Source organism: Peptoniphilus obesi ph1, from assembly GCF_000311865.1.
Lineage (GTDB): Bacteria > Bacillota > Clostridia > Tissierellales > Peptoniphilaceae > Peptoniphilus_E > Peptoniphilus_E obesi.
Genome location: NZ_HE978581.1, coordinates 349,194 through 406,864, shown reverse-complemented (window position 1 = coordinate 406,864; position 57,671 = coordinate 349,194). Strand labels below are relative to the sequence as shown.

At 30.4% G+C, this 57,671-nt stretch carries 53 protein-coding genes (1 of these 53 only partly in view); 46 read left to right on the top strand and 7 right to left on the bottom strand.

All coding sequences use genetic code 11. The features are described from left to right. The 22 genes from HGPB_RS05720 to HGPB_RS05615 all read left to right on the top strand — a co-directional run. Positions 1-195, top strand: partial view of a PSP1 domain-containing protein gene (locus HGPB_RS05720; protein WP_019132755.1) — the 3' portion only. 699 nt of this gene lie to the left of the window's left edge; the window shows 195 of its 894 coding nt (coding positions 700-894); its start codon lies off the left edge, out of view; the stop codon is at positions 193-195. Positions 196-334: 139 nt separating this feature from the next. Continuing rightward, positions 335-2,320 (top strand): alpha/beta hydrolase family protein, encoded by a 1,986-nt coding sequence (locus tag HGPB_RS05715; RefSeq protein WP_172635034.1) that lies wholly within the window; start codon positions 335-337, stop codon positions 2,318-2,320. Between the two features lie 69 nt (positions 2,321-2,389). Further along, positions 2,390-2,659, top strand: a complete 270-nt coding sequence (locus HGPB_RS05710; protein WP_019132753.1) for a hypothetical protein — start codon at positions 2,390-2,392, stop codon at positions 2,657-2,659. Positions 2,660-2,681: 22 nt separating this feature from the next. Next, entirely contained in the window at positions 2,682-3,167 is a 486-nt protein-coding gene (locus tag HGPB_RS05705; RefSeq protein WP_019132752.1) for a ferritin, read from the top strand. A 144-nt stretch (positions 3,168-3,311) separates the two neighbouring features. Then, positions 3,312-4,619, top strand: a complete 1,308-nt coding sequence (locus HGPB_RS05700; RefSeq protein WP_019132751.1) for an MATE family efflux transporter — start codon at positions 3,312-3,314, stop codon at positions 4,617-4,619. Positions 4,620-4,720: 101 nt separating this feature from the next. Then, entirely contained in the window at positions 4,721-5,209 is a 489-nt protein-coding gene (locus tag HGPB_RS05695) for a CarD family transcriptional regulator (protein WP_019132750.1), read from the top strand. 135 nt (positions 5,210-5,344) lie between these two features. Further along, positions 5,345-6,334, top strand: coding sequence for a PIN/TRAM domain-containing protein (locus tag HGPB_RS05690; protein WP_019132749.1), 990 nt, complete (start codon positions 5,345-5,347; stop codon positions 6,332-6,334). 8 nt (positions 6,335-6,342) lie between these two features. Continuing rightward, positions 6,343-7,459 (top strand): peptide chain release factor 2 gene (gene prfB / locus HGPB_RS05685; RefSeq protein ID WP_148497898.1). Its coding sequence is split into 2 segments (ribosomal slippage): positions 6,343-6,420 and positions 6,422-7,459, totalling 1,116 coding nucleotides; the frame shifts between segments, so codons are not numbered across the junction. 15 nt (positions 7,460-7,474) lie between these two features. Next, positions 7,475-7,792 (top strand): YbjQ family protein, encoded by a 318-nt coding sequence (locus tag HGPB_RS05680; protein WP_019132747.1) that lies wholly within the window; start codon positions 7,475-7,477, stop codon positions 7,790-7,792. A gap of 50 nt (positions 7,793-7,842) precedes the next feature. After that, entirely contained in the window at positions 7,843-8,544 is a 702-nt protein-coding gene (gene pyrF / locus HGPB_RS05675) for an orotidine-5'-phosphate decarboxylase (protein ID WP_019132746.1), read from the top strand. Between the two features lies 1 nt (position 8,545). Next, positions 8,546-9,172 carry an orotate phosphoribosyltransferase gene (pyrE, locus tag HGPB_RS05670; RefSeq protein ID WP_019132745.1) on the top strand — a complete coding sequence of 209 codons (627 nt, stop codon included), beginning with the start codon at positions 8,546-8,548 and terminating at the stop codon, positions 9,170-9,172. Positions 9,173-9,251: 79 nt separating this feature from the next. Next, positions 9,252-10,088, top strand: a complete 837-nt coding sequence (locus tag HGPB_RS05665; RefSeq protein WP_019132744.1) for an energy-coupling factor transporter ATPase — start codon at positions 9,252-9,254, stop codon at positions 10,086-10,088. Beyond that, on the top strand, positions 10,061-10,927 hold the full coding sequence (locus HGPB_RS05660; protein WP_019132743.1) for an energy-coupling factor transporter ATPase: 867 nt from the start codon (positions 10,061-10,063) through the stop codon (positions 10,925-10,927). The genes HGPB_RS05665 and HGPB_RS05660 overlap by 28 nt, the downstream gene beginning before the upstream one ends. Continuing rightward, positions 10,920-11,732: an energy-coupling factor transporter transmembrane component T family protein gene (locus HGPB_RS05655; RefSeq protein ID WP_019132742.1), complete on the top strand. Its 813-nt coding sequence runs from the start codon at positions 10,920-10,922 to the stop codon at positions 11,730-11,732. The genes HGPB_RS05660 and HGPB_RS05655 overlap by 8 nt, the downstream gene beginning before the upstream one ends. Further along, the gene (gene truA / locus HGPB_RS05650) at positions 11,729-12,457 is read left to right on the top strand and encodes a tRNA pseudouridine(38-40) synthase TruA (RefSeq protein ID WP_019132741.1); all 729 of its coding nucleotides are present in this window, start codon (positions 11,729-11,731) and stop codon (positions 12,455-12,457) included. The genes HGPB_RS05655 and truA overlap by 4 nt, the downstream gene beginning before the upstream one ends. An 11-nt stretch (positions 12,458-12,468) precedes the next feature. Next, a complete protein-coding gene (locus tag HGPB_RS05645; RefSeq protein ID WP_019132740.1) occupies positions 12,469-14,250 on the top strand; it encodes a DUF4153 domain-containing protein in 1,782 nt (593 codons plus the stop codon). Between the two features lie 63 nt (positions 14,251-14,313). Then, positions 14,314-17,016, top strand: a complete 2,703-nt coding sequence (locus HGPB_RS05640; protein WP_019132739.1) for a cation-translocating P-type ATPase — start codon at positions 14,314-14,316, stop codon at positions 17,014-17,016. An 82-nt stretch (positions 17,017-17,098) separates the two neighbouring features. After that, the gene (locus tag HGPB_RS05635; RefSeq protein ID WP_019132738.1) at positions 17,099-17,791 is read left to right on the top strand and encodes a tRNA1(Val) (adenine(37)-N6)-methyltransferase; all 693 of its coding nucleotides are present in this window, start codon (positions 17,099-17,101) and stop codon (positions 17,789-17,791) included. Continuing rightward, positions 17,788-18,591: a 16S rRNA (cytidine(1402)-2'-O)-methyltransferase gene (rsmI, locus tag HGPB_RS05630; RefSeq protein ID WP_019132737.1), complete on the top strand. Its 804-nt coding sequence runs from the start codon at positions 17,788-17,790 to the stop codon at positions 18,589-18,591. Before HGPB_RS05635 ends, rsmI begins: the two co-directional genes overlap by 4 nt. Beyond that, positions 18,584-19,528 (top strand): DNA double-strand break repair nuclease NurA, encoded by a 945-nt coding sequence (locus HGPB_RS05625; RefSeq protein WP_019132736.1) that lies wholly within the window; start codon positions 18,584-18,586, stop codon positions 19,526-19,528. Before rsmI ends, HGPB_RS05625 begins: the two co-directional genes overlap by 8 nt. Then, positions 19,525-21,363, top strand: coding sequence for an ATP-binding protein (locus HGPB_RS05620; protein ID WP_019132735.1), 1,839 nt, complete (start codon positions 19,525-19,527; stop codon positions 21,361-21,363). Before HGPB_RS05625 ends, HGPB_RS05620 begins: the two co-directional genes overlap by 4 nt. Beyond that, a complete protein-coding gene (locus tag HGPB_RS05615) occupies positions 21,353-22,063 on the top strand; it encodes a DNA alkylation repair protein (protein ID WP_036738347.1) in 711 nt (236 codons plus the stop codon). The genes HGPB_RS05620 and HGPB_RS05615 overlap by 11 nt, the downstream gene beginning before the upstream one ends. Before the next feature lie 22 nt (positions 22,064-22,085). On the opposite strand, the gene HGPB_RS05610 is transcribed toward HGPB_RS05615, so the two are convergent. Continuing rightward, positions 22,086-22,721, bottom strand: a complete 636-nt coding sequence (locus tag HGPB_RS05610; RefSeq protein ID WP_036738343.1) for a DUF6198 family protein — start codon at positions 22,719-22,721, stop codon at positions 22,086-22,088. Positions 22,722-23,216: 495 nt separating this feature from the next. On the opposite strand from HGPB_RS05610, the gene HGPB_RS05605 reads away from it, so the two are divergent. The 15 genes from HGPB_RS05605 to HGPB_RS05535 all read left to right on the top strand — a co-directional run bounded on the left by HGPB_RS05605 (position 23,217) and on the right by HGPB_RS05535 (position 44,906). Next, positions 23,217-24,473: an SLC13 family permease gene (locus HGPB_RS05605; RefSeq protein ID WP_019132732.1), complete on the top strand. Its 1,257-nt coding sequence runs from the start codon at positions 23,217-23,219 to the stop codon at positions 24,471-24,473. A gap of 84 nt (positions 24,474-24,557) precedes the next feature. Then, complete coding sequence (gene secA / locus HGPB_RS05600) at positions 24,558-27,299, top strand: preprotein translocase subunit SecA (RefSeq protein WP_019132731.1); 2,742 nt, start codon at positions 24,558-24,560, stop codon at positions 27,297-27,299. Positions 27,300-27,569: 270 nt separating this feature from the next. Further along, a complete protein-coding gene (locus HGPB_RS05595; protein ID WP_019132730.1) occupies positions 27,570-29,387 on the top strand; it encodes a peptide ABC transporter substrate-binding protein in 1,818 nt (605 codons plus the stop codon). A gap of 62 nt (positions 29,388-29,449) precedes the next feature. Beyond that, positions 29,450-30,376 carry an ABC transporter permease gene (locus HGPB_RS05590; RefSeq protein ID WP_019132729.1) on the top strand — a complete coding sequence of 309 codons (927 nt, stop codon included), beginning with the start codon at positions 29,450-29,452 and terminating at the stop codon, positions 30,374-30,376. Beyond that, positions 30,376-31,338 carry an ABC transporter permease gene (locus HGPB_RS05585; protein ID WP_019132728.1) on the top strand — a complete coding sequence of 321 codons (963 nt, stop codon included), beginning with the start codon at positions 30,376-30,378 and terminating at the stop codon, positions 31,336-31,338. The genes HGPB_RS05590 and HGPB_RS05585 overlap by 1 nt, the downstream gene beginning before the upstream one ends. Positions 31,339-31,346: 8 nt before the next feature. Next, the gene (locus tag HGPB_RS05580; RefSeq protein WP_019132727.1) at positions 31,347-32,345 is read left to right on the top strand and encodes an ABC transporter ATP-binding protein; all 999 of its coding nucleotides are present in this window, start codon (positions 31,347-31,349) and stop codon (positions 32,343-32,345) included. Continuing rightward, complete coding sequence (locus HGPB_RS05575; RefSeq protein WP_019132726.1) at positions 32,338-33,315, top strand: ABC transporter ATP-binding protein; 978 nt, start codon at positions 32,338-32,340, stop codon at positions 33,313-33,315. Before HGPB_RS05580 ends, HGPB_RS05575 begins: the two co-directional genes overlap by 8 nt. Positions 33,316-33,454: 139 nt before the next feature. Further along, positions 33,455-35,386 (top strand): acyl-CoA dehydrogenase family protein, encoded by a 1,932-nt coding sequence (locus tag HGPB_RS08630; RefSeq protein WP_019132725.1) that lies wholly within the window; start codon positions 33,455-33,457, stop codon positions 35,384-35,386. Positions 35,387-35,399: 13 nt separating this feature from the next. Then, positions 35,400-36,641 (top strand): FprA family A-type flavoprotein, encoded by a 1,242-nt coding sequence (locus HGPB_RS05565; RefSeq protein ID WP_019132724.1) that lies wholly within the window; start codon positions 35,400-35,402, stop codon positions 36,639-36,641. 506 nt (positions 36,642-37,147) lie between these two features. Further along, a complete protein-coding gene (locus tag HGPB_RS05560) occupies positions 37,148-37,579 on the top strand; it encodes a MarR family winged helix-turn-helix transcriptional regulator (RefSeq protein WP_019132723.1) in 432 nt (143 codons plus the stop codon). Positions 37,580-37,591: 12 nt separating this feature from the next. Further along, on the top strand, positions 37,592-38,023 hold the full coding sequence (locus HGPB_RS05555) for a hypothetical protein (protein WP_019132722.1): 432 nt from the start codon (positions 37,592-37,594) through the stop codon (positions 38,021-38,023). 528 nt (positions 38,024-38,551) lie between these two features. After that, positions 38,552-39,139: a TetR/AcrR family transcriptional regulator gene (locus HGPB_RS05550; protein ID WP_019132720.1), complete on the top strand. Its 588-nt coding sequence runs from the start codon at positions 38,552-38,554 to the stop codon at positions 39,137-39,139. A 9-nt stretch (positions 39,140-39,148) separates the two neighbouring features. After that, entirely contained in the window at positions 39,149-41,203 is a 2,055-nt protein-coding gene (locus tag HGPB_RS05545; RefSeq protein WP_019132719.1) for an efflux RND transporter permease subunit, read from the top strand. A gap of 12 nt (positions 41,204-41,215) precedes the next feature. Next, complete coding sequence (locus HGPB_RS05540) at positions 41,216-43,639, top strand: methyl-accepting chemotaxis protein (protein WP_019132718.1); 2,424 nt, start codon at positions 41,216-41,218, stop codon at positions 43,637-43,639. Between the two features lie 172 nt (positions 43,640-43,811). Continuing rightward, on the top strand, positions 43,812-44,906 hold the full coding sequence (locus tag HGPB_RS05535; RefSeq protein WP_019132717.1) for a glycerol dehydrogenase: 1,095 nt from the start codon (positions 43,812-43,814) through the stop codon (positions 44,904-44,906). Between the two features lie 68 nt (positions 44,907-44,974). On the opposite strand, the gene HGPB_RS05530 is transcribed toward HGPB_RS05535, so the two are convergent. Then, positions 44,975-46,030 carry a CaiB/BaiF CoA transferase family protein gene (locus HGPB_RS05530; RefSeq protein ID WP_019132716.1) on the bottom strand — a complete coding sequence of 352 codons (1,056 nt, stop codon included), beginning with the start codon at positions 46,028-46,030 and terminating at the stop codon, positions 44,975-44,977. A gap of 265 nt (positions 46,031-46,295) precedes the next feature. Between HGPB_RS05530 and HGPB_RS05525 the strand changes: the two genes are divergently transcribed. From HGPB_RS05525 to HGPB_RS05515, 3 genes are read left to right on the top strand one after another with little or no spacing between them, the layout of a single operon-like run. Then, positions 46,296-46,661: a GntR family transcriptional regulator gene (locus tag HGPB_RS05525; protein WP_019132715.1), complete on the top strand. Its 366-nt coding sequence runs from the start codon at positions 46,296-46,298 to the stop codon at positions 46,659-46,661. Continuing rightward, entirely contained in the window at positions 46,654-47,340 is a 687-nt protein-coding gene (locus HGPB_RS05520) for an ABC transporter ATP-binding protein (RefSeq protein ID WP_019132714.1), read from the top strand. The genes HGPB_RS05525 and HGPB_RS05520 overlap by 8 nt, the downstream gene beginning before the upstream one ends. Beyond that, a complete protein-coding gene (locus tag HGPB_RS05515; RefSeq protein ID WP_019132713.1) occupies positions 47,340-48,098 on the top strand; it encodes a hypothetical protein in 759 nt (252 codons plus the stop codon). The genes HGPB_RS05520 and HGPB_RS05515 overlap by 1 nt, the downstream gene beginning before the upstream one ends. 40 nt (positions 48,099-48,138) lie before the next feature. Here the strand turns inward: HGPB_RS05515 and HGPB_RS05510 are convergent, their stop codons facing one another. Then, positions 48,139-48,999, bottom strand: a complete 861-nt coding sequence (locus HGPB_RS05510) for a PPK2 family polyphosphate kinase (protein WP_019132712.1) — start codon at positions 48,997-48,999, stop codon at positions 48,139-48,141. Between the two features lie 236 nt (positions 49,000-49,235). On the opposite strand from HGPB_RS05510, the gene HGPB_RS05505 reads away from it, so the two are divergent. Beyond that, positions 49,236-50,798, top strand: a complete 1,563-nt coding sequence (locus tag HGPB_RS05505; RefSeq protein WP_019132711.1) for a BCCT family transporter — start codon at positions 49,236-49,238, stop codon at positions 50,796-50,798. A 145-nt stretch (positions 50,799-50,943) separates the two neighbouring features. Here HGPB_RS05505 and HGPB_RS08860 read toward each other — a convergent pair whose 3' ends face one another. The 3 genes from HGPB_RS08860 to HGPB_RS05490 are packed head-to-tail and all read right to left on the bottom strand — an operon-like array spanning position 50,944 to position 52,542. Further along, positions 50,944-51,471 carry a copper amine oxidase N-terminal domain-containing protein gene (locus HGPB_RS08860; protein WP_019132710.1) on the bottom strand — a complete coding sequence of 176 codons (528 nt, stop codon included), beginning with the start codon at positions 51,469-51,471 and terminating at the stop codon, positions 50,944-50,946. 14 nt (positions 51,472-51,485) lie between these two features. Then, positions 51,486-52,271 carry an SH3 domain-containing protein gene (locus tag HGPB_RS05495; RefSeq protein ID WP_019132709.1) on the bottom strand — a complete coding sequence of 262 codons (786 nt, stop codon included), beginning with the start codon at positions 52,269-52,271 and terminating at the stop codon, positions 51,486-51,488. Next, on the bottom strand, positions 52,216-52,542 hold the full coding sequence (locus HGPB_RS05490) for a zinc-ribbon domain-containing protein (protein WP_019132708.1): 327 nt from the start codon (positions 52,540-52,542) through the stop codon (positions 52,216-52,218). Before HGPB_RS05490 ends, HGPB_RS05495 begins: the two co-directional genes overlap by 56 nt. Positions 52,543-52,758: 216 nt before the next feature. Here HGPB_RS05490 and HGPB_RS05485 point away from each other — a divergent pair, with 216 nt between their 5' ends. Further along, positions 52,759-53,394 carry a zinc ribbon domain-containing protein gene (locus HGPB_RS05485; protein WP_019132707.1) on the top strand — a complete coding sequence of 212 codons (636 nt, stop codon included), beginning with the start codon at positions 52,759-52,761 and terminating at the stop codon, positions 53,392-53,394. A gap of 82 nt (positions 53,395-53,476) precedes the next feature. Here the strand turns inward: HGPB_RS05485 and HGPB_RS05480 are convergent, their stop codons facing one another. Then, positions 53,477-54,844 (bottom strand): MATE family efflux transporter, encoded by a 1,368-nt coding sequence (locus tag HGPB_RS05480; protein ID WP_019132706.1) that lies wholly within the window; start codon positions 54,842-54,844, stop codon positions 53,477-53,479. A gap of 194 nt (positions 54,845-55,038) precedes the next feature. Here HGPB_RS05480 and srtB point away from each other — a divergent pair, with 194 nt between their 5' ends. The 4 genes from srtB to HGPB_RS09120 all read left to right on the top strand — a co-directional run. Beyond that, the gene (gene srtB / locus HGPB_RS05475) at positions 55,039-55,812 is read left to right on the top strand and encodes a class B sortase (RefSeq protein WP_019132705.1); all 774 of its coding nucleotides are present in this window, start codon (positions 55,039-55,041) and stop codon (positions 55,810-55,812) included. A gap of 169 nt (positions 55,813-55,981) precedes the next feature. Then, positions 55,982-56,701 carry a DUF5058 family protein gene (locus HGPB_RS05470; RefSeq protein WP_019132704.1) on the top strand — a complete coding sequence of 240 codons (720 nt, stop codon included), beginning with the start codon at positions 55,982-55,984 and terminating at the stop codon, positions 56,699-56,701. A gap of 10 nt (positions 56,702-56,711) precedes the next feature. Next, positions 56,712-57,425 carry a hypothetical protein gene (locus HGPB_RS05465; RefSeq protein ID WP_019132703.1) on the top strand — a complete coding sequence of 238 codons (714 nt, stop codon included), beginning with the start codon at positions 56,712-56,714 and terminating at the stop codon, positions 57,423-57,425. An 83-nt stretch (positions 57,426-57,508) separates the two neighbouring features. Further along, positions 57,509-57,671: helix-turn-helix domain-containing protein (locus HGPB_RS09120; RefSeq protein WP_019132702.1), on the top strand; the 163-nt coding region annotated here is incomplete at its 3' end.

The following is a 57,671-nucleotide window of genomic DNA, read 5'->3' as shown; positions in this document are numbered from 1 at the left end:
GTGGTTTCAACTTATACAATCCAAGAAATGGTAAAAGTTTTGCATTCAGATGGCGATGAAAATGAATACGATGTTTATAATTTAGAAGATATTAAAAGAACTCATAAATTTAACAAGGGTTACCGTATGTCTAAGTCTATGCTAAAAGATGAAGATGCCAAAGAAGAAGAATTAAAGCAGCTTGAAGAGGAGTAGGTGTTAAAATTCACCGTAGTATATGAAAATCGATAATATTTTACTAAAAATTTATTTAAAAATAAAAGGAATATCTAAGAAAATATTTGGATATAATAATAAAGCCACAAATTTAATGTCTATATTTGTGGCATTTCTTATGGCCTTGCACTACTATTTTTATCTAGCAGACCTTGGATTAAATAAGATAATAGCATTGATTTTAATAACAGGGGTCTTATATATAGTAGTCAGGCTTGGAATTTACATATTGAAGAGACTAGTATTTTTAGTCTCAAGACTCAATAAAAATAATTTAGTATTTTTTGTCATTTTTGCAATTGCCTTTATAAAAATAATAGATGAAGCAGGCGGAGATGATTTTTTAGAAAAATATCAAATATATTTGATAAGCCTAGGTTTAACTATTATAGTAATGACATTTTTTAAGAGTCTAAATTCATTATTGAAAAACAAAAAGAAGGCAAGCATAGTATTTTTGCTAGCTAGTTCTGTACCATTAGTATTATTAAGTATATTTCTTTTTAGTCCAGGGAAATCAGATGAATTAGAAAAATTCAATATAGATAATTCAGCTAAAAAAGATTTTCATAGAAAAATTATTTATACTTCAAAATCTTTGGAATATGAATCTAGCGACAAAGACTCTGTATCACTGATGAGTCTTGTAAATTATTCAGGAAGAACAAAAAAAGTTAGAGATAAATATTTTAAAAAGAGTCTAGCCGAGGTATCAAAAAAAGGAAAAATTTGGTATCCTGAGGGGGAAAAATCATGTCCGGTAGTTTTTTTCATACATGGCAACCATAGATTTACCAAAGAAAATTATCAAGGCTATGATTATTTAGGCAGGTATTTCGCTAGGAGAGGTATTGTATTTGTAAGCGTTGATGAAAATATGCTAAATGGATTTTATAAATTTGGACTTGGCAATGAAAATGATGCAAGAGCCATACTTCTTTTAGAAAACATAAGTTACTTGCTTGAAAAAAATAAGGATAAAAATTCAGAATTATATGGACTGATTGATGAAAATAATATTGGACTAGCAGGCCACTCAAGAGGTGGAGAAGCAGTAGCAATAGCTCAAATTTTTAATAAATTAAAATATAATCCAGACAACGGCAAAGAATTAGATTATAACTTTAATATTAAGGCAGTGGCATCTGTTTCAGCAACAGTCGACCAATATAATTTTTCAGATAAAGACTTGTCCATGTCTGATGTAAATTATCTTTGCATACACGGCAGCCATGACTATGATGTTGAAGACTTTTCTGCCATGAAAATTTATGATAATTTAAATTTTTCAAAAGATAGTGATTATTTTAAATCTGCAATCTATATAGGATTTGCAAACCATGGACAATTTAACCAACTTTGGGGAAGAGCAGATGCTGATCCTTTTTACGGGCTATTTGTAAATAAAAAGGCTCTTATAAAAGAAAAAGACCAGGAAGAAATAGCATCGCTTTTGCTATATAGCTTTATGCAAGATAGTTTTGGATTAAAAGATAATAGAGATATATTTAAAAATCTAAGAAATTATAAACTTCCAGACACAGTTTATTATTCAAGATATGCAGACTCTAGTTTTGAGCCAATTTGTGATTTTGAAGAAGATGTAAGACTAGAAACATTTAAATATGGGAAAACTAGGTTCAATGGATTTTCATCTATTAAGGAAAAATCTGCTGCAGTTGGAGGAAAATATCTCTCAACAGGGCTTAGTATTGATGTAAATAAATTGTCAAACTATGAACTAGTCTTTGGTCAAAATATAAGTGCGAAAAATTATTTGCAATTTGATATTATGGAAGAAAATGATATAGATAGTTTTTTTGATACTAAAATTCAAGTAAAAATTGAAGATGCAAATGGGGACCAAGCTGTTATTGATGCAAATAAATATCTTGATTTGTATCCTTCAATAAAAGTTGAACATTCAAAACTTGAACAAATAAATGAGGACTATGAATATAAAAGTTCTTACCAAACAGTTAGAATACCCCTATCAGAAATTAAAAACGAAAATCTTGATAAGAACAATATCAAATATATCAGTTTTATATTTGATTCTGAGGATGCAGATTTATTAATAGATAATATAGGATATTCTAATTAAAAGTTTATATTTAAAAAATAAGGGTAATATAATATAGGTGGAAGCTAAAGATATGAGGAGAAGATAATAATGATTAAAACTTTACTAATTAATCAACTAAATACTCTCGATTCAGGAGACGAACGTAATGTCTTCTTTCTTATTGGAAATATGAATAAAGTTACTGATATTCTGCTCGATAATTTTAATACATTTGACTCAGAATACTACGGAAAAGCAACTTTAAAATATAATGGCATTAGTTTAAATATTCCAACTGATGAGATTCCTAAGGTTATAAGAAAACTTGTGGAACTTGATCTGGATATATATGGAGTATATGAGCTATTTGAGCCATAAAAATTTAAAAGGAGTAATTATAATGAGTGAAAAATTAATAAAAAAAATGAATGACCAATTTAACAATGAATTAGCTAGTGGATATGCTTATTTAGCAATGTCTGCTTATGTTAAAGATATGGAATTAGAAGGCTGTGCAAATTTCTTTTTCCAACAAGCTAAAGAAGAATTTGAACACGCTATGAAATTCTATAATTTCTTATTTGACACAGACCACAAAGTTAAATACCAAGCTATGGAAGAACCTAAAGAAGAATACGGAACAATCTTAGAAGTATTTAAAGAAGCTTTAGAACATGAAAAATATATCACTAAATGCATAAGAGAACTTTATGAAATGGCAGAAGAAGAAAAAAATTATGAAGTTATTGAATTCTTAGGTTGGTTCATTAAAGAACAAGTTGAAGAAGAAGATACATTCAGATCACTAATCACTAAATTTGAAAGAGCTAACGAATCTTGGTCAGGTATATATCTACTTGATTCTTTACTTGCAAAAAGAGGTTAATTTAATAAAAAATTATAATTAAGATTTAAAGAGAGAGCACTTGATGTTCTCTCTTTTTTAGTTTATATTGTATAAGGTTGTTTATTAACCAGTTGACTATTGTTATTTATTTAATTTCAAGATGTGCATTAAAGGGAGGACACAATGAACAATAATTTATTAAAGGACTTTATAAAATACGCAGGTCTTAATGTCTTGGGAATGATTAGTATATCTGTTTATATATTGGCAGATACTTTTTTTATAGCAAAAGCAACAGGAGAAAACGGTCTGGCCGCCTTAAACTTTTCAATTTCTATATTTGCTATCATGAACTCAATAGGACTTATGATTGGTTCTGGATCAGGGGCCCAATATTCAATTAATATTTCAAGAAACAATCAAAAAGTTGCAAACATTGTGTTCACAAGTGCGATAAAATTATCATTAATATTTGGACTTATATTTTTCACTTTTGGAATGGGATTTTCACAAAAAATTTTATATTTTTTAGGTGCAAGAGGCGAAGCTTTAAACTTGGCCAATATTTATTTAAAAACAATCATGGGATTTTCAGTATTTTTTATCTTAAATAATGTAGTAATTGCAGCAGTCAGAAACGATTCTAATCCAAGAATTGCCATGATTGGTATGGTTGTAGGTTCTTTATCAAATATAGTTCTAGATTATATATTTATGTTTATTTTTAATATGGGTATGTTTGGAGCCGCTTTTGCAACTTGTCTTTCACCTATAATATCTTTACTTATCATGAGCGAACACTTTTTTAGGGGAGAAAGTGAAATTCAATTTTTAAAACATGAAAAAATAAAATACATAAAAACTATATTTTCATTAGGAATCCCCTCATTTATCACAGAATTATCATCATCAATTACTTTAATTGTATTTAACTATTTATTCTTAATCAATGCAGGAAATACTGGAGTTGCTGCTTATGCTATAGTTGCAAATCTTGCTCTTGTAGTAGTTGCAGTTTTTGTTGGTATATCTCATGGTTTACAACCACTATCAAGCAAAGAACATGGTAAAAATAACAATAAAGCTTTGAGAAGTCTTGTTAGATATTCTTTTATTTTAGGCTTTATTATAAGCTTATTAATTTATGGATTATTTTACTTTAATAGAGAATTTATAGTTGCTGCCTTTAATGGAGAGGGGAATTCTCAAATAGCTATCCTGGCAGAAAACGGAATAGTGGTTTACTTTTTAGGATTTTTCTTTGCAAGTATAAATATAATTTCAGGTGCTTTTTTCGCATCAATAGAAAGACCAAGGCAGGCTTTTGTAATTTCAATATTTAGGGCACTAATTCTTTTAGTTCCAAGTGCATTTATTTGCTCATCAATGCTTGGCATAGAAGGAATTTGGATTTCGTTTGTGATTACTGAATTTTTAGTATTCCTATTGAGTCTTAATTTTTTGAGAATTTTATATAAAAATTTTAAATAGAATTGTGTTGCATAATATATAATATTGTGATATCATATAAAATTTACTTTTAAGCCTATTTTTGTTATACTATATATGTATGGTCTAGCAGGAGGGATATAATGTATAACATAGGCGACGAAGTAGTTTACCCAATGCATGGGGCAGGAGTAATAGTTGGCGTTGAAGATAAGGAAATACTTGGTAAAATAAGAAAGTATTATATCCTGAAAATGCCAATAAAAGAAATGAAAGTAATGGTACCAGTGGATAATGCCGAAGAAGTTGGAGTAAGAAATATTCTAGGCAAGGAAGAAATGGATGAAGTTTTAGAAATTTTATCAGGAAAAGATAAGACAAAGATGCCATCAAACTGGAATAGACGTTATAGATTTAATATGGACAGGATAAAATCAGGAGATATTAAAGAAATCGCAAGAGTTGTAAGATTTTTAGAAAGAGTAGATCAAGAAAAATCTCTATCAACTGGCGAAAGAAAGATGCTCACAGGAGCTAAACAAATTATAATTTCTGAAATGGTCTTAGTTTATAAAAAGGATCCAGACGCTATTATAAAATTAGTTGATGATGCAGTCTTTGATAGGGTATAAGAGTAAAATAAGAAAGGAGGGATTTTTATTTATAAGAATAAAAACATAGTAGATATTATTTTTAAAATTTTATTTACTATCATAGGAGCAGGTATAGGAGCAGTTGTATTAACACTAATTAAGAATTTAGATTTTATGCAAAATTTAAATTCTACACTTACAACAATAATCTCAATACTAATTATTGTACTTTTCGCATTTATATTTTTAATATTATCGCCAAAGGCCTTAAAGGGAATAGAAGGAATTTTACATATTTGGGAAGATGAACTAAAAGCTAGATCTTCTTCTGAAATAATAGTTGGATCATTAGGCCTTGTAATCGGACTCATAATAGCTTTTTTAATTTCACAACCACTTTTAGCAATACCTCTTCCTTATGTTGGACCAGCCTTATCTGTAATAGTTTATGGTATGTTAGCTTATCTTGGAATAAGTATAGCTCTTAAAAACAAAGAAGATATAGCTATTAAGGTTAAGGATATAGGCTCACAAAAAAACGAGACCAAGTTCAGAGATAAGACAAAGGCAAAATCTTCTGCAAAGATTTTAGATACTTCAGTCATAATTGATGGACGAATAAAAGAAATTTGCGAGTCTGGTTTTCTAGAAGGAAGACTTATTATTCCAACTTTTGTTTTAAAAGAGTTGCAACATATAGCCGATTCTTCAGATGCCTTAAAAAGAAATAGGGGCAGAAGGGGTCTTGATATTTTAAAAGAAATGCAAGATTCAGAAGATATTGACTTACTTATATATGATAAAGATTTCGATAAGATTAAAGAGGTAGATTCGAAACTTTTAGCTCTTGCAAAAGAGTTAAATGGAAAAGTTGTAACAAATGACTATAATTTAAATAAGGTTGCCAAGGTATCTAATATTGATGTTTTAAATATCAATGAATTAGCTAACTCTGTAAAACCCGTATATCTTCCAGGTGAAGAAATGCGAGTAGACATAGTAAAACTTGGTAAAGAACATAATCAAGGTCTTGCCTATTTAGATGATGGAACTATGATTGTAGTTGAAGAGGCAAAAGACCTTTTAGGACAAAGTGTAGATGTAATTGTAACATCAGCACTTCAAACATCAGCCGGCAAGATGATTTTTGCAAAAGTAATTTAGGGGGTTATATGGAACAAAATATATATTTTGACAAGGAACGCTTAAACGAAGCGAAGGCCTTAGTGGAAAGTCTTGGTGAATCTCTTTGACTTGTCTAGTTTAAAAGAAAAAGTCGAAGAGTTAAATAAAAAACAATTAGAAAGCGGTTTTTGGGACGATACACAGGCTGCCCAAAAAGTTATAAAAGAAGCAAATTACTATTCCAGTAAGATTGATACTTACGAAGAACTAGATAAAAGAATTAATGATGCTCAAGACCTTATAGATTTAATGGAGCTTGAAGAAGACTACACTTTTTATGATGATTTTAAAAGAGCGGTTGACAATATAGAAAAAGCTTCAGAAAGATTTAAGCTTCAAACCCTATTAAATGGAGAATATGATAATAGCAACGCTGTTATGACAATCCACGCTGGAGCAGGTGGAACAGAAGCGCAAGACTGGGCAAGCATGCTTTATAGAATGTATACTAGGTATGCGGAAAAAAATGGATTTAAAGTTGAAACGCTTGACCTCCAAAAAGAAGATGAAGCAGGAATTAAATCTGTTACAATTTTAATTGAAGGACAAAATGCGTATGGGTTCTTAAAATGTGAAAAGGGAGTCCATAGGCTAGTAAGAATATCACCTTTTGATTCAAATAAGAGAAGACACACATCATTTTCTTCTATCGATGTTTATCCTGAATTTGATGATGAATTAGATATTGAAATCAAAGAAGAAGATATAAGGGTAGATACATACAGATCATCTGGAGCAGGTGGCCAACACGTAAACACAACTGACTCAGCTGTAAGAATTACTCATATACCAACTGGAATTGTTGTTCAATGTCAAAATGAAAGAAGTCAGATTCAAAATAGGGCCAAGGCTATGCAAATGTTAAAATCAAAATTGATAGCCTTAGCAGAAGAAGAACAAAAAGAAAAAATAGAAGACTTGCAAGGTAATTATTCACAAATAGCATGGGGTTCTCAAATCAGATCTTATGTATTTCAACCATATACAATGGTTAAAGACCATAGAACTGGGGTTGAAGTAGGAGATGTCAATAGGATAATGGATGGAGACCTTGACGAATTTGTCTACGGTTATCTACAAATGAAAACAAATGAAAATAATTAAGATAAAGGAGTTAGTATGATATTAACAACTACAGAAAAAGTTGAAGGCAAAGAAATTTCTGAATATCTTGGATTAGTATTTGGAGAAACTGTAAACGGGATAAATTTTGTAAAAGACTTTGGAGCAGGACTTAGAAATTTTGTAGGTGGAAGAAGTAAGGGCTATGAAGATGAGATGATTAGCTCAAGAAACGACTGCATGAATGAAATGATAAGAAGAGCAAAAGAAATTCAAGCAGATGGTATAGTTGGCATTAAATTTGATTTTGAATCAATGGGCCAAGGAAATATGATTCTTGTCAATGTAACAGGAACTGCAGTAAAATTTAAATAAAAAAAGAGTGCATAATATTATGCACTCTTTTCTATGAAGAGGAGTAAAATATGCAAAGAGATGTAATAGTTGCTTTAGATTTTAATAGCGGCAAAAAGGCAATAGATTTTGTAGACCAATTTGACCATGAAATATATGTAAAAGTTGGCATGGAACTTTTCTATAAAGAAGGTCCAAGCATCATAAAAGCTCTAAAAGAAAGAGGACATAAGATATTTTTAGATTTAAAACTTCACGACATACCAAACACTGTAACTAAAGCTAGCCTTTCACTTCTTGACCTTGATGTAGATATAATAAATTACCACATAGCCGGTGGAAGAGAAATGCTAGAAAGTGCCAACAAAGCAGTAAAAGAAAATAAAAAAGATATGATAACACTTGGCATAACCATGCTAACATCAACAAGTGAAGAACAAATGCACGATGACATACTTATAGATAAAGACAAAAAGCTTAAGGATGTTGTAGTTTCATATGCTAAAACAGCAAAAGAAGCAGGCTTAAACGGAGTTGTTTGCTCTGCACTTGAAGTAGAAGATATAAAAGAAAGTGTTGGAAAAGACTTTTTATGTGTAACACCTGGCATAAGACTTGGAAATGAAAAAAAAGATGACCAAAAAAGAGTAGTTACACCAGAAATGGCTAGAAAATTTGGTTCTGATTTTATAGTAGTTGGCAGACCAATAACTCAAGCAAAAGATCCAATTAAGGCTTATAATGAAATTAAAAATATGTTTTTAGGAGAATAAAATGAAAAAAATAGCAGAAATCTTATTAGATATAGAAGCAGTAAGCTTATCACCAAAAAAACCTTTTATTTGGGCATCAGGAATAAAATCACCAGTATATTGTGATAACAGACTTATTTTATCTTTTCCAGAAGATAGAAAAATTGTTGAAGAAGAACTAGCTAAGTTAATAGAAGAAAAATTTAGCGACGTAGAATATATAATGGGAACTGCAACAGCTGGAATCCCTCATGCTGCACTTGTTGCCGAAAAACTAGATTTACCAATGGGTTTTGTAAGATCTTCAAAAAAAGATCATGGCAAAAATAATAAAATTGAAGGCAAAATTGTAAAAGGAGCTAAAGTAGTTGTAGTTGAAGATCTATTTTCAACAGGTGGATCATCAATTGATGTAGCAAATGCTTTAAGAGAAGTTGGTTTTGATGTTCTTGGAATAGTTTCAATTTTTTCTTACCAATTAAAAAAAGCAAAAGAAAATTTTGAAAAGAATAATTTAAAACATTTTTCACTTGCTAGCTTTGATGAACTTGCAGAAGTTGCAGTTGAAAAAGATTATATTAAGAAAGAAGAAATTGAAAAAATAAATAAATGGAAGCAAAATCCAGAAGATGAATCATGGATGAAATAAGTATTATACTAATCTGTAATAAGATGTTGAAAACTAGTCTTAGCTGTAATAAACTATTTATTTAGATAAGAGGTAGACAATGATAGAAATAAAAAACTTAAACTTTAAATATAATGAAACAGACGAAAAACTTATATTAAAAGACCTTAATCTGAATATAGAAAGTGGAGATTTTGTAGCTATACTTGGCCACAACGGAAGTGGTAAATCAACACTTGCAAAACTTCTAAATGGACTTTTGCAACCAACATCAGGCGATGTTATTGTAGATGGTCTAAATACAAAAAATGAAGAAACTATCTGGCAATTAAGGTCTAACACTGGCATGGTATTTCAAAATCCTGACAACCAAATAGTTGCAACAATAGTAGAAGAAGATGTTGCATTTGGTCCTGAAAATCTTGGAATAGAAACAAAAGAAATTAGAAAAAGAGTGGACCAAGCCCTTAAATCAGTTGGCATGAGCGAATATGCAAGAAGAGCTCCTCATATGTTATCTGGCGGTCAAAAACAAAGGATTGCAATAGCAGGAATACTTGCAATTAGTCCAAAATATATTATTTTAGATGAACCGACAGCAATGCTTGATCCAGTCGGAAGAAAAGAAGTAATGAGCACAATAGAATATTTAAATAAAGAAGAAAAAAAGACTATAATATTAATTACTCATTATATGGATGAAGCAGCGAGGGCAAACAGGCTTGTTGTTATGGAAAAGGGACAAATTTTAATTGATGAAAAACCAAGAGAAGTTTTTTCTCACGTAGATAAGATTAAAGAAATTGGTCTTGATGTTCCTCAAGTTACAGAACTTGCGTGGGAACTTAATAAAGAAGGTTTTGATATTAATAGTAAAATATTAAATACTGATGAATTGGTAGGTGAATTATGGCCATTATTGAAGCAAAAAATGTAAGCTACATTTATGGAGAAGACACAACATTTGCAAAAAAAGCCTTAGATAATGTAAACCTTAAAATTGAAGAAGGAGAATTTATAGGCTTAATAGGTCATACAGGATCAGGAAAATCAACTCTGGTTCAGCACTTAAATGGACTGTTAAAACCAAGTGAGGGAGCAATATATATCGAGGGAGAAGATATATCAAAACTAGGTTCCAAAATAAAGAAAGTTAGACAAGAGATTGGTCTAGTTTTTCAATATCCAGAATATCAATTATTTGAGGAAACTATTATCAAGGATGTATCTTATGGACCTCAAAATCTTGGTCTGAGTAAGGAAGAGATTGATGAAAGAGTAAGAGATGCAATTGAAACAGTTGGTCTTTCATATGAAAAAGATGGTAACAAGTCGCCTTTTGAAATTTCTGGTGGCCAAAAAAGAAGAGTTGCTATTGCTGGAATTCTTGCTATGGAGCCAAAAGTTTTAATCCTAGATGAGCCAACCGCTGGACTGGATCCTGCCGGAAGAGATGAAATCTTAAGAGAAATTCATGAAATATATGGAAAAAAGAAAATTACTATAATTATTGTATCTCACTCTATGGAAGATATAGCAAGTTTGGCAAATAGAATTATAGTAATGAAAGATGGAAAAGTCTATATGGACGATAAGCCAAGAGAAATATTTAAACATAAAGAAGAACTTGAAGAAATTGGACTTGGAGTACCACAAGTTACATCGTTTATGAGAAAGTTAAAAGAAAAAGGACTTGATGTAGATACTTCAGCAATCACAGTTGCAGAGGCGAAAAATATTTTAACAGACTTATTAAGAGGAAAAGATAATGTTTAAAGATATAACAATAGGACAATATTACCCAGAAGATTCGGTTATTCATAGATTAGATCCAAGAGCAAAAATAATAATTATGTTTCTTTACATAATTACTTTATTTTTCATCAACAATTATTTAGCATATTTTTTTGCTTTTATATATTTGATATTTATAATAAAACTTTCCAAGGTGCCATTAAAATTTATAATTAAAGGATTGAAACCTTTAAAATGGATTATCATAATCACCTTTGTTATAAATATTTTTTTAATACCAGGAGAAGTAATCTGGAGATATGGGATTTTTAAAATAACTGATGAAGGATTAACTACGGCTTTACTTATGGCATTTAGGTTGACTATGCTTGTAATGGGAACAAGTCTTTTAACCCTTACTACATCTCCAATAGAAATGACAGATGGGATTGAAGAATTATTAAAGCCACTAAGAAAAGTTGGAGTACCATCACATGAAATTGCTATGATGATGACAATAGCACTTAGGTTTATACCAACTCTTATAGAAGAGACAGATAAAATAATGAAAGCTCAAATAGCAAGAGGAGCAGATTTCGAATCAGGCAATCTTTTTAGTAGGGCGAAAAATTTAATTCCACTTTTAGTTCCACTATTTGTAACTTCTTTTAGAAGGGCAGATGAACTTGCAATTGCAATGGAAGCGAGATGCTATAAGGGCGGAGAAGGAAGAACTAAGTTAAAACAACTTGAATATAAAAAATCAGACTATCTTGCCTATTTATTAAATATTGGATTTTTTATATTTCTAGCTTCAATAAAATATATTTGGGAGTATTTTATATGAATATAAAACTCACTATTAGTTATGATGGAACAAATTATTTTGGTTATCAAATTCAACCGGATGTTATAACAGTTGAGGGTGTTTTAAAAAAAGCTATTGAAAAAACTTTAAAAGAAAAAGTTGACCTTAAGAGTGCAGGAAGAACAGACAGAGGGGTTCACGCTGCCGGGCAAGTTGTAAACTTTTTTTCAGATACAGAAATAGACATTGGGAATTTACCAAAGGTTATAAATTATCATTTACCAGAAGATATATCTGTAATAAAGGCAGAATATGTAGATGATGATTTTCATGCTAGATTTTCTGCAAAAGCTAAACTATATAGTTACTATATATATAGGGGCAAATACAGAAATTCTCTATATAGAAATTGTATGCACTACCCATATCCACTAGATATAGAAAAAATGCAGGAAGCCTTTAATTACTTAATAGGTCTGCATGATTTTAAAAGCTTTATGGGAAGACGTGCAATAGTCAAAGATAGCATTAGAGAACTTTACAAGATAGAAATTAGAGAAAAAAATAATATTTTAGTTATAGATTTCTATGGCAAGAGTTTTTTAAAAAATATGATTAGAATCATTGTTGGAACGGCTATACAAATTGGCAATGGGAAATTCGAAGCTTCTTATATGAAAGAAGTTTTGGACCAAAAAAGAAGAAAATCAGCTGGGCCAACAGCGCCTAGTTGTGGCTTATTTTTAAAGAAAATCTACTATTAAGGAAGTGAAAGATGAAAATATTTTATAAAGCTTTAAATACATTAAACCGGTCTAAGTCTGCTTATAAAAGATTTACACCATCTATGGTATTTGTTATTTTATCAGCTATATTTTTCTCTTATTATGTAGCATCAAACACAGTTGTAGAATATTATTCCAGTGATCCTAGACAAGTGTATTTTAAACTTGCGTGGCTTTTAATTATAGCAACTGCTGGAGCAACTTTTTTAACCTTATTTAAAGAAGCTTTAAAGACATCTAGTAAAAATGAATATGAATTAAAAAGAAGTAAATATATACAAGTAGCAGCAATAATAATTTTATTAATTTTAATATTTGGAGTTTATTCAAAATTATTTCAACAAGAAGACTTTATGGCATATGATACAAAATATGTATATTTTGGAGTTTTACTTTTTCTATCTTGTGCATGTCTTTTTATTGGAAAAATTTTCAATCATAAAAACTTTGTAGAATACTTTTTTAAAATAGTTGAGGCAATGTTTATATCCTTATCTTTTTCAACTGTTTTATTTATTGGACTATCAGCTATATATTTTTTAATTACAAAATTATTTGATATAGCGATTGTAGATAAGGTTTATATAATAACTTTTATTATTATTTATTTACCTTTTAACGTGGGCATATTTTTATCATACTTTCCAAGAAATGAAATTGACTTTGATAACTATAAACTTGCAAAACCATTTGTAATATTGGTTAGCTATATAACTGTTCCTATTTTTATAATTTATGCTTTTATCTTGTATATATACTTTTTTAAAATACTTATACAGGCTGAACTTCCAAAAGGCGTAATAACTAATTTAGTCTTGGTTTTTGCACTTTTGACAGTTATATTATTATTTATCTCTAGTGTTATTAAATCAAATAAGTTGGTTGAAAAGTTTAGAGAATTTTTCCAAGTAATTATGATACCTATATTGGTTATGATGTTTTATGCGATATTTATAAGGATATCTAATTATGGTTTAACAGAGAACAGGTATTTTGTAATTGCAGCAGGAATATATACTTTAATTTCTATGATTTATTATATATTTTATAGAAGCAATAGTAATATTTTTATATTTATATCACTTGCAGCTATAATATTTTTATCAACAATTGGTCCGGTTAGTGCCTATAATTTATCTGCATCTAGTCAAGATGCAAGGCTTGCTTCAATACTTAATGCGAATGGGATGTTGGAGTCTAATCAAATAAAACCAAAGAAAAATGTGTCGCTAGATGATAAGATACAAATAAAAGAAATTGTTGAATATTTAAGTAATAATCACAGAAGTTGGGAAAGTAAATATCTTCCAAAGAATTTTGAATTTAACAACGAAAACTTTGAAGAAGTTTTTGGGTTTAATATAGAAGATGACAACTTATTTTCTGGAGACAGTGAATATAATTTTAAATTTGATAGGCCTGTTGATATAAAAGGCTATGATAAAATTTTAAAATTTGATTCTTTTGATATAAAACAATCGTTAGTTGGAAATTATTTTGTAGATGTTGAAGACGGAACTTATACAATTAGCTATAAAAATGGCAGAAATGAATTTGATTTAACTAGTTTCACTGGCAAGGAAGTCTTTGACAAGATGATTGCTCTTAAAGAATCAAAAGATATAGTCGATGTTGAAGATTTAAAGATAGAGGGAGTAAGTAATAATATAAAATATAAGATAGTATTCACTCTGGTTGGATATTATGGTTCTAAAAATGAATTAAGTAATTACTATATTGAATTTTATCTACTAACAGCAAGTGTTGATTAATGTTATTTGCTTATTTGAGGCTTTTGCTTGTGCAGAAGCCTTTTTTTGAAAAGGAGGAATATTTTGGAATGGTATAATTTGGATCTTGACCAAGTCATAGAAAAATTATCGACAGATAAAGAAGCTGGTTTATCTAGTCAAGAAGCAGAGAAAAGATTAAAAGAATATGGAGAGAATAAATTAGAGGAGCAAAAGAAAAAGCCTTTTATTAATAAATTAAAAGACCAATTACTTGACCCTATGATCATAATTCTTTTAGTAGCAGCAATAGTATCTGGAGTAATGGGATCTATTGTAGATTCTTTAGTAATATTATTGATTGTAGTGGTTAATACTATTTTATCAATAATTCAAGAGGGAAAAGCCGAAGAAGCAATCGCAGCTTTACAAAGCATGAGTTCTCCAACAGTAAAAGTTATTAGAGATTCAGAAGCGATAGAAATTGATAATACAAAACTTGTTCCTGGAGATCTTGTAGTTTTAGAAACAGGCGATATTGTTCCTGCTGATATGAGATTAATTGAATCATCAAATTTAAAAATTGATGAATCTTCTCTAACTGGTGAATCAGTTGCAGTTGAAAAAGATGCTTCTGCAAAACTTGAAGGCCATGTTGGAATAGGAGATAGAGAAAACTATGCTTTTTCAGCTTCAATTATTACTTATGGTAGGGCAAGAGGGATTGTAACAGATACAGGACATGAAAGTGAAATAGGAAAAATTGCAACTTCTATAAAAACCATGGAAGAAGAGCAAACTCCTCTACAAATAAAACTTGCAAAACTTTCTAAATTTTTAGGAATTTTAACTGTTGTAATTTGTGCAGTAATTTTTGGTGTTGGTCTTCTTTATGGAAACGAACCACTTGAAATGTTTATGATAGCAGTTTCACTTGCAGTTGCTGCAATTCCTGAAGGACTTCCTGCTATAGTTACTATAGTTTTATCTATAGGCATGGGCAATATGGCAGAAAGAAATGCCATTGTTAAAAAACTTCTTGCAGTAGAAACTCTTGGAACAACAACTTTTATTTGTTCTGATAAAACTGGAACCCTTACACAAAATGAAATGACTGTTAAAAAAATCTATATAGATAATAAAGTTTATGATGTAAGTGGAATTGGATATGAACCAGTTGGAAATATAGAATTAGATGGACAAAAAGTAAACAATGAAGATATAGCTTCTCTTGAAAGATTTATTCAAATTGCCGTTCTTTCAAATGATTCCAAATTAAGAAAAGAAGATGGAAACTATAAAATCATGGGAGATCCTACTGAAGGAGCCTTAGTTGTTCTTGGTGAAAAACTTTCTATGTCAAGCAAAGACTTAAATGATAAATACAAAAGAATTGACGAAATACCTTTTGATTCTGACAGAAAGATGATGACAACTTTTAACGAATCAATTTTAGATAATAAGTTAGCCAGCTTGACAAAGGGTGCGCCAGACTTAGTTATTAAAAATTCAAGCAAGATTTTAATAAATGGTAAAGAAGAAGAATTTACTGACAAATTAAAAGAAGAAGCTTTGGAAAAAATTGATGACTTTGCAAGATCTGCACTTAGAGGACTTGCCTTTGCATATAAGTCAAATGATTCTGTTTCTAAAGATCCAGAAATTGTTGAAAGAGATATGGTTTTTGTCGGAATAGTTGGAATGATTGACCCTGCAAGACCTGAAGCAAAAGCAGCTATAGAAGAATGTAAACAAGCAGGAATTAATCCTGTTATGATAACTGGAGATTATTTAGAAACTGCAAAAGCAATTGCAAAAGACCTTGGAATTTTAGGTGAGGGAGAAAAAGCGATAGAAGGTTCTAAACTTACTAACATGACGCCTGAAGAAATTAGAGAAGTTGTAAAAGATACAAGAGTTTTTGCAAGAGTTGCTCCAGAAAATAAGGTACAAATTGTTAGGGCCTTAAAAGAAAATGGAGAAATTGTTGCCATGACAGGAGACGGAGTAAATGATGCTCCTGCAATTAAAAAAGCTGATATTGGTATTGCCATGGGCATAACTGGTACAGATGTATCTAAAAATACAGCCGAAGTTATTTTAACAGATGATAACTTTGCAACAATAGTAAATGCAGTTGAAGAAGGAAGAATTATATATGGAAATATTAAAAAATTTGTTTCCTTCTTGTTGAGTTGTAATATAGGAGAAATATTAATAATATTTATTTCTATAATCCTTAACTTGCCAGCTCCATTCTTACCAATTCAATTGCTTTGGTTAAACCTTGTAACAGATTCTTTTCCAGCTTTAGCACTTGGTGTTGAAAGAGGAGATTCTGATGTAATGAATAATCCGCCGAGAGATCCACAAGAAGCTATAATTGATAAAGAAATAACTATAACCCTAGTTATACAATCAATTTCAATAACAATCGCAACTCTTGGAGTTTATATCTTTGCACTAAATGATATGGGCAGACATCCAGAAGGAATTGTTTATGCTAGAACTATGGCATTTGCAACTTTAATTTTAGCTGAATTATTTAGATCATATTCTTCAAGGAGTATAAATCATACTCTTTGGGAAATAGGTTTCTTCTCAAATAAAAGATTGGTGCAAGCAACATTATTTTCACTATTCTTGATGGTTGTTGTAATGTATGTTCCTTTCTTAGAAGACCTATTCCATTTAACAGACATATCTTTTGTTGATTGGGCTATAGTTGTGGTTGCATCACTAATACCACTTGTGCTTGGTGAAATTCAAAAAGTTATAAGATTTAAAAAAACTCAAAAAAATAAATAATTAATTTAAATAAGCCTTAGGTCTAATAAAATCTAGGGCTTATTTTTTTAGTATATTATTTTCCTAATGTTATAATAAATATATGAAAATAGATTATGTACCAGCAAATAATTATAAAATTTACCAAGATGAAAGTGCTTTTAAATATACAACAGACTCATTAATATTATCTTCGTTTGCTAGAGCAAAGGACAAGTGTCTAGACCTAGGTTGTGGAACAGGAATAATATCTCTAAGACTTATTGATAAAGTCAAATCTTTTACAAATATTGATATAAATAAAAGAGCCATAGAACTTATAAACCAATCGGTCAAGGCAAATAAACTAGAAGATAAAATAAAAAATTATTTACTTGATGTAGAAGGAGCAAGAGGTTTTTTTGAAAAACATAGTTTTGATTGTGTATTTATGAATCCACCTTATTATAACAATGGTTTAAGATCAATAAAAGAATCAGACGACCTTGCTAGATACGGAGTAGATGCTCTTGATATTTTTATTAATACAGGAGCAGATCTTTTAAAAGATTTGGGCAGGATCTACATAGTTGTCCCAGCAACTAGGATGATAGATGTTTTTGAATTTTTAATAAATAAAAAAATAGAAGTCAAAAGACTTAGGTTTGTAAAAACTAGAAAAGATGATAGGGTAAAATTAGTTTTAATAGAAGGAGTTAAATTTGCCAAAAGAGGTTACTTTTTTGAAAAAGATTTTTTACTCTATGAAGGTGACGAAATCAGCAAGGACTTAAGAGAGGTTTATGAAAAGATATGATATATTTTTGTGCAACTCCAATAGGAAATATTGAAGATATAAGTTTAAGGGCGATAGAAACTTTAAAATCAGTAGACATAATTGCCTGCGAAGACACCAGGGTCAGCCTAAAATTACTTAATAAATATGGAATAAAAAAGAAATTAATTTCCTACCATAAATTTAACGAAGCCCAAGTATCAGAAGAAATAATAAAGCTTGCAAGAGAAAATGATATTGCCATAATTTCAGATGCGGGCATGCCGGTTATAAGTGATCCAGGAGAAGTTCTTATAAAAAAATTAATAGAAGAAGAAATTGAATTTACTGTTGTGCCAGGAGCAAATGCAGGTCTATCAGCACTTTTGCTTTCAGGACTAGACAGCGAACATTTTTTATTCTACGGATTTTTGGAACAAAAAGCTTCTGCAAGAAAAAAAGAATTAGAATCTTTAAAAGATTTTCCATTTACCCTTATATTTTATGAATCACCACACAGGGTAAAATCTATGTTAGAGGACTTGCTAGATATTTTTGGAGATAGGCAAATCTCTGTATCAAGAGAAATAACAAAACTTTTTGAAGAAACAAAAAGAGGAAAGGTAAGAGAAATACTTGCTTCTGAAATAAAAGAAAAGGGCGAGTTTGTCATTGTGGTAGATAAGGCAGAAGAAAAAGAAGAAGTAAATATCCAAGAAATACTAAGAGATAGGATAAATTCTGGCATGAAGAAATCACAAGCAGTAAAAGAAATAGCAAAAGAATATAATATTTCAAAAAATGAACTTTATAAGATGAGTTTAGAGGTCCAAGATGAATAATTTTTTAGAAATAGAAAATGAAATCAAAGAAATAAATAAAAACTTAAAAGACAAGTATGATAGTTTCTTCAAGTCTAGCAAGGAAGACTTTAGAGAAGACATATTAAAAAAGATTGGAGAAATTTCAAAGCTTGAAAAATTAAAAGAAGACCAGCTAAAGAATTTTGGAATAGTTGTTGGAGTTGATGGATCGGTCAATAAGATGGGGGGAAACTTCCCTCACTATATAGAACTATATAGGGCCCTGGCAAAACCAACAAAGGGAGAAGATATCTATTTAAATAGGTATTACACCCCACTTACAGACAATATAGAAATTGATGTGGAGCAGTCTAAAAGAAGGCAAATGCTCGCAGCGATTGAAGTTGATGTTGCAATTCAAGCTATAAATGAAGTAAAACCAAGATTACTTATGATGGATGGCGGTCTGATAAGATATAAAATCGACTACAAGGAAGGCTTTGAAAAGTTAGTAGATCTTTGCAAGGAAAAAGATATTATCTTAATTGGAGTCTTAAAAGAATTAAAGACCAATGTTATTTCAAGAGCAATTGGAGTTGATGAAAGCATATTTGACAGGGAACTCCTGTATGGGAAATTAAATATTGGAGATTTTATTTTAATAGATGATGCTTTTAACAAAAAATCAGGTGAAAACGAAGGAGAATTATCATCAGGCTTTTTAAGAACATCAAATTCAGCCATGGCAATTGGAATAGATATTTTATCTGAGCAAAAAAAATATATTAAGGATGCTGCAAATCTTGTTTATAGTTTAACTCCCTACAATTCAAGGGGAGTGCCACTATGGCTTGATATAGTTGATAAAGAAGTAAGAGTTACAGACCAATTTATGAAATCTATGCTAGAAGAATATATGGATAGAGATATATACGAAAGATTTTTTATAAGTGAAAGAGATAGGAGGAGCTTATGAAAGTTGTCGGTTTAACAACAGCCCAAGAACTTTTTATAGGATCTAGAGATAGAAACTTTAGGATGAATGAAATATTAATAATCGAAGATCAGGAACAAGGAAATCTAATAGGAGAAGTTGTAGAAGCTAAGACTTTTAATAGGTTCATACCACTTGATATTGGTGGAGATTTTGTAGACTCCTCAGTTTTAGAATCATTAAAAGTTATGGGCTATGACATTGATCAGGAAACAATTTATATAGCAAAGGTCAGATTATTAAAAGAAGCACAATATCCTATCTTGACAGGATCTAGTGTGAGAGTTCCTAAATTTCATGAAGTAAAAAAGATAATTGCTCCAACAAAACTTGACCAAGGACTTCTACTAGGTAGCATCAGAAATTCAGATGACTTAACAAAAGATATGGATGATGATTTAAAAAATATATTGGATATTTATGAAGATGATTCCTACATAGAACAAAAAGATATTCCCTATATTTTTGATTATAAGGCCATGCATGAATATCCTCATATTGGAATATTTGGAGGATCAGGATCTGGTAAAAGTTTTGGATTAAGAGTTATTTTAGAAGAATTGATGCAAAAAAATATACCAACAATTGTACTTGATCCACATTACGAAATGGATTTTTCTGAAAAGTCAGAATCAAAATTTGCAAAAACATATGCAGATAAATATGTCTGCATGCAGATCGGTTTAGATACTGGAATTAAATTTCAAGATTTAAACATAAGCGAGCTTATAAGCTTATTAAATACATCTTCTCATTTGACAGAGTCCATGGAAAATGTTGTTGGAACAATTTTAAAAAGAAACGACACTTATGGGACTTTTTTAAAGAGAATAGATGACCTTTTAGATGCACAAGACCAAGGTTCTTTAGAAAACATAGAAAACAAAATAGCTTATGCAGAAAATCAAACAGAAGAAAAAGAATGGGAAGAGAAAAAGCGAATTTATGAAAAGTATGACAAGTCTTGCCCTCAAGCATCTGTAAGAGGAGTTAGGTGGAGACTTGTAAAACTTGCAAATGAAGGAGTTTTCAACCACGACATCAACAGCATCATAGACAACATAAAATCTGGAAAATTAATTGTAGTTAGAGGATCAACCCGTTTGATCCAAGTATTTTCTACATTTTTACTAGAAAAATTATATAAATTAAGAAGGCAATACAGGGAATCTGTTTTTATTGGAGGAAAAGAAGATTTTTTCCCACCATTTATTATAGTAACTGATGAAGCCCACAATTTTGCACCAAAGGGCTTTGAAACTCCGTCAAAATCAATAATAAAAGAAATAGCCCAAGAAGGAAGAAAGTACGGGGTATTTTTAATATTAGCGACACAAAGACCAACTCTTTTAGATGAAACAACAACAGCTCAATTAAATACAAAATTTATTTTTAGAACAGTAAGAGCATCAGACATAGATACAATAAAAGAAGAAACTGATATCAGCATTGATGAATCAAAAAGATTACCATATCTGACCACAGGTGATGTATTTATATCATCTGCAAAATTAGGCAGGTCGTCCTATGTTAGGATAAGAGCGGCTCACACAAGATCTCCTCATAAGGAAAATCCTTTTGATGAATTGTCACAAACAAGAAACAGGTCCTATGATGAATTTTTATCTTGTATAAAAGAATATTTACCACTTGATGAGGGAAATTTAATGGAACTAAGCTCTGAACTCAGGACAAAATACTCTATGTCCTATAGTGTAGATCAGCTTCAAATCAAATTAGATGAGATGGTAATAGCAGGTATATTAAAAATTGATGATAGTGGAATTTGGGAACAATATAAGTTAAATGATGAATAAAAAATATATAGAATATATAAGAGAATTTTTATTTAGCAAAAAAGATGAAGGTTATAAAGAATTTACAGCAAAAATAATTCCAAACATTGATAGTGAATCAATAATTGGAGTTAGAACAAATATATTGAGAAAATATGCAAGGACCTTGAGTAAAGACGAGAAAGTCGATATCTTTTTAAAAGACTTACCCCATAAATACTATGAGGAAAACCAGCTTCACGCCTTCATTGTAGAAAGGGAAAAAGATTATTCTAGCTTAATTAAAGACCTAGATGATTTTTTAAAATATATAGATAATTGGGCAACTTGCGATAGTTTATCGCCAGCCTTATTTAAAAAAGAAAAGGAAAAAACAAAAGATTATATTTTAAAACTTTTAGACTCAGACAAGACCTATGTAAAAAGATTTGCCATAGTTTCATCTTTAAAATTTTATTTAAAAGAAGAACTTGATATGGATTTATTTGACAAGATAATGAAAATTCATAGCCAGGAATATTATCTAAATATGGCAATAGCTTGGTATATGAGCTATGTGATAATCCATCACTACAATTTTTCTATAAAATATTTAGAAGAAAATGATCTTTCAGATTTTGTCTTTTCCATGTCAATTAGAAAAGCCTTGGACTCACGACAGGTCGATAAGGATAGAAAAGAAAACTTAAAAAGAATAAGAATGCAAAAAAATAAGAGCTAGTAATAGCTCTTTTTAATTTAAATTAAATTGTTTGACCTTGTTTGCTGCTTGCTAAATCAACTTCAAATTGACCAATAATAAAAGATGAAACAACAGTTGTTAGCATTGAAAATGCGATTCTTCCAAATGGAATATAAACAAGCGAAAGTGCAAGTACAACAAAATCTGTTGCAACATAGGCCTTTGAAATATTTACATCTAATTTATTTGCAAGAACTAAAGCTAAGGCATCGTCTCCGCCAGCAGCTCCACCTTCTGAAACAACAAGCCCACATCCAACTCCAATTCCTATACCACCGAGTATGGCAGCAAGAACAGGATAATTGTAAAGATTTGGAATAAGTGTGCCAATTTGTAAAAATACTTTATAAAATAAAGCAAATAGCAAAGAAGCAAAAATGGTTTTCTTTAAGAAATTTTTACCAAACATTGATATACCAATTGCAAAGCAAATGAAGTCTAGTATTGGACTTATTATAGAAGGATTAAGATCAAAAACCTTATAGAAAAACAAGGTTAATCCTAAAATCCCACCCTCAGTTACACCAGATGGTATATGAATATTTACAACGGTAAAAGCCATAATCATACAGCCAATTAAAATTCTTAAAAATGTCGATCTTCCTATCGATAATCTTCTCATAGTTTTACTAATCAAAACTAAAAAAACACCTCCATATTAAATTACTTTAATAATATGACCAAAAAAAGATTGCTTTAGAAATCTAAAAGGCAATCTTATAGGGTAGTGATGCTTTATTGTTTTTGATTTTTTGAAAAACTCTGAGAAATAACAAACTTTTTAGCCTGTTTGATAAAGACCACATCAGGCCTTCACAAGGCTCTTTATCGCTATTGTTAACATCAGATAAAAATACCAATACAAGTATTAAGTATTGATAACTACCGATTCTTACAGACCGATTTTATCACAATAAAAATATATTGTCAATTTATTGCAATAGTTAGAGCTTTTTAAAAGGCTTAATAAAAATGATTGAGTTTAAAAGAAAAAAATTTATTTATAAGTAGTTTTTACATGTAAATTAAAAATTATTAGAATATTTAAAGATTTGATTAAAAGAAGTTTTAAAGCTTCTTTTTTAGTGTAAAAACTTATTAGAGATTATTTTACAAAAGGGAGGTGTTTATAATGGAACTCGCTATTATTTCACTAATTAGTTTGTTACTTGTAATAGTAATAGGATTTATAAAAAAATTAAATATGGGGATCCTAGCTCTTGGAGCTAGTTTGATTATTGCTACTATTTTTAAACTTGATGAGAAAATAATTATTGAAGCTTTTTCTGCAAATATTTTTATAACAATGGCAGGAGTTTCTTTTTATTTTGCAATACTTACAGATAATAAAACTCTAAGTATTAGTGCAAATAAGCTTGTATATTTATTTGGAAAACATAAATACATAGTACCTCTTGTAATTTTTATTATAGGAGCTTTTTTATCTTCAATTGGTCCAGGACCTCTCCCACTACTTGCAGTAATTCCAGTTTTGGCAGTGCCAATTGCCATGTCAACTGGCCATAATCCAGTTATGTTATCAATAATTGGGCAGTGCGGAGCAATGGGAGCAAGAATGAGTCCTCTTACGCCAGACTATGCAGTAGTTCATGGACTTTTAAAAGATTTTGAGCCAGCTCCTGATATAAAATTTTATCTATCAGGAATACTTACAGCTTTTGTAATTTCACTTGTAGTTTTTATTTACTATAAGGGTTGGAGATTAGATTATAAAAGTGATCATGAATTAGAAAAAACAAGTTTTAAAAAAGAACATATAATATCACTAATCACACTTTTAATACTTATAATATCTGTTATTGTTTTTCATACAAATGTTGGACTTACTGCTTTTGCAATGGGATCCTTACTAGGCTTATTAAATATAGGCGATGAAAAAGAAGCAATTAAAAAAATTCCTTGGGGAGTAATACTACTTGTATTAGGAGTAGGAATGCTTATGAATATAGTTATTTCTTCTGGCGGAGTGAAATTTATGGCTGATAAATTATCGAATAGCATAAATAAGCAAAATGCTGGTCCAATTGTTTTATTTTTTGCAAACACTATTTCTTTTTTTGCATCAGGTTTAGGAGTAGTTTTTCCAACTCTAGTTCCAATGGTTTTAGAAATTACATCTAGTTTTAATGATCCAAACTTTACAAGTGAACTAATATCAATGGTTATAGTCGGAGGAACTTTCACAGGACTGAGTCCGTTTACAACAGCAGGAGCTCTTGTAATGAGTGCAGTTTCTACAGATGACAGGATTTCTAAAGATTTTTCGCAAAATAAATTATTTATGGAGCTTCTTTTCCTTGCTTTGTTTATAATATTAATAGAAATGATATTATCCTATATAGGTATATATTCTTTGATATTTAGATAAAAATATGACAAATATGAGCATTTGAAATTGAAGATTATTAATATTAATGTTAAAATAGAGTTTTGAAAAGGAAGGATGTGCGAAATGGGGATATTTAGTAAGGTTTTTGGATCTTATAGTCAAAGAGAATTAAAAAAGATTAATCCATTGGTTGATAAAGTTATAGCATTGGATAATGAGATGCAAAAACTTAGCGATCAAGAATTAAAAGCAAAAACTCAAGAGTTTAAAGATAGATATAAAAAAGGTGAAAGCCTAGATGATTTATTAGTTGAAGCATTTGCAGTTATGAGAGAGGCTTCAGATAGAGTTTTAGGAATGAAGCATTTTAGAGTGCAAATCATTGGTGGTATAGTTTTACACCAAGGAAGAATTGCAGAAATGAAAACAGGTGAAGGTAAAACTTTAGTTGCAACCCTACCTGCTTATTTAAATGCCATTTCTGGAGACGGAGTCCATGTTGTAACAGTAAATGATTACTTAGCAGAACGTGATAAGGATTGGATGGGCAAGGTATATGAATTCTTAGGACTAAGCGTAGGCTGTATATTACACGATATGGACCAAGAAGCTAGACAAAAAGCCTACAATGCTGATATAACTTACGGAACTAACAACGAGTTTGGCTTTGATTATCTAAGAGATAACATGGTTATCTATAAAAGAGAAATGGTTCAAAGACCTCTAAACTATTGTATAGTCGACGAAGTTGACTCAATATTAATTGATGAAGCTAGAACACCACTTATTATTTCAGGTCAAGGTGATGAATCAACTGATCTATATGTAAGGGCTAAAAACTTTGTAGATAGCTTATCATTTAGGGTTAAAACAGAAGAAGAATCAAACCTAGAAAGATTTAACAGAGAATTTGAAGAAGAAACTGTTGATTTTGTTATTGATGAAAAACAAAAAACATCTACACTAACTCCAAACGGTATAGAAAAAGCAGAAAATTATTTCAATATAGATAACTTATCAGACCTTGAAAACATGGAAATATCTCACCACATCAATCAAGCTTTAAAAGCTAGAGGAAACATGAAAAAAGACATAGACTATGTTGTCGATGAAAACGGTGAAATCATAATAGTAGATGAATTTACAGGAAGACTTATGTATGGTAGACGTTACTCAGAAGGTCTACACCAAGCGATTGAAGCAAAAGAAGGACTTACAGTTAAGGCTGAATCCAAAACACTTGCAACAATAACCTTCCAAAACTATTTCAGAATGTATAAAAAACTAGCGGGTATGACAGGTACTGCTTTAACAGAAGAAGAAGAATTTAGAGATATCTACAATATAGATGTTATAGAAATCCCTACAAATAGACCTGTAATAAGAGAAGACAACAACGATGCGATCTATAAAAATGAAGATGCTAAATTTAATGCAGTTGTAGAAGAAATAAAAGAAGCTCATGCAAAAGGGCAACCAGTCCTTGTTGGTACAATTTCAATCGAAAAATCAGAACAATTATCCAAATTATTAAAAAGAGCAGGAATTAAACACAATGTACTTAATGCTAAAAAGCACGCTCAAGAATCTGAAATTGTAGCTCAAGCAGGTAGGTATAATGCAGTAACAATTGCAACAAACATGGCGGGCCGTGGTACTGATATCGTACTAGGTGGTAACCCAGGTTATATGGCAAAAGAAGACCTAAAAAGACAAGGATATGAAGATGAAGTTCTTCAACAAGTTGACTCCTACAACGAAACAGATGACCAAGAAATATTAGAAGCTAGAAAAAAATACCAAGAACTACTAGCTAAATATAAAGTAGAAACAGACGAAGAAGCTAAAAAAGTTCTAGAAGCAGGCGGACTTCACATAATTGGTACAGAAAGACACGAATCAAGAAGAATTGACAACCAATTAAGAGGTCGTTCAGGTCGTCAAGGAGACCCAGGTTCTACAAAATTCTTTATATCAGGCGACGATGATTTAATTAGACTGTTTGCTGGAGATAGGTTTAAGGCAACAATGGAAAAAATAAATGCGCCAGACGATGAACCAATCGAAGCAAAAATATTAACAAGACTTATAGAATCAGCACAAAGAAAAGTAGAAGGAAATAACTTCTCCATAAGAAAGAATGTACTTCAATATGACGATGTAATGAATAAACAAAGAGAAGTAATCTATGGAGAAAGAAGAAAAGTTCTAGAAGGCGAAGATATAAAAGATGATATCTTAGTTATGATAGAAGATGTAATTTCTAAAAATGTAGACTTCTACAATAAAATGGACCACGATAACAAACGTCATATTGACTTTGAAGGGCTTGAACAATTTGGCACAAGTGTATTTGGATTTGAAGAGGGTTTTATAGATTCAATAGACAAAAAAGATGTTGAAAGTGTTAAAGAATCTTTAACAGAAAAAGCTCTTGCTAAATATGAAGAAAAAGAAGCTGAATTTGAAAAAGATAAATTTAGAGAAGTAGAAAGAATTGTTCTACTACAAGTTGTCGATCAAAAATGGATGGACCACATAGATGCTATGGACCAACTTAGAAAAGGTATTGGTCTAAGAGCAGTAGGACAAGTAGACCCAGTTCGTGCCTACTCACAAGAAGGCTTTGATATGTTCGAAGAAATGAATGAATACATCAAAGAGGATACAGTGAAAATGCTTTTCCACGTTCAAAATCCAGACAATATGCAAAGAGTTAGGGTTGCTAAAGAAATTGAAACAGTAAACCCTGATGATGGAAAACAAAAACCTTATGTAAAAAAAGAAAAGAAAATTGGCAGAAATGATCCATGTCCATGCGGTAGCGGCAAAAAATATAAAAACTGTCACGGCAAAAGACAATAGAAAATATTTTTACGATTTGCTCTGATAAATTGAAAAAAATATTAAAAAAACATCATATTTGTTTGTTTTCAAATTAAAATTTAACAAAACGAGATAAAAGTATGAATAGAAGCACATATATACAGGTATAATAATCTTTATTATGACACACTATATATGTGCTTTTCTCATATTATACACGTTATTTTTAAATAAGATACGCTTTAGCGTGTTGCAAAAATAATAAATATATGGTAAAATTTATTAAAATTATATATAGGAGGAATTGTAATGTTTAAAAAAGTCAAAAGCCTTGCAGGACTAATCTTAGTTTTAGCATTAGTTCTAACTGGATGTGGCGAAAAAAATTCTGCTAACACATCAAAAGGCGCAGAAGCAGATAGTAGTTCATCAGGTCAAATACTTTATACTGCAAATAAATCTGAACCAGGAACATTAGACCCAGCATTAGCTCAAGGTACTCATGAATCTTGGATTTTAAATCACCTATTTACAGGTTTATTAGCTTATGATGAAGAAGGAAACCTTGTTTCAGGTATGGCTGAAATGCCAGAAATCTCTGAAGACGGTTTACACTATACTTTCAAAATTAAAGATGGTATGAAATGGTCTAATGGAGATCCTGTAACAGCAAAAGATTTTGAATTCTCATGGTTAAGAGTTCTTGATCCTGAAACAGCTTCAACATATGCTTACCAACTTTACTACGTAAAAGGTGGAGAAGCTTATAACTCAGTTGAAAAACCAGGTATTTATTATGTAAAAGATGATGCAGGTAATGATACTAAAGAAGTTGATCATGAAGTTACATACACAGATGCAGATTTAACTGGTCTTGATGTTGACGGAAAATCAGATGATGAAAAAGCTCAAGCTGTTTATGAAAAATGGCTAGCAGATGCTAGAGCTGAAGTAGGAGTTAAAGCAGTAGATGATACTACTTTAGAAGTAACACTTGAAAACCCTACTCCATACTTTAGTGACCTAACTGCTTTCTATACTTTATATCCAGTTAACCAAAAAGTAGTTGAAGAAAACCCAGACTGGGCAACAGATGCTGAAACACACGTATCAAACGGTGCTTTCAAACTACAAAGTTGGGAACATGACAGTAAGATAGAAGTTGTTAAAAACGAAAATTGGTTTAACGCTGATAAAGTTAAACTTGCAGGAATAACTTGGGATATACTTGAAGATTCAAACACTGCTTTCCAAAACTTTGATAGTGGTAAATACTGGATTGAAGTAGACCCACCTCAAGAAGTTGTAGCACAAAAATTCACTGAAGAAGATCCAATTCTTGTTATTGGTAAACAAGTAGGAACTTACTACTACAACCTAAACAATATTCCAAAAGAAAGTGAAAAGAACCCATTCACAAATGTTAATATTAGAAAAGCATTCTCTCTAGCGTTAGATAGAAAGAGCCTATGCGAAAATATTACTAAGGGTGGACAAATTCCAGCAGAAGGTATGGTACCTTATGGATTAATGGATGAAGCTGGTAAAGAATTTAGAGATGGCAGTGAAAACTTCTTAAAATTTGATCCAGAAGAAGCAAAAGCTTTATTCGAAAAAGGATTAGAAGAAGAAGGTTTAACTGTTGCAGATGTTAATGGTAAAGTTCTTCTTTACAATACAGACGAAGCACACAAAAAAATAGCACAAGCTGTACAACAAATGTGGAAACAAACTCTAGGAGTAGACGTTCAACTAGAAAATGTTGACTTCAACGTAAAACTTGCACGTGAAAAAGCTCATGACTTTGACATCAGCCGTGCTGGATGGGTTGGAGACTATTCAGATCCAATGACTATGATGGATTTATTTGTAACTGGCGGATCATTCAATGATTCAGGTTATTCAAATCCAAAATATGATGAATTAATAAAAACTGCTATTCAAAGTCCAGACCAAAAGGTTCGTATGGATTCAATGAAAGAAGCAGAAAAAATATTAATGGAAGATATGCCTATAGTTCCACTTTATTTCTATACACAACCATATTTTGTTAATGAAAATGTAAAGGGCATTTACAAACCACTTCTACAATATCCAGTATTAACTTATGCTGAGATGGCAGAATAAAAATCTTGATTAGAGGAACCCCTTTTTGGGGTTTCTTTAATTTAAGCTAGAAAGGATATGAAATGTTAAAGTTTATAACAAAAAGACTAGGAATGTCCATTCTAACAATCTTTTTTATCATAACCCTTACTTTTTTTCTAATGCATGCTGTACCAGGTAATCCTTTACAACAAGAAGGTAAAATTCCAGCGACAGTTTATCAGAATTTAAGAGTTAGATATGGGCTAGACAAATCTACAGGGGAACAATATATTATTTATTTAAAAAATATTGCTAGATTTGATTTTGGCGAAAGTATGAAATCAAAAACTGAAACAGTAAATGAAATGATTGCAAGAGGTTTTCCTGTTTCATTAAGACTAGGCTTACAAGCCTTACTATATGCAGTAATAGTTGGAGTATTGTTGGGATCTTTAGCTGCAATTTATCAAAACAAAGCACCAGATTACATATGTATGATATTTGCTTTGATAGGGATATCAGTACCTTCATTTATAATGGGTACTATTCTTATACAATTTGTTGCTAAGAATACATCTATACCAATTAGTGGATGGGGAACATTTAAGCACACTATTCTTCCGTCCATAGCTCTATGTTTAATGCCAACTGCTCAAATAGCAAGACTTATGAGATCTTCTATGTTAGAGGTATTAAACCAAGATTACATGAAGACTGCGAGAAGTAAAGGTCTTAAAAAATCAGCAGTAATTCTTAAACACGCTATAAGAAACTCTATATTACCAGTTGTTTCATCACTAGGAACAATAGCAACTGACGTACTAGTAGGATCTTTTGTAGTTGAAAAAATATTCGGTATACCAGGTCTAGGTAGATTCTTCATAAAATCTATAACAGACAGGGACTACACATTAATCATGGGAACAACAGTATTTTATGGTATAGTTTTAGTTCTTATGCTTCTTATAGTAGATATTGCTTATGTGTTTATTGATCCAAGAATTAAATTGACTGGGGGTAAAAACTGATGGATAAATTAAATAATGAAAAAATAAATTTTCAACCAAGTCCAGAAATGTTTCAACCAGTTAATAAAGATAATTTAGATGCTGAAAAGATTAGAAGACCCACCATCAATTACTGGGAAGATGTATGGAGAAGACTAAAAGCAAATAAGCTTGCTATGTCAGGTTTAGTTATCATAATTATAATGGTAATCTTTGCAATTGTTGGACCAATGATTAGACCATATAAGTACTATCAAATGGATATGATAAATACTAATATAAGTCCAAATTCACAATTTTGGTTTGGTACAGACTCTCTTGGTAGGGATTTATTTACAAGAGTAACTTATGGTGCTAGATATTCATTACTTATTGGATTTTTAGCTGCCTTTATTAATATCACTATAGGTGTATTATATGGTGGTATTGCGGGAATGAACCACGGAAAAGTGGATACAATAATGATGCGTATAGCAGAAATTATCTATGCAATCCCATACCTACTAATGGTAATCTTACTTTCAGTTGTTTTTTCAGAATCTGGTTCTGGAACATCACTTGGTGTAATAATTCTTGCCTTGACAATTTCTGGTTGGATACCAACAGCGATTTTAGTTAGAGGACAAGTTTTATCTTTAAAAGAATCGGAATATGTAATGGCTGCTAAGTCAATGGGAGCTAAGGGAAAATGGATATTATTTAAACATATCCTACCTAATACATTAGGTCCAATATTAGTAAATTTAACGCTTATAATTCCAAGAGCTATATTCTCTGAAGCTACACTTTCCTTTGTATCATTGGGATTACAAGATCCATTACCTTCACTAGGTAACTTGGCAAACTCTGGTATTGAAGTTTTAGCGATAGGACTTGGATATCAAGTGCTTATGCCAGCTATAATGATTTCATTAATTATGTTTGGCTTTAATGTTCTAGGCGATGGATTACGTGATGCTCTTGACCCAAGACTAAGAAAGTGAGGCTAGAGATGACAAATATATTAGAAGTAAAAAATTTACAGGTATCATTTAAGACTTTCTTTGGAGAAGTTGAAGCTGTAAGAGGAATATCATTTAATGTTCCTAGTTCTCAAACTGTTGCAATAGTAGGAGAATCAGGCTGTGGTAAGAGTGTTACAGCAAATTCAATAATGAAACTTCTTCCAGATCCACCAGCTTTTTATAAGGGTGGAGAAATATTATTTCAAGGTGAAGATATAATTAAAAAAACTGATAAGGAAATGAGAGCTATCAGAGGAAATGATATATCTATGGTATTTCAAGATCCTATGACTTCACTAAACCCAACAATGAAAGTTGGAAAGCAAATAATGGAAGGTCTTTTAAGACATGAAAATATTTCTCATGACGAAGCTAAGAAAAGAGCCATTAATATACTTGAAATGGTTTCAGTTCCACGTGCGTCTACCAGAATTAACCAATATCCTCATGAGTTTTCTGGAGGTATGCGTCAACGTGTTATGATTGCAATAGCAATGATAATGAAACCAAAATTACTTATTGCAGATGAGCCAACAACAGCACTTGATGTAACAGTCCAAGCTCAAATTCTTGAGTTAATGAAAAAACTTCAAAATGAATTTGGCATGAGTATAATACTTATCACTCACGACCTAGGAGTTGTAGCTGATATGAGTAATAGAGTAGAAGTAATGTATGCTGGACAAATTATGGAAGAAGGATCAACAAATGAAATATTCTATAATACAAAGCATCCATACACTAAAAAATTATTAGCTTCATTACCTAAATTAGAAATGGATAGAAATGATAAACTTCATTCTATAAAGGGAACTCCTCCAGATTTATATATACCACCTAAGGGATGTCCATTCTACGAAAGATGCGATCAAGCTATGCGCGTATGTAAAGATAATGTTCCTCCTATAACCGAACATGATCCAGGACATTTATGCAGGTGTTGGTTATACCATGAATTTGGTCCAGAAGGAGGTAAAAATGCGTAGAGAAGTAGATAAAACAAAAACTCCTTTAATAAGTGCAAGAAATATAAAAAAATATTTTAATGTAAAAGAAGGCACCTTAAAAGCAGTAGATAATATAAGTTTTGATATATATGCAGGGGAGACATTTGGATTAGTTGGTGAATCTGGTTGTGGTAAGTCTACAACAGGTAGAACAATTACTAAGCTTTTGGAACCAACTGGCGGAGAAATGTTTTTTGATGGAAAAGATATTTTCAAAGTTAGTCAAAATGAACTAAGACAAATGAGAAAAGATTTTCAGTTTATTTTCCAAGATCCATATGCATCACTTGACCCACGTATGACTGTCGAAGAAATTATAGCTGAACCTTTAGAAATATATCATATGTGCAAAGACTCAAAAGAAAAACAAGAAAGAGTTTTTGAATTATTAAGACTAGTAGGTTTATCAGAAGAACATGCTTCTAGATTTCCACATGAGTTCTCTGGAGGACAGAGACAACGTGTTGGTGTTGCTAGAGCTTTAGCTGTAAAGCCTAAATTTATAGTTTGTGATGAACCTATATCTGCACTAGATGTATCTATACAAGCACAGGTTATAAATATTCTTATAGAATTACAAGAAAAGATGAATCTGACTTACTTATTTATAGCTCACGATTTATCAATGGTAAAATATATATCAGACAGAGTTGGAGTAATGTATTTAGGAAATATGATGGAAGTTGCAAGTTCTGATGAACTATATGCAAATCCTCTACATCCTTATACAATAGCATTATTATCTGCTATACCAATTCCTGATCCAAAAATACAAAGAGAAAAACACAGAATTATTCTAAAAGGAGAGGTACCAAGTCCGATTGATCCACCAGATGCATGTCCATTTGCTGATAGGTGTTCTAAAGTTCAAGATATTTGTAGACAATCAAAGCCTGAATTTATAGAAGTAGAAAAAGATCACTTTGTTGCCTGCCATTTAGTTAAGTAAAACAAAATAATATCAAATAATATTAAAACCCTTTATTTTAAATAAATAATTTTTAAGATAAGGGGTATATTTTTATTGTAGTCAAGAATAATAATTCATATATTATTGATTAATTGATAAATGTTTTAAGGAGGTAAGTATGTTATACAAAACAAAAAAAGAACATGAAGATCTGAGAAAAGCTGTCAGAGAATTTGCTGAAACAGAAGTAAAACCTATCGCTTTTCAATTAGATCAAAATGACGAATTCCCTGATGAAATTGTTAAAAAGATGGGAGAAAATGGTTGGATGGGTCTTCCATATCCAAAAGAATATGGCGGAGCTGGAAAAGATGTTCTATCTTATGCAATAGCAGTAGAAGAGCTATCTAGAATTGATGGTGGTACAGGTGTTATTTTATCTGCACATACATCATTAGGATCTTATCCAATTGAAGCTTTTGGTACAGAAAAACAAAAGGAAAAATATTTAACTAAGCTTGCTTCAGGTAAAGCTATTGGTGCATTTGGTTTAACAGAACCAGACGCAGGTAGTGATGCTTCTGGCACAAAAACAGTAGCTGAACTTGATGGAGACTATTATATCTTAAATGGTAATAAAATATTCATAACAAATGCTCCTAAAGCTGATTTTTATGTAGTATTTGCTGTTACAACTCCAGGAATTGGAACTCATGGTATTTCAGCATTTATAGTTGAAAAAGGATGGGAAGGATTCACATTCGGAGATCCATATGACAAGATGGGTATTAGATCATCTTCAACAGCAGAATTAAACTTTAACAATGTTAAAGTTCCTAAAGAAAACCTACTTGGCCAAGAAGGACAAGGATTTAGAATAGCAATGCAAACACTTGATGGTGGTCGTATTGGTATAGCATCTCAAGCACTAGGTATTGCTCAAGGAGCATATGAAGTTGCTTTAAAATATGCAAAAGAAAGAATCCAATTTGGTAGACCAATTGCTCAACAACAAGCAATTTCATTTAAATTAGCTGATATGGCAACAAAAATTAGAGCTGCAAGATTTTTAGTTTATTCAGCTGCAGAAATGAAACAAAATCATGAAAACTATGGTATGGAAGCTGCAATGGCTAAACAATATGCATCCGATATAGCTCTTGAAGTTGTTAATGATGCACTTCAAATCCACGGTGGTAATGGATTCTTAAAGGGCATGGAAGTAGAAAGATTCTACAGAGATGCTAAGATAACTACTATTTATGAAGGAACTAATGAAATTCAAAGAGTAGTAATTGCATCTAACATAATTGGTAAAATGCCAAAAAGTAAAAAGGCTAGACAAGTAGTTGGAAAAAAGCAAGGACCTATAACAGGAGATAGAAAAAGACATATAATCCAAGCAGATACTGCACAAGAAGCAGTTGATGAATTAGTAGAATGCTTAAAGAAAGATGGATATGATTTTTCAGTAGGTATTGATATAGATACTCCAATTGTAGATGCTGAAAGAGTAGTTTCAATTGGTAAAGGTATTAAAGGAGAAGAAAACTTAGAAGTAGCTAAAAATTTAGCTCACGCTGCAGGAGCTGCACTAGGATGTTCTAGACCAGTTGCAGAAAATATGAAACTTCTACCTCTTGAAAGATATGTTGGTATGTCTGGACAAAAATTCAAGGGTAACCTTTATATAGCTTGTGGTATTTCAGGCGCATCTCAACACTTAAAGGGTATCAAAGATGCATCTACTATAGTTGCTATAAATACAAATGCTGGAGCTCATATATTTAAGAATGCTGACTATGGCATTGTTGGTGATATGCATGAAATTATGCCATTATTAGCAGAAGCTCTAGGAACTGGCGAAAAGAAACCAGCACCTCCAATGAAAAAAGTTAGAAGATCTAAACCTAGAAAATTAGCTCCAACTTATGGAGTTTATGTATGTCCTGGATGTGGATACGAATATGATCCAAATGTAGGAGATATAGAAGGCGAAATTGATCCAGGCACAACTTTTGAAAATCTACCAGATAGTTGGCAATGTCCTGAATGTCAAGAAGACAAAGAAAACTTCATCCAAGAAGATTTTCCAGCAGATAGAAAGTAAGAGGAGGTAAATTATGTATACTGTTAGAAAAGTTACTGACGACCTCTATTGGGTAGGGGGAAATGATCATAGATTAGAATTATTTGAAAATATATTCCCAATACCAAGAGGTGTTTCATACAATTCATACCTATTATTAGACGAAAAAACTGTACTTTTTGATACAGTTGACTGGTCAATAGCACGTGAATTAGTAAAAAATGTTAAAGATGTTCTAGGTGATAGAGATCTTGATTATTTAGTAGTTCATCATATGGAACCAGACCATGGTGGATCTCTAGAAGAAATTTTAATGAGATATCCAAATGTAAAAATTATTTCAAGCGAACAAGGCTTTGATTTCATGAGACAATTTGGATTTAATAAAGTTGATGAACATGAACAAATTATAGTAAAAGAAGGAGACACTTACTCATTTGGTAAACATAATTTTGCTTTTGTTGAAGCACCAATGGTTCACTGGCCAGAAGTTATCCTAAGCTATGATACTACTGATAAAGTATTATTCTCAGCAGATGCTTTTGGTACTTTCGGAGCTTTAGATGGAAAATTATTTAATGATGAAGTAAACTTCGATAGAGACTGGCTTGATGATGCTAGAAGATACTATACAAATATAGTTGGTAAATATGGACCATTCGTTCAAGATGTTCTTAAAAAAGCTAGCACATTAGATATAAAATATATTTGTCCACTACATGGACCAGTTTGGAGATCTGATTTAGGATACCTAATCGATAAATACGACAAATGGTCAAGCTATGTTCCTGAAGAAGAAGGCGTTATGATTGCTTATGCATCAATGTATGGAAATACAGAATACGCTGCAGAAGCTTTAGCAGGACAACTATGCGAAAAAGGCATGACAAATGTTGTAGTACACGATGTATCTAAGACAGATATTTCTGAATTGATTTCAGATACTTTTAAATATTCTCATATAGTACTTGCTTCAGTAACTTACAACCTAGGAATCTATCCAAATATGAAAGATTTCATAAATGATATGGTTGCATTAAATGTTCAAAACAGAACAATAGCAATCGTTGAAAATGGTTCTTGGGCTTGTACAGTTGGTGATAAGATGCAAGACGTCATAGATGAAGAATTAAAACTTTGTGACGTTTTAAACGACAGAGTTACAATCAATAGTTCACTTAACAAGGCTAACGAAAATGATATGCACGGACTTGTTGATGCTATAATTGATTCTATGAAGAAAAATAGAGAACTACAAGAAAAATTAAATAGCTAATAATTATTTAATTATGCCGATCCCAATTTATTTTGGGGTCGGTTTTTTGTTGCCTTTTTTAGATTTATTATTTAGGTTTGGAAAAGTGTGTTAAAAATAATTTATAAATATAAAAAATTATTTTTGAAATTAAAGATAATTATGAGTATCAAATAAGTATTAAAAATATATTTAAAATTAGTAGATTAGAAAGCTAAGTATTAAAATTTATATAAACATTTAAAATTATTAAATCATAAATATAAGTATTAAAAATTTATATAGATATTTTGAATTGATAAATTAGAAAAATAAGTAATGAAAGTTTTAGCACTAATTAAGTGATTTAGAAATTCTAAAGAATTATTAGGATATAAATAAGTTTTCATAATATATAGGTTATAGATAAATAAGTTTTATATTCTTAAATCTTAGCTTTAGAAAAGCATGTTTAAATTTATCTTGTATTGACAAAAGTATTATTTAGGAGCATTATAGTTCTAAATAGAACAAAAAGGAGTTTTAATATGTATTTTTGGGACCAACATAAAAATATTACATCTTATTATGAATTTTTAAGTAAATCTTTATGCGATAAGTATCAACTAAGGCAGATGGATTACGATACTTTGATGTTTTTATATAATAATCCGAATTATAATACTGCTGCTGATATTGTGAAAGTTAGGAAAGTTACTAAGTCTCATCTTTCTATTTCGCTTAAATATCTTGAAGAAAAGGGACTTATAGCTAGAAAACAAAGCCAGGATAATAAAAAACAGTTTGAAATTTTTCTTTTAGACAAGGCAAAAGATATTGCCCAAGAAGGAATAAATCTGCAAGGAGAATTTATGAAAAATATGTTTGAAGGAATCACGGAAGAAGAAATGGAAATTTTTAAAAATGTTTTTGATAAAATTTGTAAAAATGCTGATAGGCTTTTAAAAATTCAAAAATGAAAGGAGTTAAGTATGTTTAAGGTAAAGAAAAGAACTCTTTTACTAATCGCTGGTATTGTTTGGTTGATAGCTGGTTTTAATGTGGCTAGACTTGGAATTATATCCTATAAGCTAATTGATCCAGAATGGTATTTATATATTCTTAGTCTTGTTATTTTTTTATTGTTTGGAAGAATGTTTTTTAAGATGAGCAGAAAACATACAAAAAGAATAGTAAGATATGAAGAATATAGACCTTTTTGGAATTTTTTTGATTGCAAGGCTTATATGATTATGGCTTTTATGATGGGAGGAGGGATTGCCCTAAGATCTTCTGGTCTTGTTTCCGATTTCTTTATTGCTTTTTTCTACACAGGACTTGGCTGTGCATTAGGACTTGCAGGAGTTATTTTTATTAAAAACTATGTATCATATGAAAAAATTTTAGAAAGAGAGTTTGCTTAATTACTAGTAAAAATAAAAAATAAATGTAGTAAATATTTTTGGAATTATATTTGATATTTTGTATATCTTGAAGAAATTTTTGTCTGTTAAAAATATAGGAAAAATATTTTTTAAAAGATTTAGCAAAGCTTTTGCTAAAAGTGGCAAGAAAGTATGCAAAGAATTTTCTATTAATTGTTTGCTTGATAATTTATATGTTTTTGGATTTCATCCTGCAATTGGATTTATAGAAGCAAATAGGACTATTTGATTTTGGAAAAATATTTAGAATATTTAATATTGGTTGAAATCTTAATCTAAGATTAGAAAGAATACCCAGCTTACAAGTAAAAAGTAAGTTGGGTATTTTTTGATTAGATGATTTATAAATATGAGATAGATTAATAATTATATTTTAAACAAATAATTTGTTAAAAGTTTATTGTGATGATAAATTTTAAAAAATCAAATAAAATAGTTGAACTTTGTTCAGAAAAGAGTTATTATATTTCTTGCAAACATGAACAACGTTCAAAAAATGGAGGAAAAATGTTAAAATCTGAAGAAAGAAAAAAAGAAAAAGAAAAAAAGATAACGACAGCTGCTCTTTCTTCTTTTAATAAAAAGGGGATAGAGGCTACGTCTATTAGGGATATTATGAACAGAACTGATTTGGGCCTTGGTACTTTTTATTTATATTTTAAGGATAAAAAAGACCTTGAAGAAAAAATAGTTTTGGATAAGATGTTGGAATTATTTTATAGTGCTGATGCTAATTGTGAGGGCGAAAATTCAAGAGAGAGATTTATTTCTTTTTTTGATTATATAACTGATCACTTAGTTAATAACACTTTAGATTTAGAATTAATTTCAAGTAATTTAAATTGGGCTCTTTATGCAAAGATAGAAAATGATGATAGGTTCAAAGAAGCAGAAACCACTCTTCATTTTATTTTAAATAAATATTCGAATTTATTTCCTGAGTCTTCATCTGAACAAGAGCGACTTTTTATTTTGTCACTTATTATCAGTATTGTGCTTTCAACTTGCCAGTCTGCACTTATGGAAGATTCAGTTCTTGGAATAGAAGAGATGAAGCCAGTTTTATATAAAATTGTAGATAGGATATTTAGGTAGAGTGATAGGATGAAAAGATTTACAAAACTTATTTCACACAGACCTAGATTTGTACTTTTTATTATGACTTTGCTTCTAATTCCGTCATTTATAGCTTACAAATTAACAGGGGTTAACTATGATATTTTATCTTATTTGCCTGGAGATTTAAAATCTACTCAAGGGCAAAAAATATTGGATAAAGATTTTAAAAATGCAGCAACTGGTATGTTGATTCTTGAAGGAAGTGACCACGAGGCTGAAGTTTTAAGAGAAAAGATATTAGAGATTGATGGGGTAGAGGATGTCATTTCAAAATCATCAACTGTTGGGGATATGATACCTAATGAATTCCTACCAGATGAAATAAAAGACATTTTCTATGCTGAAAATTCTACTCTTATGATAGTTAAGTTTAGCGAGTCATCATCTTCGCTTACGACTATGTCAGCCATAGACCAGATCCGAAATATTGAATCAAGTCAAAAATATTTAAGTGGGATTTCATCTCTTGTAAAAGATACTAAAGATTTGATAGATAAAGAAACTCCAATCTATGTAGCACTTGCTGTTGGGCTTGGACTTATTGTTTTATCTCTTACAAATGAGTCTACAATAGTTCCTTTTGTATTTATACTGACTATTGGATATGCAGTCCTTTATAATTTTGGAACAAATATATTTTTAGGAGAGATATCTTATATTACAAAGGCTATAGCGGCAGTCTTGCAGCTAGCTGTAACCATGGACTACTCAATATTTTTGTATCATAGGTATGTCGAAGAAAAGCAGTATTGCGAGAATAAAAATGATGCTATGGATATAGCGGTTCAAAAAACCATTTCATCACTTTTTGCATCATCTCTTACTACTTTTGCTGGTTTTATTGTTTTAATAGCGATGAGGCTTGGACTTGGAAAAGATATTGGTCTTGTAATGAGTAAAGGAGTGTTGGTAGGTCTTATATCAACAGTAACAGTACTTCCTGCTATGTTACTTGTAGTTGAGAAGCTAGTAAATAAATATAACCATAAGGTAATGTTGCCTGAATTTGATAGACTATCTGAGTTTACTATAAAACACAAAAAAGCACTTTTTGCTACCTTTATTCTTTTGTTCATACCAGCAATTTATGGATCAATGAATACAGATCTTTATTACAACTTGGATAGGTCATTGCCACAAGATTTAGATTCAATAGTAGCACTTAATAAGATGAAAAAAGACTACAATATGGCAAGTACTCATTTTATAGTCGTTAAAGATGATCTTTCAAATTCAAATCTAGAAAATTTGATTAGTGATTTAAAGGGAATTGATGGAATAAATTCAATTCTTAGTGTAAGTTCTGTCACTGGAGTTACTATTCCTAGTGAATTTTTGCCAGAGAAACTTCAAGATAATTTTTCAAAAAATGGTTATCAAATGATTATGGCAAATTCTGAATATCAAACAGCATCGCCTGAAGTAAAAAAACAAGTAAGCGAGATGAAGAGTGTCATAAATAAATATGACAAAGATGGATACTTAACAGGAGAAGCTGTTTTAACCGATGATCTTACAGTTATTTCAGATAGGGATTTTGAAATCGTAAATATCATCTCAATTGCAGTTGTATTTTTAATTATTGCAATTGTATTTAAATCATTTGGAATTCCACTTGTATTAATAGCAGCTATAGAGCTTGCAATACAGATAAATATGGGTATTCCTTATTACCTCAACCACACTATTCCATTTATTACTTCAATAATAATAGGTGTAATACAGCTTGGCTCTACAATTGATTATTCGATTCTGATGACTGATAGATTTTTACTTGAATATAAAGAATCAAAGAATGTAGACGAGGCATTAAAAATTTCTGTAAAGGAAACTTCAAAATCAATTGTTACATCTGCTCTTTCATTTATGGCAGCGACAATTGGTGTAGGTATATATTCAAAGATGGAAATTGTATCGACAATTTGTACTTTTTTAGCAAGGGGAGCAATTATAAGTATGTTGGTAATAATAATCCTATTACCTGCCATTATTTCAATTAGTTTTCCTCTAATAAAGAAGACAACAAAAGGTTTAAATTAAAGGAGAATGATGATGAATAAAAAATTTCAAAGAGCTGTTACAACACTTGTTTTATCTTCAATGATCTTTTCTAACACTGTATTTGCAGCATCAAGTGTCATAAATAAAAGTGAGACTGTATATGTATTAAAAGAAGATGATGTCATCACAGATAAAACTGTTTCAGTTTGGCTAAACTCAGAAGAAAATATAAAAGGTAAAGACAAAAGTAATTTAAAAAATATCAAAAATTTAAAAACAGATGAAAAAGTAGAAAATAAATCTGGATATATAAATTGGGACGAAAATGTAAAAGATATTTACTATCAAGGTAAGAGTGAAGAGGATATACCCGTAGATGTAAATATAGACTATTATCTTGATGGCAAAAAAACAAGAAACAGTGAACTAAAGGGCAAATCAGGCCACTTAAAAGTTATTGTATCAGCAGAAAATAATAAATATGTGGAAAAAAATATTGGAGGCAAAAAAACAAAAGTTTACGCACCTTTTACTGTTCTTGCTGCCATGTCATTTCCACAAGAAAATGTTTCAAATATTGAAACAGATGATGCCAAAGTTGCAAAAGATGGAAAAAATGAACTTGTTACATCAGTTTTAACTCCAGGACTTAGAGAAAACTTTGAAACAATCTTGGAAGATAGACAAATGGAAGACTTTAGAAACCAAGCAGTAATTGAAATGGACATAAAAGACTATGAACCAATTGAGGCTTATGTAGTTATTTCAAATGAATTATTTCAAAATGAAGCCGATTTAGAATCAATTGACAAGCTTCGTGATGGGGTTAGAGAGCTTGAAGATAATTCTCAAAAATTAGTTGATGCTTCTACTAAACTATCTGATGCACAACATAAATTAAATGATGGACTTGGAGAAATGGGAGATGGAACAGGAAAGCTTAAAGACGGATCAAAAGAACTTTATGATAAGTCTGGCGAATTTGGAGATAAGCTAGATGAAGTTATTGAAAAAGTAAAACCAGTTCCAGGATATGCTGAAGATATGTATGAAGGTGGAAGCAAATTAAATTCAGGAATTAATGAATACACTTCTGCAGTTGGAAAGATGAATGATAAGACTGGAGAAATGAAAGATGGAGCTAAAAAACTTCATGATGGGTCTGTTGAATTAGATAATGGAATCGGAAAATTAAAAGATGCAACAGTCAAACTAAGAGAAGGATCAAGCAAATTAAGTGAAGTTGATAAGCTAAAAGAAGAAGCAATTAAAAAACTTGCTGAGTTAAAAGCAGGAATAGGCAAACTTTCTGCTGGAGCAGATAAGGTAAATGCTGGAGCAAGCAAGGCAGTTGAAAGTGCAAACAAGCTTGCAGCAGGAGAAGAAAAATTTAATCAAAACTTCCAAATGCTAAATTCTAAAGTACAAGCTATGCAAGTTCCTGATATGTCTAACATAGGAAATATAGATGTAAAAGAAGATCTTCAAAGTATTGGAGCAAATGCTGGGGCTATTGGTGGCTCAGTGGGAGACATTCAAGGAGCGATAGGTATTTTACAAGGAGTAGAAGATCCAACAGGACAAGTTGGACAAGCTATTTCAATGCTAGCTGGTTCTGCACAAAATATTGGAGCAAATGCACAAAGTATTGGAACATCAGCACAAAAAGTTGGAAAAGATCTTCAAGCACTTAGTGGTTTAAATGGAATGTCTTCTCAGCTTCAAGGCCTAAAAGAATTAAAAGGCGGAATGAATCAATTAGCCTCAAGTTCAAATGAATTAAATGCTGGAATGAGTCAACTTCCAGATGGACTTCAAAAATTACAAGCAGGAACTGAAGAGCTTTCTAGTGGAGCAAAAGAAATAGATTCACAACTTGGAAAAGCAATGGCAGAAGCAGCATCAAAAATGGATACATCACAACTCCTTAAATTATCAGAATCTCTTGTAAAACTTGATGATGCAGCTACAAAACTAAAAGATGGATCATCAAAACTTAGAGACGGTACAGAAGAAAGTGAAGAAGCAGTAAACTTATTTACATCTGCTATACAAGAACTTGATTCAAATTCAGAAAAATTAAATTCAGGATCAAATGAACTTACAGATGGACTTTTAGAATTCCGCGATAAATCAAAAATGTTTAACGATTTTCCAAGATTAAAAACTGAAGGCGTAGACCCAATGAGAGATGGAATTAAAAAACTAGATGATGGAATCATGGACTTAAATTCTGGAGCAATGGAATTAAAAGACGGTGGAAATTTAATTGATGAAAATATGAGAAAATTCTCAGAAAAATTAATGGAATTTAAACAAAAAGGTATAGATGAGCTAGATAAGAAAACAGAAGAATTACCAGAATTTAAAGAAATTGTAGATACTATGTTAGAACTTTCAAATCAAGATTCTTCTTTCACAGGAACAAGCGAAGGATTTGATACTAAGTTTAGAATTATAGAAAAAATAAAATAAAAGTCTAAAATAATTATTAATAAACTGCTAGTGGAAGATTATTTCTGCTAGCAGTTTTTATTTTATATGAATATGAAGTTAATAAAAAATTTAAATTATTTTGTTTATTAAATAATTTTTGGGTATATTAATACGGTATAATATTAAAATTTAATAAATGGGGGAATGTAATATGAAATTATTAAGAGCTATGCGTGAACCAAGAAAGTATGTTCAAGGTAAAAACGCCTTATTAAAATTCCACGAAGAAATGGAATATATGGGAAAAAGATGGTTATTTATATGTTCAAACAGTGGCTATAAAGCATGCCATGATAAAATAGAAGAATCTTTTGGATCAGCTGATGATTTTAGACGCTATGAAGTATTTGGTGGTATTTCTAGTAAGGGCGAAATAGAAAAGATGAAAAAAATAGTTGAAAAAGATAATATTGATACAGTAGTAGCTGTTGGTGGTGGATCTGCAGTAGACACTGCAAAGGCTACAGCTTATTATTGTGGCAAAAATATTGTAGTAATACCAACAGTAGTGGCAACTGATGCTCCTTGTACAGGACTTTCAGTAATTTATAATGATGACGGAAGCTTTAACACATATTTATTCTACCCAACTAATCCAGATGCAGTTTTAGTTGATAGCCAAGTTATAGCAAATGCGCCAGTAAAATTCTTAATTGCTGGCATGGGTGATGCTCTAGGAACATATTTCGAAGGTAGAGCATCAATTAGAACAGAATCTCCTAGCTTGGAAGGAACTGGTATAACTCGTACAGGTTTAGCAATTGCTAAATTATGTTATGAAACTTTAAGAGCATATGGATCACAAGCCATAGTAGCATGTGAAAATAATGTTGTAACACCTGCTTTAGATGCAATTATTGAAGCTAATACTTATATGTCAGGTGTTGGTGCAGATAATGTAAACTGTGCTGCAGCCCACTCTTTCTACAATGGATTAACTTCTCTAGGCGGACACAAGGCTCCTCACGGAAACTGTGTAGCTTTTGGTACTCTAGTACAATTAGTTTTAGAAGGTGTTGAACAAGATGAATTTGATGATGTTCAAGATTTTTGTCTAGAAGTAGGTCTTCCTGTAACTCTAGAAGAACTTGGAGTAACTGAAGATGAAGAAATAAGAATAATTTCAGAAAATGCCTGTGCAGAAGGAGAAACGATCCACAACCTAGCTGGAGATGTTACACCTGATGAACTTTATGCTGCAATTATTGCAACTGATGCAATGGGAAGAGCAATTTTAGGAAAATAATATAAATAAATTTATGGAAATAATTAAAAATGCTATCTTAGTTAAAAAGACTAAAATAGCATTTTTTATTATTTAAATTTTATTGGATTTCCATAAACTTGAACTTCTTCGCCTTCGATTGTAATTGTTTTTACAGATTCTCTAATTTTAGAATTTTCACTTTCTAGCAAGGCCTCTTTTGCAGTTAGAACTGGTTCAAGGCAGGCATCTTTTCCAGAAAATATTTTCACCCATTCATCCCTAGTCCTAGTTTTAAATTCTTCTCTTAAAATTTCTTTCTTTTCTGAAAAATCTTTGCATACACAACCAGCTTCTATCCAATCTTCATGTCCCATAACTTGGCAGAAGTTTTTAAAAAATTTTCCTTCAAGGCAACCAAGACTTATATATTTTTCGTCCTTGGTTTTATAAAAATCATATAAAGACCCACCATTTAACCATTCATTTTCTCTTTTAGGATTTATTTTATCCATCATTGTTCCAACACCAGACATGGCGTTAAAAGGAATTATGCTATCTAGGATTGAAACATCTATGTAAGAAGCTTTTCCGCTTAAATTTCTTTTGTTGTGGGCTGCAAGTATTCCTATAACTGCATTTTGTGCAGAAACAATATCTGCTATTTGCATACCATACAAAACTGGACCTTGGTCATTTCTTCCCGAATAACTCATAATTCCAGAAAGTGCAAGATAATTTATATCGTGGCCAGCCTTATCCTTGTAGGGACCAGTTTGACCGTAGCCAGTTAAACTTAAATAAATAATATCTTTTGAAATAGCTTTTACATCTTCATACCCAAAGCCGAGTTTATCCATAACACCAGGTCTAAATTGTTCTATTATGCAGTTATAACCTTCATTTTTAATTAAATTTCTAAGCTGATCTTTTCCATCCTCAGATTTTAAATCAATAAAACATTCACGCTTATTGTGGTTTAACCAGGCCCTGTTTGCAGTAACTCCACTTTTAGTTTTTGGTCCCAATTCCAAAACCATATCAGTTTTATTAGGAGCAGATATTTTTAAAACTTCTGCACCCATTTCGGCTAATAGCCAAGTTGCATATGGACCAGGAAGTAGGGTAGTGAAGTCTAAAATTTTTAGGTCGCTCAATAATTTCATAGTTTCCTCCTTATTATATTTAAACGAAAAAATTTATTTAATTAAAATTGTTTTTTTATTATAAATATTTTATCATTAAAAGCTTATGACAGCTAGGAAACTAGCTTGACAAACCTAGTTTTGAGTAATTATTTATATTAAATAGAAAAAATTATTTTAAGGAAATAATAGAAAATATATAAAAATACTTGTAATTTTAAAATAATTGTATATAATTATTATTGTATTAAGGAATTGATACAATAATACAGAGAGGAGTTTTATTTTGGAATTTGATAATAACAGGCCAATATATATACAACTCTTGGAAGAATTTAAATTAAAGATTTCTAGTGGTCAATGGAAAAGTGGAGAAAAAATGGATACAGTTAGAAATTTAGCAGAAAGCTATATGGTAAATCCAAACACTGTTCAAAGAGCCTTGCAGGAATTAGAAAGAGAAGGACTTGCAAAATCAAATAGGACCAGCGGCAGATTTGTAACAGATGATAAAAAATTAATCAAAGAAATTGGAAAATCTGCTTTTTATAAATCATGCGATGAATTAATTGATTTGGCTAAAAAATTAGATATAGAAAAAGAAGAGGCTATAAAAGTTTTAGACGAGTATTGGAGGGAAGAAGATGAGTAAAATTTCAATAAAAAATTTAAATATGAGCTACAGAAAAAAAGTTTTAGATAATTTAGATTTAGAACTTGATTCAGGACAAATTGTTGGCCTAGTTGGACCAAATGGAACGGGAAAATCAACTCTTTTAAGAATTTTAGCAGGACTTGAAAAAACTTATATGGGAGAGATTTTAATAGACGGGAAAAAACCAGACTATAATACTTACAAAGAAATTTCTTACCAGGCAGATAAATTCACTCTTGATGAAAAACTTTCTGTAAGAGAAGTGGTTAAAACTTATAAGAAATTTTTTGAAGATTTTGATGAAGATAAATTTTATAAATTATTTAATGAATTTAAACTTCCAGAAGACTCTAAAGTAAGCGAAATGAGCAAGGGTATGAGAGAAAAACTTCAAATCGCCCTTAGTTTATCAAGAAAGACAGGAATTTATTTATTGGATGAGCCAATATCTGGAGTTGACCCTTCAGCGAGAAAGGCAATTATAAATATTATTTTAAATAATTTTGAAGAAGATTCTCTCCTTATAATTTCAACTCATTTGATTTCACAAATTGAGCCTTTACTTGATAGAGTTTTATTCTTATCAGAAGGTAAAATTTACTTAAATAAAACAGTAGATGAAATTAGGTCAGAAAATAATATGGGAATAGAAGAATATTTTACGGAGGTATTTTGATGGGAAAATTATTAGGGCACCAATTAAAAAGACATTTTTCAAAAAATTATTTTTTACTATTAGCACCCTTTATATTTGCACTTTTGGGATTTTTATCATATACAATAAGTCCAGACGGAGAATCAGTAGTTTTTGGTCTAAGTTTTCTTTGCCTATCTATAATTTACTGTGCAGCAGGAATTGTGATTATTTTAGATGATTACAATATGTTTTATGGAAAAACTGCCATGTTTTATCAATCTATACCAGTTAGTCCAGCAGGAAAAACTTTTTCAAGATTATTCTATTATCTTATAACTTTTTTAGTTTATTCTATAATTTATGGCTTGGGACTATTTACTTTTCTTGGAGTTGCGGCAACTGCTGAAGGAGCAAGTATTTCTGATTTAAAAGAAATTTCAGAGGATATAATTGATGCAATGAATGGTGTGGGCATGGATATGATCGGCATAGTTCTACTTTTATTTGTCGTAGTAGCTTTTTATGTAGCAAGTAAATTTATTTTCTCAATAAGTTTAGGATCTGAAAAATCACTTAGAAGAATTGGATTTGCTGGACCGGTTTTAGTTTATATAGGTCTTTCTATATTAAATATTTTTCTACTATCATTCTTATCAAGAATTGATTATTCTTTATTTTCTACAAATAATATAAATCTTGTTAATGGGGGAATGCTAAGTTTAGTTGGAATTATTGCAAGTGCTATATTATTGACACTTACAAGTTTGGAAGTAAAGCATAGGACATCAGTAAATTAATATTTTATAGATAATAATAGCCTGACTTAGTCAGGCTTTTTTATATCTCTTTATTTTTTAGTTGATCTATCACTTTGTCTGCCTTTTTTTGTTCTTCTTCTGAAAAAGTAGGATAGCTTGGATTGATTTTTTTGATTGTTTCTATTAAAGCAAGAGTTGCTATCTTTCTAGAATACCAAGGATTATCAGCAGGAAGAACATACCAAGGTGCAATTTCTGTTGAAGTGTTATTTAACATTTCTTCAAAAGCTTCTTGATATTTATCCCAATTTTTCCTGTCATCTAAGTCAGAAAAAGAAAATTCATTATTTTGCTTAGGATCTTCGAGTCTTTCTAAAAGTCTTTTCCTTTGCTCATCTTTAGATACATGGAAATAAAATTTAACTACAGAAAATCCATTTTCAGTCAAATATTTTTCAAAATTATTGATATGTTCATATCTCTTTTTCCAAAGATCTGGATCATTTCGTATTTCTTCCGGCAAATTCCCCAAAGTATCATAAATTTTAGGAGAAATAATATCTTCATAGTATGACCTATTTAAAATTGCAAGCTCGCCTCTTTTTGGAAGGCCTTTGTACATTCTCCATAAATAGTCGTGGCTTTCTTCTTCATCGGTTGGTTTTCCGTAAGATGTATTTTTAAGACCTTGCGGTTTTAAATTTGAGAAAATATATTGAATTATCTCATCTTTTCCAGCAGCATCAATAGCTTGAAGAACAACTAAAACACCATATTTTCCTTCAGCAAAAAGTTTCTCGTGAAGTTCTCTTAATTCAGGAACAAGCTCGTCATATAATTCTTTTTTAGCGGCGGCATCTTCTTTATCTGGAATTATTTTTTGATCCAAATCTTTGATATCGATTTTTTGACCAGTTATTTTAAAATTATCTTTATTCATAATACTTCCTTTCTTGTTTAAGTAATAAATTATATAAAAATAGTAATTAGCAAAATTAATCATCAACAACAGCTTAGTAAATAGGCGACTAAATCTAGTCATATAAAATAAACTATCAGGTGATTTTTGACAAGTTGGTCTTTTTTTATATATAGTTATAGGGTAAGTCATAAATAAATTATTTATAGAACAGTTAATAATCATATTGATTATAGACATAAGGAGGATTAGAAACAATGAAAAGAAATTCTATAAAAATTTTAAAAGACAACTTTGTTTATTTCTTATCTTTGGGACTATTATCCGTTCTTGTTTTGTTAGGAATTTTAATACCAGAACCCTTTCAAAAATTTACGGGGTTACTTTGCGATAAAATAACAACTAACTTTGGTTGGTTTTATCTTTTACTAGTAACAGGTATACTTATATTTTGTATATTTTTAATAGTTAGTCCAATAGGACAAATTACACTTGGAGATCCGAATTCAAAACCAGATCATGATACTAAATCTTGGATAGCAATGATGTTTTCTGCTGGTATGGGGATTGGACTTGTATTTTACGGAGCATCAGAACCATTGAGCCACTTTGCAGTGCTCACACCAAATGCACCAGCAGGAAGCCAAGAAGCTCTAGCAGATGCTTTTAGATTTACATTTTTCCACTGGGGAATCCATGCCTGGGCAGTGTATGCCTTGATAGGACTTGCATTAGCCTATTTTGGTTTTAGAAAGCAAGAAAATTATCTATTATCAGTTACCCTAAAACCGCTATTAGGAAAATACGAAAATAAAGCTGTTGCAAATATAATTGATACTATAACAATAGTTGCAACAGTAATTGGGGTTGCTACAACTCTTGGATTTGGTGCTGCACAAATAAATGGAGGATTAAATTATTTATTTGGAATACCAAATAATATATTTGTTCAGACAATCATTATAATTATAACAACCGGTCTTTTTATGATGTCTGCCTTATCAGGAATTGGAAAGGGAGTAAAAATTCTTTCTAATATTAATTTAATACTGGCGATTGGACTTTTGGCAATAACAATAGTAATTGGACCAAGTGTAAGAATTTTTGATAATTTGACAGAATCAATAGGAACTTATCTACAAAACTTTTTTAGGATGAGTTTTAGATCAGCTGCCTTTGATGGAACAAAAAGAGAATGGATAAACTCTTGGACTATATTTTATTGGGCTTGGTGGATATCTTGGTCTCCATTTGTTGGAGTATTTATAGCAAGAATATCAAGAGGAAGAACAATAAGAGAATTTTTAACAGTAGTTTTATTAATTCCAACACTACTTAGCTTTTTATGGTTTTCAAGTTTTGGAACACTTTCAACCAGCCTTCAAAATTCAGGGGTTGATCTTACAAAATTTGCAACAGAAGAAGTTTTATTTGCAACATTTTCCCACTACAAGGGTGGAATGCTTCTTTCCTTGATTGCAATAATATTGGTAACGACATTTTTTATAACTTCAGCAGACTCAGCAACCTACGTTTTAGCAATGCTGTCAGAAGATGGAAACTTGCTACCATCAAATAGAAAAAAATTAATATGGGGAATATTGCTTGCAGTAATAGCAGTGGCACTATTATTTTCAGGAGGATTAATGGCGCTTCAAAACACTTTGATAATAGTTGCCTTGCCATTTTCCTTTGTAACAATATTGATTATGGCTTCACTATTAAAAGAATTAAACCACGAAAAAACAGAGATGGGATTAAAAATCACACCAGAAAGATTGCCAGAAAAAGACCACCCATTTAAATCATATGAAGAATAAAATTTGATTAAAAAATTATCTAAAGAAAATTACCAGTCTCATTATTGGGACTGGTTTTTTCATGCTTTGATAAATATAAAAATGAAATTTCTGATAAAAAAGGACCTTTCTTATTGAAAGGTCTTTTCTAGTTTAAAAATTAATATTATTTAATATCAACAATTCTATTTATTGGGTCCCAGCTTACGTTGTAGCCAAATAATTCAGCTATAGCTCTTAGTGGGACAAAAGTTCTATTATTTATAATTACTGGTGGAGCATCTAACCCTATAATTTCTGAATTTTCAGTACCAGCATAAAACATTTCATCTTCATTTATGTAACCAGCTTGATATAAAAGAGAAGCTCTATTTATAGAATCTGGATCAAACCAAACACATTGGTATTCTCCTATTAATAACATAACAACTGATAGAGCAAATCCATCACTATCTTCAGAAGATATAAAGATTGATTGACTTGCTTGGTCCCAATCAACATCATATCCAAGTGATTCAGAGATTACTCTGATAGGAACCATAGTTCTTCCATTTTGGATAAATGGAGCGACATCTGAAGAAATAAATTGATTGTTGACACGGATTTTTATGTTTTCACTTGCTTGAACTGGGGAAAATATTCCAAATAAAACAAAGCTAAGCATAAGAGCTAAAAAAGTTTTTTTGATTTTCATTTTGACACCTCCTTTTAATAATATAAATCGCCGTTAAAGTTTTTATAAGATGACCATCCATCGCCAATATTTATCCAAATTATGCCTTTATCATTTACAGTAGAATCATAGACATAAACTTCTGTGCCCTTACCAAGGCTATAAAGTAGTGGATATGATTGACCTGGGCCAGATCTTACATTTGCTTTTAAGGCTGTTACGTACAAATAATTTCCATTAAGTCCTGTGCTTTGATTGTAGGATTTATTTTTTGCAGCTTGTCTTTCTTTTTCTTCTTGTTCAGCTCGTTTTTGTCTTTCTTCTTCCTCAGCCTGTTGTTTTTCTGCTTCTTCAATTGCTTGCATGTGGTTTGTTTTTGCAGAATTTATTGAATATAGAAGGTCGTTAAAAAGTTCGCTATCTGGATTTACACTCAATAGATTTTCTAATAAATTAATTGATGAATCATAATCATAGACTGCACTGTTTGAATCAATTTTAGATTTTAAAGCTTCTTTAAAAGATATTCTTAAAAGTTCAAGTTCATCAGCGTTTATATTTTTATTATTTTCAAGATTCATTAAAGTTTTTTCAGCTTCTATAAAGCTTCCTTCTTTTATCAAATCTTTTACTTTACTGATGCTATCTTCTTCATTTTTTAATTTATTAATTCTTGCTATTTCATTTTTATATTTTTCATCTTTTGTTAAGCTATATAATTCTTGGTTAATTTCAACCATTTTCTTATAATTTTTATCTATTTTTTCAGCTTCTAGAGATGATAAGAGTTCTTGAACTTGGCTGTTTTTTTTGGCTGACATGGGTGTAATAGCCTAATAAAATTACTAGGCCAAGAAGGACTATTGATGCGATAATTATTATTTTTTTATTGGATGATATATTTGGTTTAGCATTTTGATTCTTATAAGAATAATTATCGTAATTATTTGAATTATATGTATTTGAGTTTCTATAAGCTTCTGTATTATTGTTATTATTTGAATTTATAAAAGGTTTTGACAAAGATGATCCACACTTTTCACAAAATCTTGCAGAATCTTTATTTTCAAAACCACAATTTTCACATCTCATAACTACTCCTTTATAAATAATTTAATTTTCTAATAGATAGATACCCAAGAGATATCGTTTACATTAATTATATAGATTAAATAAGGCCTGTTCAATTACAATAGTAAAATGTTTAAAATGAAAAGATATAAAATCTAATAGAATAAACAATACATTTTAATTAAGCTATTTATGTTATACTTTTTTTGGAATATTTTTATAAAAGGAGTAAAATTTATGAAGTGTAAATTTTGCGGCAAAGAAAACATTGAAAATGCAAAGTTTTGTGAAGTTTGTGGCAAGCCGATAGGACTAGAAAATAAAGATGACTTTAATCAAAATTTAGAAAATGATAAAAAAATTGACAAATCAGAATATATAGCAAAAGACCAAGATAGTCTAGAAGAGAAAAATACACATGTAAAAGATGATTTTGAAGAGAAAAAAGAAAAGACCAGTAAGAAAAAGATAATTATTTTTGCTAGTCTAGCTTTTATTATTCTTCTTGGAATACTTTCTTACTTTTATCTATCATCTAGTAATAAGCTAAAAGAACTTTATCAAGCTGAAAAATATGAAGAGATTGTTGAACTTTATGAGGAAGACAAATTAAATAAAGAAGATAGAATTTATCTTGCCAATTCTTATTTTGAACTTGACAAAAAAGATAAGGCCTTGGTTTTATATAGGATAATATTTAAAGATATGCCTTTTTCCTTAAAGGATGAAAATTATTTTATTGCTTATAAAAATTTCCTTGCATATTCCTATGAGAAAAATCTAATCAGCCTAGAAAAACTTTTAACTTTAGACTTTTCAAAAACAGACAGAAAAAAAGAATTGGATGATTTTGTAAATTCTTTTAAAGATTAAATGATAAGAAAAATTACTAATGAAAAAAATGGATCCTATGGCTAGATAATAAAAGTCTAGTATAGGATCTTTTTTAATTATTTTAAGATAAATCTTCTTTTGGCATAATTTTTAGTTCTCTAGAGAGCATAAAAACGGCACAAATAAAAGAAATTAGATCAGCAATAGGCGTTGCATACATAATTCCATCTAAGCCAAAAAATAAAGGCAAAATATAAAGAAGAGGCAAGAGCGAAATTACTTGCTTTATTAAAGATAATAGGGCTCCCTTTCTAGCCTTTCCCATTGCTGGAAACATTGTAGTAATGCAAATTGATATACCATTTAAAAATACAAAGGCAAGATAAAATCTCATAAATCTTGCTCCGTAGTCAAAATAAAGTTCACTAGCAGAACCAAATAGTGAAATAATTTGTCTAGGGAAAGCTTGAAAAATGATAAATATTACTAAAGATATACTTGTGGAAAAAATAAGTGATACTTTAATAGTTTCTCTAACTCGGTGAAATTTTTTGGCCCCATAATTAAAACCAATGATTGGTTGAGCTCCTTGAACAATTCCTAGAACCAAAGATACAAATAAAATATTTACTTTCATAACAATTCCCACAATTGCTATTGGTATGTCTGATCCATAAATTGAAGAGGCTCCGTAAAATCTCAGTAGGTTATTCATAGAAATTTGAATAACTAGGGTAGATAATTGAAAAATTAAGGAAGTAAAACCAAGAGCAACTATACTTTTTATAGCCCAAAATTTTGGTATAAAATCTTCTTTTTCAAACTTAACATTTTTAAAAATTCTAAAGTAATTTGCAAGAAAAAGAGCAGAAACAATCTGACTAATAACCGTTGCCCATGCTGCCCCTGCCATTCCCATATCAAAAATAAAGATAAAAATTGGATCAAGTATTATATTTAAAATTGCACCAATTAATATTGTAAACATAGAATACTTTGATGCTCCATCAGCCCTTACAATTGGATTAAAACCAGTGGTAAAGAGGAAAAATGGCAAGCCAAAAGAAGTGATACCAGCGTATTCCATAGAATAGGCAAGAGTTTGTTTAGTAGCTCCAAAAAAAATCATTATATCTTTTAAAAACAACCTAACCAAGATCATCAATATAAAACCAGATATTATAAGAGTTGTAACGGCAGTTCCAGTTATTTTTTGAGCTCTATGAGGATTTTTCCTACCTAAATCTAAATTAAAATTAAAACTAGCTCCAAGTCCAGTAACAAGACCAATGCAAAGGCAGATGGTCGTTATAGGAAAAGCAACACTAGTCGCAGCATTTCCAAGATAGCCAATTCCTTGACCAATAAAAATTTGATCGACAATATTGTAAAGAGCATTGACAACATTGGCAATCATGGCAGGAATAGCTAGAGAAAATAAAAGAGATTTAATTTTTTTATTTCCCATTGGGTTATTATTTTTTGTCATAAAATCACCATACATATAATTAAAAGATATAATATAGGATATCATAGATTTTTAATTATATATTTATAAATTTCAAGTATCTTATTAAAAATGATATAATTTATAAGATATCTAAAATAAAAAGCTATAATCTGTGAGATTATTTAAGCTTAATAATCTAAAAAGATTTTAAAATTTTTAGGAGGAATAGATTAGTGAAGGGAAAAATAATAAAAATAATAGAGATAGTCTTAGTTATTTGTATTATCTTTTCAGGATATAAAATTTTTGATTATTATAAATCTAACAGAGATTTTGAAAAAGATAATGCCGATTATAAAGAAATGGTCCAAGCATCTGCTACAAAGAGTGAGGAAAAAGATGAAAATTCTAAGAAAGAACTTTCTAATGAAGAAAAAGTTGCTTATTATAGAAGTCTTTATGATCCAAATATTGTAAAATCTTTAAAAGATTCTTATAAAAATGTAATAGGGAGAATTATTATTGAAGGAACTGATATAGATTTTCCAATTGTTCAAGGAAAAGACAATGATTTTTACCTAGATCATAACTATAAAAATGAATACCATGTTTTTGGGGCAATATTTATGGACTACAGAAACTCGATTGATTTTTCTGATTTAAATACTGTACTTTATGGACATAATGTTAGGTCAGGACATGTATTTCATGATCTAGTTAAATATAATGATGAAAATGTTGTAAATGATCAGCCTTATATAATAGTTGATACTTTAAATGAGAGAAAGATTTATGAAATATATGCAGTTTATTCAACTTCTGCCTACACGGATTATAGAAAGCCTTTTTATGAAGGGGAAGCTCTAGATAATTTTTTAGCTAGGATTAATGAAGCAAATAAACTTTCAAAGACAATAGAAAAGACTGATGATTTATCAATTCTTACTCTTTCAACTTGCTCTGATGAAGATGATAGGTTAGCTATTCATGCTGTGGAAGTAAAATAAGCTTTAAAAAATTAAATTTATTTGAAAACAAGTTAGTAAAATTACTAGCTTGTTTTTTATTAGATAGTTTAAAGGATAAAAAATATTTCAGAGTAAATTTTAAGCTTAATAAGGATCTTAAAGGGTAATTATAAAATAATATTTAAATAATTCATTAAGGGGGTTTATTATGAATGTAATGACATTATTAAATAGTAAATTATTATACATATTAGTCTTTATTGGACTTGCTATTATTTTTTGCATGTGTATATTTTTCTTTATAAGGGCTAAGAAAAGAGCCTTAGAGATGGGTATTACTAAGGATGAAGTAAAGGCTGTAATAAGAAGTTCTCTTATTTTTTCTATAGTTCCATCAATTTCAATTATTATCGGACTGATATCACTTGTTCCTATTTTGGGTGTTCCATGGCCTTGGTTTAGACTTTCTGTAGTAGGATCTTTGCCTTATGAACTTATGGCAGCAGACCTTGCTGTAAAAGGTGCAAATTTTGCAGACTTGCAAGATTTTATAAATAATGGAAGCATGGAAACTGCAGGAGCAATTTTATTTGTAATGAGTATAGCTATTATGGGTGGAATGTTATTTAATATTTTTGCCTTAAAGAAAATGCACACAAGTGTTGTTAAGGCAGGAGATAAAGATACTCCAATAGTTGATCTTGCTCTATCTGTTTTAGTTGTTGGTATGATGAGTGTTTTTGTTGCAGTTCAATTTACAACATCAAAGATACATGCTTTAACTTTAATTGTAAGTGCTATAGTTACACTTGTATTTTTAAAAATTGCACAAAAATATGAAATCAATTGGCTAAATGATTTTGTAATGAGTTTTGCCTTGATTATAGGAATGGTTTGTGCAGTAATATTTACTGGAATTTTAAATTAGGAGGTAGAATATGAGATTATCTACATATATGGAAAGAACTTATAGATATGGAATAATTGCAACTTTAATAGCCATGGCAATTATGCTTGGTATACCTCTTATTGCTTGTTTATATTTTGATTGTATGCCTAGTTTTTCCTTGGTTTCATCTGTTGCAGGAACACTGCTTGCACTTTATGTTCCAACTGTAATTGCTGAACAATTAACTATGATACCAATTGCAGGAACAACTTGTTATTTAAATTCAATTCTTGGAAATGTTATGAATATTAAGTTTCCTTGCTACTTGAGTGCTCTTTCTACTGCAAAGGCAAGCCCAGGAACTGAAAAAGCAGATGTTATTGGTATGATAGCTGTTACAGTTTCAGGTATGGTAACTATGGTTATAGTTGCCATTGGTTTAATTCTTCTTGTTCCTTTAAAACCTGTTTTAGAAAAAGAAGCTGTTTTAACAGGAATAAAATATATTTTACCAGCTCTTTATGGCTCAATGGGTATTAGTGCTTTTATGGGGAAAAAAGCTGGATCATATAAGGCAAATAGAAAACCTCTTGTTGCTATAATTGATTTAATTTTAGTTTTTGCTTTTATATATTTTGTAATGCCTCTTTCTGGAAAAGAAGGATATGCTATGCTAATTATGTTAGTAGTTTCAATTTTAGTTGCAGTTGGTCTTTATAAGGCAGGTATTTTAAAATTAGAAAAAATAGAAGATAAAAAATAAAATCTTTATAAAAGATCCCTAGTTTAATGAACTGACCCCCAAAAGTTGGACTTAAAAACCAACTGAAGGAGGTCAGTTTTTTAATGACAAAATACAAAACAGAATTTAAGGTGAACATAGTAAAAGAGTATCTTGGAGGAAATATAGGCTACAAAGAATTAGCAAAAAAATACTCTATCCCAGATAAATATATTGTTAGAACTTGGGTTAATGCTTACAAAACACAAGGCTGTGAAGGACTCGAAA

Coding starts and splice junctions, on each gene's coding strand:
- HGPB_RS05715 (WP_172635034.1), top strand. CDS start 335: ATGGCCTTGCACTACTATTTTTATCTAGCAGACCTTGGATTAAATAAG.
- HGPB_RS05710 (WP_019132753.1), top strand. CDS start 2,390: ATGATTAAAACTTTACTAATTAATCAACTAAATACTCTCGATTCAGGA.
- HGPB_RS05705 (WP_019132752.1), top strand. CDS start 2,682: ATGAGTGAAAAATTAATAAAAAAAATGAATGACCAATTTAACAATGAA.
- HGPB_RS05700 (WP_019132751.1), top strand. CDS start 3,312: ATGAACAATAATTTATTAAAGGACTTTATAAAATACGCAGGTCTTAAT.
- HGPB_RS05695 (WP_019132750.1), top strand. CDS start 4,721: ATGTATAACATAGGCGACGAAGTAGTTTACCCAATGCATGGGGCAGGA.
- HGPB_RS05690 (WP_019132749.1), top strand. CDS start 5,345: ATGCAAAATTTAAATTCTACACTTACAACAATAATCTCAATACTAATT.
- HGPB_RS05680 (WP_019132747.1), top strand. CDS start 7,475: ATGATATTAACAACTACAGAAAAAGTTGAAGGCAAAGAAATTTCTGAA.
- pyrF (WP_019132746.1), top strand. CDS start 7,843: ATGCAAAGAGATGTAATAGTTGCTTTAGATTTTAATAGCGGCAAAAAG.
- pyrE (WP_019132745.1), top strand. CDS start 8,546: ATGAAAAAAATAGCAGAAATCTTATTAGATATAGAAGCAGTAAGCTTA.
- HGPB_RS05665 (WP_019132744.1), top strand. CDS start 9,252: ATGATAGAAATAAAAAACTTAAACTTTAAATATAATGAAACAGACGAA.
- HGPB_RS05660 (WP_019132743.1), top strand. CDS start 10,061: ATGGCCATTATTGAAGCAAAAAATGTAAGCTACATTTATGGAGAAGAC.
- HGPB_RS05655 (WP_019132742.1), top strand. CDS start 10,920: ATGTTTAAAGATATAACAATAGGACAATATTACCCAGAAGATTCGGTT.
- truA (WP_019132741.1), top strand. CDS start 11,729: ATGAATATAAAACTCACTATTAGTTATGATGGAACAAATTATTTTGGT.
- HGPB_RS05645 (WP_019132740.1), top strand. CDS start 12,469: ATGAAAATATTTTATAAAGCTTTAAATACATTAAACCGGTCTAAGTCT.
- HGPB_RS05635 (WP_019132738.1), top strand. CDS start 17,099: ATGAAAATAGATTATGTACCAGCAAATAATTATAAAATTTACCAAGAT.
- rsmI (WP_019132737.1), top strand. CDS start 17,788: ATGATATATTTTTGTGCAACTCCAATAGGAAATATTGAAGATATAAGT.
- HGPB_RS05625 (WP_019132736.1), top strand. CDS start 18,584: ATGAATAATTTTTTAGAAATAGAAAATGAAATCAAAGAAATAAATAAA.
- HGPB_RS05620 (WP_019132735.1), top strand. CDS start 19,525: ATGAAAGTTGTCGGTTTAACAACAGCCCAAGAACTTTTTATAGGATCT.
- HGPB_RS05615 (WP_036738347.1), top strand. CDS start 21,353: ATGATGAATAAAAAATATATAGAATATATAAGAGAATTTTTATTTAGC.
- HGPB_RS05605 (WP_019132732.1), top strand. CDS start 23,217: ATGGAACTCGCTATTATTTCACTAATTAGTTTGTTACTTGTAATAGTA.
- secA (WP_019132731.1), top strand. CDS start 24,558: ATGGGGATATTTAGTAAGGTTTTTGGATCTTATAGTCAAAGAGAATTA.
- HGPB_RS05595 (WP_019132730.1), top strand. CDS start 27,570: ATGTTTAAAAAAGTCAAAAGCCTTGCAGGACTAATCTTAGTTTTAGCA.
- HGPB_RS05590 (WP_019132729.1), top strand. CDS start 29,450: ATGTTAAAGTTTATAACAAAAAGACTAGGAATGTCCATTCTAACAATC.
- HGPB_RS05585 (WP_019132728.1), top strand. CDS start 30,376: ATGGATAAATTAAATAATGAAAAAATAAATTTTCAACCAAGTCCAGAA.
- HGPB_RS05580 (WP_019132727.1), top strand. CDS start 31,347: ATGACAAATATATTAGAAGTAAAAAATTTACAGGTATCATTTAAGACT.
- HGPB_RS05575 (WP_019132726.1), top strand. CDS start 32,338: ATGCGTAGAGAAGTAGATAAAACAAAAACTCCTTTAATAAGTGCAAGA.
- HGPB_RS08630 (WP_019132725.1), top strand. CDS start 33,455: ATGTTATACAAAACAAAAAAAGAACATGAAGATCTGAGAAAAGCTGTC.
- HGPB_RS05565 (WP_019132724.1), top strand. CDS start 35,400: ATGTATACTGTTAGAAAAGTTACTGACGACCTCTATTGGGTAGGGGGA.
- HGPB_RS05560 (WP_019132723.1), top strand. CDS start 37,148: ATGTATTTTTGGGACCAACATAAAAATATTACATCTTATTATGAATTT.
- HGPB_RS05555 (WP_019132722.1), top strand. CDS start 37,592: ATGTTTAAGGTAAAGAAAAGAACTCTTTTACTAATCGCTGGTATTGTT.
- HGPB_RS05550 (WP_019132720.1), top strand. CDS start 38,552: ATGTTAAAATCTGAAGAAAGAAAAAAAGAAAAAGAAAAAAAGATAACG.
- HGPB_RS05545 (WP_019132719.1), top strand. CDS start 39,149: ATGAAAAGATTTACAAAACTTATTTCACACAGACCTAGATTTGTACTT.
- HGPB_RS05540 (WP_019132718.1), top strand. CDS start 41,216: ATGAATAAAAAATTTCAAAGAGCTGTTACAACACTTGTTTTATCTTCA.
- HGPB_RS05535 (WP_019132717.1), top strand. CDS start 43,812: ATGAAATTATTAAGAGCTATGCGTGAACCAAGAAAGTATGTTCAAGGT.
- HGPB_RS05530 (WP_019132716.1), bottom strand. CDS start 46,030: ATGAAATTATTGAGCGACCTAAAAATTTTAGACTTCACTACCCTACTT.
- HGPB_RS05520 (WP_019132714.1), top strand. CDS start 46,654: ATGAGTAAAATTTCAATAAAAAATTTAAATATGAGCTACAGAAAAAAA.
- HGPB_RS05515 (WP_019132713.1), top strand. CDS start 47,340: ATGGGAAAATTATTAGGGCACCAATTAAAAAGACATTTTTCAAAAAAT.
- HGPB_RS05510 (WP_019132712.1), bottom strand. CDS start 48,999: ATGAATAAAGATAATTTTAAAATAACTGGTCAAAAAATCGATATCAAA.
- HGPB_RS05505 (WP_019132711.1), top strand. CDS start 49,236: ATGAAAAGAAATTCTATAAAAATTTTAAAAGACAACTTTGTTTATTTC.
- HGPB_RS08860 (WP_019132710.1), bottom strand. CDS start 51,471: ATGAAAATCAAAAAAACTTTTTTAGCTCTTATGCTTAGCTTTGTTTTA.
- HGPB_RS05495 (WP_019132709.1), bottom strand. CDS start 52,271: ATGTCAGCCAAAAAAAACAGCCAAGTTCAAGAACTCTTATCATCTCTA.
- HGPB_RS05490 (WP_019132708.1), bottom strand. CDS start 52,542: ATGAGATGTGAAAATTGTGGTTTTGAAAATAAAGATTCTGCAAGATTT.
- HGPB_RS05485 (WP_019132707.1), top strand. CDS start 52,759: ATGAAGTGTAAATTTTGCGGCAAAGAAAACATTGAAAATGCAAAGTTT.
- HGPB_RS05480 (WP_019132706.1), bottom strand. CDS start 54,844: ATGACAAAAAATAATAACCCAATGGGAAATAAAAAAATTAAATCTCTT.
- HGPB_RS05470 (WP_019132704.1), top strand. CDS start 55,982: ATGAATGTAATGACATTATTAAATAGTAAATTATTATACATATTAGTC.
- HGPB_RS05465 (WP_019132703.1), top strand. CDS start 56,712: ATGAGATTATCTACATATATGGAAAGAACTTATAGATATGGAATAATT.